Annotated in this window: 54 protein-coding genes, 2 tRNA genes and 1 pseudogene (1 of these 57 running past the window's edge); 39 read left to right on the top strand and 18 right to left on the bottom strand. The window is 68.5% G+C overall.

Going from position 1 to position 54,790, the window contains the following annotated elements; genetic code table 11:
* A protein-coding gene (gene recQ / locus SALMUC_RS10030; RefSeq protein WP_020041464.1) for a DNA helicase RecQ crosses the window boundary here: on the bottom strand, positions 1-1,311 show its 5' portion. It extends 747 nt beyond the left edge of the window; 1,311 of the gene's 2,058 nt are visible here — the first part of the coding sequence; it begins with the start codon at positions 1,309-1,311; the stop codon falls past the left edge of the window.
* 171 nt (positions 1,312-1,482) lie between these two features.
* Positions 1,483-1,776, bottom strand: coding sequence for a YggT family protein (locus SALMUC_RS10025; RefSeq protein ID WP_020041465.1), 294 nt, complete (start codon positions 1,774-1,776; stop codon positions 1,483-1,485).
* Between the two features lie 129 nt (positions 1,777-1,905).
* Between SALMUC_RS10025 and SALMUC_RS10020 the strand changes: the two genes are divergently transcribed.
* The 8 genes from SALMUC_RS10020 to leuD all read left to right on the top strand — a co-directional run bounded on the left by SALMUC_RS10020 (position 1,906) and on the right by leuD (position 9,348).
* Complete coding sequence (locus SALMUC_RS10020; protein ID WP_020041466.1) at positions 1,906-2,472, top strand: acyl-CoA thioesterase; 567 nt, start codon at positions 1,906-1,908, stop codon at positions 2,470-2,472.
* A 73-nt stretch (positions 2,473-2,545) separates the two neighbouring features.
* Positions 2,546-3,883, top strand: coding sequence for an MFS transporter (locus SALMUC_RS10015; protein ID WP_020041467.1), 1,338 nt, complete (start codon positions 2,546-2,548; stop codon positions 3,881-3,883).
* The gene (gene mepA / locus SALMUC_RS10010; protein ID WP_020041468.1) at positions 3,880-4,794 is read left to right on the top strand and encodes a penicillin-insensitive murein endopeptidase; all 915 of its coding nucleotides are present in this window, start codon (positions 3,880-3,882) and stop codon (positions 4,792-4,794) included. The genes SALMUC_RS10015 and mepA overlap by 4 nt, the downstream gene beginning before the upstream one ends.
* A complete protein-coding gene (locus SALMUC_RS10005) occupies positions 4,767-5,675 on the top strand; it encodes an esterase-like activity of phytase family protein (RefSeq protein ID WP_037371685.1) in 909 nt (302 codons plus the stop codon). Before mepA ends, SALMUC_RS10005 begins: the two co-directional genes overlap by 28 nt.
* A 68-nt stretch (positions 5,676-5,743) precedes the next feature.
* Positions 5,744-6,385 (top strand): queuosine precursor transporter, encoded by a 642-nt coding sequence (locus tag SALMUC_RS10000; RefSeq protein WP_021120173.1) that lies wholly within the window; start codon positions 5,744-5,746, stop codon positions 6,383-6,385.
* 270 nt (positions 6,386-6,655) lie between these two features.
* Complete coding sequence (gene arfB / locus SALMUC_RS09995; protein ID WP_020041471.1) at positions 6,656-7,078, top strand: alternative ribosome rescue aminoacyl-tRNA hydrolase ArfB; 423 nt, start codon at positions 6,656-6,658, stop codon at positions 7,076-7,078.
* Positions 7,079-7,305: 227 nt separating this feature from the next.
* A complete protein-coding gene (gene leuC / locus SALMUC_RS09990) occupies positions 7,306-8,730 on the top strand; it encodes a 3-isopropylmalate dehydratase large subunit (protein ID WP_020041472.1) in 1,425 nt (474 codons plus the stop codon).
* A gap of 12 nt (positions 8,731-8,742) precedes the next feature.
* Positions 8,743-9,348 carry a 3-isopropylmalate dehydratase small subunit gene (gene leuD, locus SALMUC_RS09985; RefSeq protein ID WP_020041473.1) on the top strand — a complete coding sequence of 202 codons (606 nt, stop codon included), beginning with the start codon at positions 8,743-8,745 and terminating at the stop codon, positions 9,346-9,348.
* 222 nt (positions 9,349-9,570) lie between these two features.
* Here the strand turns inward: leuD and SALMUC_RS09980 are convergent, their stop codons facing one another.
* On the bottom strand, positions 9,571-10,260 hold the full coding sequence (locus SALMUC_RS09980) for a 3-oxoacid CoA-transferase subunit B (protein WP_020041474.1): 690 nt from the start codon (positions 10,258-10,260) through the stop codon (positions 9,571-9,573).
* Complete coding sequence (locus SALMUC_RS09975) at positions 10,257-10,910, bottom strand: CoA transferase subunit A (protein WP_020041475.1); 654 nt, start codon at positions 10,908-10,910, stop codon at positions 10,257-10,259. Before SALMUC_RS09975 ends, SALMUC_RS09980 begins: the two co-directional genes overlap by 4 nt.
* Positions 10,911-11,277: 367 nt before the next feature.
* Here SALMUC_RS09975 and SALMUC_RS09970 point away from each other — a divergent pair, with 367 nt between their 5' ends.
* A complete protein-coding gene (locus SALMUC_RS09970; protein WP_020041476.1) occupies positions 11,278-12,108 on the top strand; it encodes a hypothetical protein in 831 nt (276 codons plus the stop codon).
* A 23-nt stretch (positions 12,109-12,131) separates the two neighbouring features.
* On the top strand, positions 12,132-13,073 hold the full coding sequence (locus tag SALMUC_RS09965; protein WP_020041477.1) for an endonuclease/exonuclease/phosphatase family protein: 942 nt from the start codon (positions 12,132-12,134) through the stop codon (positions 13,071-13,073).
* On the opposite strand, the gene SALMUC_RS09960 is transcribed toward SALMUC_RS09965, so the two are convergent.
* Positions 13,000-13,917, bottom strand: coding sequence for a Rossmann-fold NAD(P)-binding domain-containing protein (locus SALMUC_RS09960; protein ID WP_020041478.1), 918 nt, complete (start codon positions 13,915-13,917; stop codon positions 13,000-13,002). The two genes, SALMUC_RS09965 and SALMUC_RS09960, sit on opposite strands and share 74 nt — an antisense overlap.
* Positions 13,918-14,010: 93 nt before the next feature.
* Here SALMUC_RS09960 and SALMUC_RS09955 point away from each other — a divergent pair, with 93 nt between their 5' ends.
* The 5 genes from SALMUC_RS09955 (at position 14,011) to SALMUC_RS09935 (ending at position 19,041) form a co-directional block, all read left to right on the top strand.
* Positions 14,011-14,907, top strand: a complete 897-nt coding sequence (locus tag SALMUC_RS09955; protein ID WP_020041479.1) for a LysR family transcriptional regulator — start codon at positions 14,011-14,013, stop codon at positions 14,905-14,907.
* 57 nt (positions 14,908-14,964) lie between these two features.
* Positions 14,965-16,068 (top strand): 3-isopropylmalate dehydrogenase, encoded by a 1,104-nt coding sequence (gene leuB / locus SALMUC_RS09950; protein WP_020041480.1) that lies wholly within the window; start codon positions 14,965-14,967, stop codon positions 16,066-16,068.
* 154 nt (positions 16,069-16,222) lie between these two features.
* Positions 16,223-16,299, top strand: a tRNA-Pro gene (locus tag SALMUC_RS09945).
* Between the two features lie 116 nt (positions 16,300-16,415).
* Positions 16,416-18,140: a tetratricopeptide repeat protein gene (locus SALMUC_RS09940; RefSeq protein ID WP_021120172.1), complete on the top strand. Its 1,725-nt coding sequence runs from the start codon at positions 16,416-16,418 to the stop codon at positions 18,138-18,140.
* Positions 18,130-19,041 carry a 4-(cytidine 5'-diphospho)-2-C-methyl-D-erythritol kinase gene (locus tag SALMUC_RS09935; protein ID WP_020041482.1) on the top strand — a complete coding sequence of 304 codons (912 nt, stop codon included), beginning with the start codon at positions 18,130-18,132 and terminating at the stop codon, positions 19,039-19,041. The genes SALMUC_RS09940 and SALMUC_RS09935 overlap by 11 nt, the downstream gene beginning before the upstream one ends.
* On the opposite strand, the gene SALMUC_RS09930 is transcribed toward SALMUC_RS09935, so the two are convergent.
* A complete protein-coding gene (locus SALMUC_RS09930; RefSeq protein WP_020041483.1) occupies positions 19,038-20,039 on the bottom strand; it encodes a polyprenyl synthetase family protein in 1,002 nt (333 codons plus the stop codon). The genes SALMUC_RS09935 and SALMUC_RS09930 overlap by 4 nt on opposite strands.
* Positions 20,040-20,093: 54 nt before the next feature.
* On the opposite strand from SALMUC_RS09930, the gene SALMUC_RS09925 reads away from it, so the two are divergent.
* The 3 genes from SALMUC_RS09925 to SALMUC_RS28870 all read left to right on the top strand — a co-directional run bounded on the left by SALMUC_RS09925 (position 20,094) and on the right by SALMUC_RS28870 (position 21,358).
* Complete coding sequence (locus SALMUC_RS09925) at positions 20,094-20,309, top strand: putative signal transducing protein (protein WP_020041484.1); 216 nt, start codon at positions 20,094-20,096, stop codon at positions 20,307-20,309.
* Entirely contained in the window at positions 20,299-21,072 is a 774-nt protein-coding gene (locus tag SALMUC_RS09920; protein ID WP_020041485.1) for a tRNA1(Val) (adenine(37)-N6)-methyltransferase, read from the top strand. Before SALMUC_RS09925 ends, SALMUC_RS09920 begins: the two co-directional genes overlap by 11 nt.
* A 112-nt stretch (positions 21,073-21,184) precedes the next feature.
* Positions 21,185-21,358 carry a YdcH family protein gene (locus SALMUC_RS28870; protein ID WP_020041486.1) on the top strand — a complete coding sequence of 58 codons (174 nt, stop codon included), beginning with the start codon at positions 21,185-21,187 and terminating at the stop codon, positions 21,356-21,358.
* Positions 21,359-21,498: 140 nt separating this feature from the next.
* Here the strand turns inward: SALMUC_RS28870 and phbB are convergent, their stop codons facing one another.
* From phbB to SALMUC_RS09900, 4 genes are all read right to left on the bottom strand, one after another.
* Positions 21,499-22,221, bottom strand: coding sequence for an acetoacetyl-CoA reductase (phbB, locus tag SALMUC_RS09915; protein WP_021120171.1), 723 nt, complete (start codon positions 22,219-22,221; stop codon positions 21,499-21,501).
* Positions 22,222-22,305: 84 nt separating this feature from the next.
* Positions 22,306-23,145 carry a patatin-like phospholipase family protein gene (locus tag SALMUC_RS09910; RefSeq protein ID WP_020041488.1) on the bottom strand — a complete coding sequence of 280 codons (840 nt, stop codon included), beginning with the start codon at positions 23,143-23,145 and terminating at the stop codon, positions 22,306-22,308.
* A gap of 34 nt (positions 23,146-23,179) precedes the next feature.
* Positions 23,180-24,355, bottom strand: a complete 1,176-nt coding sequence (locus tag SALMUC_RS09905; RefSeq protein ID WP_020041489.1) for an acetyl-CoA C-acetyltransferase — start codon at positions 24,353-24,355, stop codon at positions 23,180-23,182.
* A 173-nt stretch (positions 24,356-24,528) separates the two neighbouring features.
* Positions 24,529-25,335 (bottom strand): EAL domain-containing protein, encoded by an 807-nt coding sequence (locus SALMUC_RS09900; protein ID WP_020041490.1) that lies wholly within the window; start codon positions 25,333-25,335, stop codon positions 24,529-24,531.
* A 269-nt stretch (positions 25,336-25,604) separates the two neighbouring features.
* On the opposite strand from SALMUC_RS09900, the gene rpsD reads away from it, so the two are divergent.
* The 3 genes from rpsD to preA all read left to right on the top strand — a co-directional run bounded on the left by rpsD (position 25,605) and on the right by preA (position 29,048).
* Positions 25,605-26,225: a 30S ribosomal protein S4 gene (gene rpsD / locus SALMUC_RS09895; protein ID WP_020041491.1), complete on the top strand. Its 621-nt coding sequence runs from the start codon at positions 25,605-25,607 to the stop codon at positions 26,223-26,225.
* A gap of 172 nt (positions 26,226-26,397) precedes the next feature.
* The gene (locus tag SALMUC_RS09890; RefSeq protein ID WP_020041492.1) at positions 26,398-27,720 is read left to right on the top strand and encodes an NAD(P)-dependent oxidoreductase; all 1,323 of its coding nucleotides are present in this window, start codon (positions 26,398-26,400) and stop codon (positions 27,718-27,720) included.
* A gap of 23 nt (positions 27,721-27,743) precedes the next feature.
* Positions 27,744-29,048 (top strand): NAD-dependent dihydropyrimidine dehydrogenase subunit PreA, encoded by a 1,305-nt coding sequence (gene preA / locus SALMUC_RS09885; protein WP_020041493.1) that lies wholly within the window; start codon positions 27,744-27,746, stop codon positions 29,046-29,048.
* 59 nt (positions 29,049-29,107) lie between these two features.
* On the opposite strand, the gene SALMUC_RS09880 is transcribed toward preA, so the two are convergent.
* A complete protein-coding gene (locus SALMUC_RS09880) occupies positions 29,108-29,728 on the bottom strand; it encodes a TetR family transcriptional regulator C-terminal domain-containing protein (RefSeq protein ID WP_020041494.1) in 621 nt (206 codons plus the stop codon).
* A 186-nt stretch (positions 29,729-29,914) separates the two neighbouring features.
* Here SALMUC_RS09880 and SALMUC_RS09875 point away from each other — a divergent pair, with 186 nt between their 5' ends.
* A complete protein-coding gene (locus SALMUC_RS09875; RefSeq protein ID WP_020041495.1) occupies positions 29,915-31,165 on the top strand; it encodes a Zn-dependent hydrolase in 1,251 nt (416 codons plus the stop codon).
* 100 nt (positions 31,166-31,265) lie between these two features.
* Positions 31,266-32,720 carry a dihydropyrimidinase gene (gene hydA, locus SALMUC_RS09870; RefSeq protein WP_020041496.1) on the top strand — a complete coding sequence of 485 codons (1,455 nt, stop codon included), beginning with the start codon at positions 31,266-31,268 and terminating at the stop codon, positions 32,718-32,720.
* A 6-nt stretch (positions 32,721-32,726) separates the two neighbouring features.
* Here hydA and SALMUC_RS09865 read toward each other — a convergent pair whose 3' ends face one another.
* Positions 32,727-33,140 (bottom strand): cupin domain-containing protein, encoded by a 414-nt coding sequence (locus tag SALMUC_RS09865; protein ID WP_020041497.1) that lies wholly within the window; start codon positions 33,138-33,140, stop codon positions 32,727-32,729.
* 26 nt (positions 33,141-33,166) lie between these two features.
* Here SALMUC_RS09865 and SALMUC_RS09860 point away from each other — a divergent pair, with 26 nt between their 5' ends.
* The 4 genes from SALMUC_RS09860 (at position 33,167) to SALMUC_RS09845 (ending at position 36,995) form a co-directional block, all read left to right on the top strand.
* Positions 33,167-33,973, top strand: coding sequence for an ABC transporter ATP-binding protein (locus SALMUC_RS09860; RefSeq protein WP_020041498.1), 807 nt, complete (start codon positions 33,167-33,169; stop codon positions 33,971-33,973).
* Positions 33,974-34,237: 264 nt separating this feature from the next.
* Complete coding sequence (locus tag SALMUC_RS09855; RefSeq protein WP_020041499.1) at positions 34,238-35,098, top strand: ABC transporter permease; 861 nt, start codon at positions 34,238-34,240, stop codon at positions 35,096-35,098.
* A complete protein-coding gene (locus SALMUC_RS09850) occupies positions 35,098-35,940 on the top strand; it encodes an ABC transporter permease (RefSeq protein ID WP_020041500.1) in 843 nt (280 codons plus the stop codon). The genes SALMUC_RS09855 and SALMUC_RS09850 overlap by 1 nt, the downstream gene beginning before the upstream one ends.
* A gap of 62 nt (positions 35,941-36,002) precedes the next feature.
* Entirely contained in the window at positions 36,003-36,995 is a 993-nt protein-coding gene (locus SALMUC_RS09845; protein WP_020041501.1) for an ABC transporter substrate-binding protein, read from the top strand.
* Between the two features lie 183 nt (positions 36,996-37,178).
* On the opposite strand, the gene SALMUC_RS09840 is transcribed toward SALMUC_RS09845, so the two are convergent.
* Positions 37,179-37,556, bottom strand: a complete 378-nt coding sequence (locus tag SALMUC_RS09840; protein WP_020041502.1) for a hypothetical protein — start codon at positions 37,554-37,556, stop codon at positions 37,179-37,181.
* A gap of 100 nt (positions 37,557-37,656) precedes the next feature.
* Between SALMUC_RS09840 and SALMUC_RS09835 the strand changes: the two genes are divergently transcribed.
* A complete protein-coding gene (locus tag SALMUC_RS09835; RefSeq protein ID WP_037371755.1) occupies positions 37,657-38,388 on the top strand; it encodes a Crp/Fnr family transcriptional regulator in 732 nt (243 codons plus the stop codon).
* A gap of 15 nt (positions 38,389-38,403) precedes the next feature.
* Here SALMUC_RS09835 and SALMUC_RS09830 read toward each other — a convergent pair whose 3' ends face one another.
* Positions 38,404-39,426, bottom strand: a complete 1,023-nt coding sequence (locus tag SALMUC_RS09830; RefSeq protein WP_021120168.1) for a LacI family DNA-binding transcriptional regulator — start codon at positions 39,424-39,426, stop codon at positions 38,404-38,406.
* Positions 39,427-39,604: 178 nt separating this feature from the next.
* On the opposite strand from SALMUC_RS09830, the gene SALMUC_RS09825 reads away from it, so the two are divergent.
* Positions 39,605-39,681: transfer RNA gene (locus SALMUC_RS09825), tRNA-Arg, on the top strand.
* Here the strand turns inward: SALMUC_RS09825 and SALMUC_RS09820 are convergent.
* A complete protein-coding gene (locus SALMUC_RS09820) occupies positions 39,682-40,926 on the bottom strand; it encodes a lytic murein transglycosylase (protein ID WP_020041505.1) in 1,245 nt (414 codons plus the stop codon).
* A gap of 160 nt (positions 40,927-41,086) precedes the next feature.
* Here SALMUC_RS09820 and SALMUC_RS09815 point away from each other — a divergent pair, with 160 nt between their 5' ends.
* The 3 genes from SALMUC_RS09815 to SALMUC_RS09805 are packed head-to-tail and all read left to right on the top strand — an operon-like array spanning position 41,087 to position 43,123.
* Positions 41,087-41,896: a potassium channel family protein gene (locus SALMUC_RS09815; RefSeq protein ID WP_020041506.1), complete on the top strand. Its 810-nt coding sequence runs from the start codon at positions 41,087-41,089 to the stop codon at positions 41,894-41,896.
* Positions 41,893-42,393 carry a GNAT family N-acetyltransferase gene (locus tag SALMUC_RS09810; RefSeq protein WP_020041507.1) on the top strand — a complete coding sequence of 167 codons (501 nt, stop codon included), beginning with the start codon at positions 41,893-41,895 and terminating at the stop codon, positions 42,391-42,393. The genes SALMUC_RS09815 and SALMUC_RS09810 overlap by 4 nt, the downstream gene beginning before the upstream one ends.
* Positions 42,394-42,415: 22 nt before the next feature.
* Positions 42,416-43,123, top strand: coding sequence for an NYN domain-containing protein (locus SALMUC_RS09805; protein WP_020041508.1), 708 nt, complete (start codon positions 42,416-42,418; stop codon positions 43,121-43,123).
* A 3-nt stretch (positions 43,124-43,126) separates the two neighbouring features.
* Here the strand turns inward: SALMUC_RS09805 and SALMUC_RS09800 are convergent, their stop codons facing one another.
* Positions 43,127-43,744: a TetR/AcrR family transcriptional regulator gene (locus SALMUC_RS09800; protein WP_020041509.1), complete on the bottom strand. Its 618-nt coding sequence runs from the start codon at positions 43,742-43,744 to the stop codon at positions 43,127-43,129.
* A 142-nt stretch (positions 43,745-43,886) separates the two neighbouring features.
* Here SALMUC_RS09800 and mbfA point away from each other — a divergent pair, with 142 nt between their 5' ends.
* The 6 genes from mbfA to SALMUC_RS09770 all read left to right on the top strand — a co-directional run bounded on the left by mbfA (position 43,887) and on the right by SALMUC_RS09770 (position 53,511).
* Positions 43,887-44,861: an iron exporter MbfA gene (mbfA, locus tag SALMUC_RS09795; protein ID WP_020041510.1), complete on the top strand. Its 975-nt coding sequence runs from the start codon at positions 43,887-43,889 to the stop codon at positions 44,859-44,861.
* Between the two features lie 76 nt (positions 44,862-44,937).
* A complete protein-coding gene (polA, locus tag SALMUC_RS09790; protein WP_020041511.1) occupies positions 44,938-47,745 on the top strand; it encodes a DNA polymerase I in 2,808 nt (935 codons plus the stop codon).
* A 169-nt stretch (positions 47,746-47,914) separates the two neighbouring features.
* Positions 47,915-50,740 (top strand): molybdopterin-dependent oxidoreductase, encoded by a 2,826-nt coding sequence (locus SALMUC_RS09785; RefSeq protein WP_020041512.1) that lies wholly within the window; start codon positions 47,915-47,917, stop codon positions 50,738-50,740.
* A gap of 199 nt (positions 50,741-50,939) precedes the next feature.
* Positions 50,940-51,689 carry a 4Fe-4S dicluster domain-containing protein gene (locus SALMUC_RS09780; RefSeq protein ID WP_020041513.1) on the top strand — a complete coding sequence of 250 codons (750 nt, stop codon included), beginning with the start codon at positions 50,940-50,942 and terminating at the stop codon, positions 51,687-51,689.
* A gap of 1 nt (position 51,690) precedes the next feature.
* On the top strand, positions 51,691-52,551 hold the full coding sequence (locus SALMUC_RS09775; RefSeq protein WP_020041514.1) for a dimethyl sulfoxide reductase anchor subunit family protein: 861 nt from the start codon (positions 51,691-51,693) through the stop codon (positions 52,549-52,551).
* Complete coding sequence (locus tag SALMUC_RS09770) at positions 52,552-53,511, top strand: ester cyclase (RefSeq protein ID WP_020041515.1); 960 nt, start codon at positions 52,552-52,554, stop codon at positions 53,509-53,511. It begins immediately after the preceding gene.
* Between the two features lie 33 nt (positions 53,512-53,544).
* On the opposite strand, the gene SALMUC_RS09765 is transcribed toward SALMUC_RS09770, so the two are convergent.
* Both SALMUC_RS09765 and SALMUC_RS09760 read right to left on the bottom strand, forming a co-directional pair.
* Positions 53,545-54,165 carry a DUF1523 family protein gene (locus SALMUC_RS09765; RefSeq protein WP_020041516.1) on the bottom strand — a complete coding sequence of 207 codons (621 nt, stop codon included), beginning with the start codon at positions 54,163-54,165 and terminating at the stop codon, positions 53,545-53,547.
* A gap of 12 nt (positions 54,166-54,177) precedes the next feature.
* Positions 54,178-54,444: a hypothetical protein gene (locus tag SALMUC_RS09760; RefSeq protein ID WP_020041517.1), complete on the bottom strand. Its 267-nt coding sequence runs from the start codon at positions 54,442-54,444 to the stop codon at positions 54,178-54,180.
* Between the two features lie 158 nt (positions 54,445-54,602).
* On the opposite strand from SALMUC_RS09760, the pseudogene SALMUC_RS30400 reads away from it, so the two are divergent.
* Positions 54,603-54,790: pseudogene (locus tag SALMUC_RS30400) on the top strand (cyclase family protein); the annotation flags it as partial.

The following is a 54,790-nucleotide window of genomic DNA, read 5'->3' as shown; positions in this document are numbered from 1 at the left end:
GCCCGTCAGGATGTCGATCAGGTGCCCGGCGCCGAAATTCTCGCCGGTGCGCAGCGCGGCCGAAAGCGCCTTGCGCACCGCCTCGGTGCCGTCGAAGACCTCGGGCGGCCGGTCGCAGAGATCGCAGTTGCCGCAGTCCTCGGCCATCTCTTCGCCGAAATAGCGCAGCAGCTGGCGGCGCCGGCAGCCCAGCGCCTCGGCCAGCCCCAGCAGCGCGTTGAGCCGCCCGTGGTCGGCGGCGCGGCGCTCGGGCGGGGCCATGCCCTCGTCGATCTGGGACCGGCGCAGGCGGATGTCCTCGGGCCCGAAGAGCGTCAGCGTCTCGGCCGCCGCGCCATCGCGCCCGGCGCGGCCGATCTCCTGGTAGTAGGATTCGATGCTCTTGGGCAGGTCGGCGTGGGCAACCCAGCGGATGTCGGGCTTGTCGACGCCCATGCCGAAGGCCACCGTGGCGACGACGATCAGCCCGTCCTCGTTGGCAAAGCGCGTCTCGACCGCGCGCCGCGCCTCGGGGTCCATGCCGCCGTGGTAGAAACAGGCGCTGTGCCCCTCCTCGGACAGGGCGCGCGACAGGCTCTCGGTCTTGGCCCGCGTGCCGCAGTAGACGATGCCCGAGCGGCCCTTGCGCGCCCCGGCGAAGGCCAGGATCTGGCGCCGCGGCTGGTCCTTGGCCTGGAAGGCGAGGTGGATGTTCGGCCGGTCGAAGCCGCGCAGGAAGCGCTGCGGCTCGGCCCCGTCGAAGAGCCGCGTGACGATCTCGGCCTGGGTCTCGGCGTCGGCGGTGGCGGTGAAGGCCGCCAGCGGCACGTCCAGAGCGCGCCGCAGCTCGCCGATGCGCAGGTAGTCGGGGCGGAAATCATGCCCCCACTGGCTGACGCAATGCGCCTCGTCCACGGCGATCAGCCCGACGCCCGCCCGCGCCAGCATCCGCTGCGCGCCCGCCGAGGCCAGCCGTTCCGGCGCGAGGTAGAGCAGGCGCAGCGCGCCCGTCTCCAGCATCTGCCAGACCTCCTCGGTCTCCTCCTCGGTGTTGCCCGAGGTCAGCGCGCCGGCGGCGACGCCCGCCTCGCGCAGGCCGCGCACCTGGTCGCGCATGAGCGCGATGAGCGGCGAGATCACCACCGTCACCCCCTCGCGCATCAGCGCGGGCAGCTGGTAGCACAGCGACTTGCCCCCGCCGGTCGGCATGATCGCCAGCACGTTGCGGCCGGCGGCCACCGCCTCGACGATCTCGCCCTGCCCGGGCCGGAAGGCGTCGAAGCCGAAGATCTCCTGCAACAGCGCCTCGGGCGCGACCGTATCGCGGGGCATGTCCCTGCCTCGATTGTCACTACATCTGCTCGAGTGGAACAATCGCACACCAAGATTCGGTGAACAAGAGCGCGCCCGGCGACGGGATGCCCCGGTGCTTCTTCTTGTTCCAAATACGCAAACCCCGCCCGCGTCGCCGCCCTCCGGCAGCGGCGGCGCGAGGGCCGGGCGTCAGTATCCGTAGAAGACGCCCGCGTTGTTCGCGAGGATGATGCGGATCGCGTAGACGCCGATCAGCGCCACCAGCGGCGCGAGGTCGAGCCCGCCCATCGGCGGCAGGATGCGGCGGATCGCGGAATAGGCCGGTTCCAGCAGGCGGCTCAACCCGTCCCAGATCTGGGCCACGAGCGGCTGGCGCAGGTTCAGCACCTGGAAGTTGATCAGCCAGCTCATGATCACATGCGCGATGATGATGAACCAGATCACGTCGAGGATCAGCATCAGGATCTGGAACAGGGACTGCATGGGCACGCTCTCCGCTTGTCTGGGCCGCGCACAGACGTAAGCGCCCCGGCCCCGGAGAACAAGAGTGCCGCGATGTTCCGGTTGACCTCGCGGCGCGCAGCCGAAAGGTGGCGCCAAAGGAGGCTCCGCATGTATCCGTTCATCCGCATGGCCCGGCAGATGGCCATCGCCCGCCGAATGCCCCCGCTCGGCCCCGGCGAGATCCACGTCTCGCACCACCGCTGCTGGCCCTGGGATCTCGATCTCTGGAACGAACTCAACAACGGCCGCACGCTGACGCTCTACGATCTCGGGCGGCTGCCGCTGGTGCATCGCTCGGGCCTTGCCGCGACGATGAAGCGCGAGGGCTGGGGGATCACCATGGCGGGCGCGGTGGTGCGCTATCGCCGGCGCATCCTGCTGATGGAGCGCGTGGAGATGCGCTCGCGGCTGATCGGCTGGGACCGGCGCTTCATGTACCTCGAGCAGAGCATGTGGAAGGCCGACGGCGAGTGCGCCAACCATGCCGTCTACCGCGGCGCGGCGGTGGGCCCCGAGGGCATCGTCGCTCCTGCCCGGGTGGCCGGGGCGATGGGGATCTCGCCGGTCTCGCCCGAGCTGCCCGGCTGGGTGCGCCAGTGGCTCGAGGCCGAGGACGCCCGTCCCTGGCCGCCGATGCAGGATGCGACCGCCTTCGAGGCGCCGCCCGCGCCCTGAGCTGCGCAAGACGCCTTTGCGCTTGCCTCCGCCCCCGCCCGCGGGTTCTATCGCCGCGCGGACAGGGGGTAGCATGGCACAGGCGGGACTGCGCAGACGGATCTGGGGGTGGTTCTTCTTCGACTGGGCGAGCCAGCCCTACAACACCCTGCTCATCACCTTCATCTTCGCGCCCTACGTCAAGGAACTGATGGGCGATGGCAGCCGCGCACAGGCGGCCTGGGGCTTCGGCATCGCCGCGGCGGGCGTGGTGATCGCCCTGCTGGCGCCCGTGCTGGGCGCGCTGGCCGACACCGGCGGGCACCGGATGCGCTGGATCTGGGGCTTCTCGGCGCTCTACGTCGTGGGCGCAGGCATGCTCTGGTTCGCCGCGCCGGGCGATTTCGACCTCCTGACCACGCTGGCCTTCTTCGCGCTGGGCCTGATCGGGATGGAGTTCGCCACGATCTTCACCAACGCCATGCTGCCCGACCTCGGCCCGCCCGAGCAGATCGGCCGCATCTCGGGCAACGGCTGGGCCTTCGGCTATCTCGGCGGGCTGGTGGCGCTGGTGCTGATGCTGGGCTTCTTCGCGGAAAGCGCCGAGACCGGGCGCACGTTCCTGGGCCTGAGGCCCGCGCTGGGGCTGGACCCGGAGGCGCGCGAGGGCACGCGTTTCGTCGGACCCCTGACGGCGCTGTGGTACGCGGTCTTCATGGTGCCCTTCTTCCTCTGGGTGCGCGATCCGCGCGGAAAGGGCGCGCCGCCGGGCGCCGTGCGCAAGGCGCTTTCCGGGCTCGGCCGGACGTTGCGGCACCTGCCGCGCAGCCCCTCGCTCTTTGCCTATCTCGCCTCGTCGATGTTCTACCGCGACGCGCTGAACGGCATGTATGCCTTCGGCGGGATCTACGCGGCGGGCGTGCTGGACTGGACGGTGGTCGATACCGGCGTCTTCGGCATCATCGCCATCGTGGCCGGCGCGCTCTTTGCCTGGCTGGGCGGCAAGGCCGACGCGCGTTTCGGGCCCAAGCCGGTCATCACCGGCTGCATTCTCGTGCTGACCTTCGTTGCCGTCTCGATCGTGCTGGTCGACCGAGACACGCTCTATGGCATCCCGCTGCCCGAGGGCTCGGCGGCGCCGGACTACGCCTTCTGGGTCTTCGGCGCGGTGATCGGCGCGGCGGGCGGTGTCCTGCAGGCCGCCTCGCGCACGATGATGTGCCGCCAGGCGGACCCCGCGCGGGTGACCGAGGCCTTCGGGCTCTACGCGCTGGCGGGCAAGGCGACCTCGTTCCTCGCGCCCGCGCTCATCGGGGTGGCGACGGCCGCGACCGGCTCGCAGCGCGTGGGCGTTTCCCCGATCATCGGGCTTTTCGTGATCGGGCTGGTTCTGCTACTCTGGGTGAACCCGGACGGAGATCGAGCAGAATGATCCGAACAATCCTGGGCCTCACGCTCGTGCTGAGCCTCGCCGCCTGCGGCGAGCGTCCCGCCCCCGAGACGACCGAGGCCGACCTTCCCCGCATCACCGGCGTGCTGTCGACCCGAAGCGCCAAGCAGCTCTTCGGGGCGCACGACAATGGCTCGCCGCAGAGTTCCGCACCCTACGGCAGCTATGCCAAGGGCTGCCTCGCCGGTGCCGAGCAGCTGCCCGAGACCGGGCCGACCTGGCAGGCGATGCGCCTGTCGCGGAACCGCAACTGGGCCCACCCCGAGCTGATCGATTTCGTGCAGGACCTGTCGCGCCAGGCCTCTCGGCAGCCCGGCTGGAACGGGCTCTACGTCGGCGACATGAGCCAGCCGCGCGGCGGGCCGATGCTCACGGGGCACCGCAGCCACCAGATCGGCCTCGACGCCGACATCTGGATGCGCCCGGCGGACAACCTGTCGCTCAGCCGCGGCCAGCGCGAGAACATCTCGTCGATTTCGCTGCGGCGCTCGAACGGGGCCTTCACCAACGACAACTGGACGCCCCAGCACCACGAGATCCTCAAGGCCGCCGCGAGCGACCCGCGCGTCGCGCGCATCTTCGTCTTCCCCGGCGCCAAGGTGCGCATGTGCAACGACGAGACCGGCGATCGCGCCTGGTTGCGCAAGATCAGGCCCTGGTGGGGGCATCACTACCATTTCCACGTCCGGCTCGCCTGTCCCGACGGCGCGCGCGGCTGCGTGAACCAGACGCCGCCGCCGCCGGGCGACGGCTGCGGGCAGGCGCAGGAATGGGTGAACAACATCCTCAACCCGCCGCCGCCGGACCCGAACGCGCCGCCGCCCGAGCCGCGCCGCGAGCTCACGATGGGAGACCTGCCAGCCCAATGCGCCACCGTCATCGCCGCGCAGTAGCGGCGGCCCTGGCAGTGCTCGCGTTCTCGGCCCCGCTCGGGGCCGAGACAGCGCGTTTTGCCGGTCGCCTGACATGGACTTCGGACGAACCCGGCTTCGGCGGGTTCTCGGGGCTCGAGGTCTCGGAGGACGGCAGCACCTTCACCGCCATCAGCGACCGCGCGATGATTGTCTCGGGGCGCTTCATCCGCGAGGGCGGGCGCCTGACCAGCATCGAGACCGGCCCACTGGAGATGCTGCCGGGTCCGGACGGTGGGCGCATGGCCCGCAAGGTCGGCGACGCCGAAGGGTTGGCGCAGCGCGCTGACGGGCGGCTCTTCGTCTCCTTCGAGGGGGTCGCGCGGGTCTGGGCCTATGTCACGCCCGACAAGGCGGCGCGCCTGCCGCGCCCCGACGCCTTCAAGACATTCGAGCGCAACGCCGGCCCCGAGGCGCTGGCCATCGACGGGCAGGGCCGGCTCTACACGCTGCCCGAACGCTCGGGCCAGATGGACCGGCCGTTCCCGGTCTGGCGGCTGGACGCGCGGCACTGGGATCAGCCCTTCGACATCCCGCGCCGCGGGCCCTTCCTGCCGGTGGGCGCCGATTTCGGACCTGACGGGCGGCTCTATCTGCTGGAGCGCAACTTCACCGGCTATTCCTTCCGCAGCCGGGTGCGGCGCTTCACGCTGGACGCGGACCGGATCGTCGCTGAGGAGCAGTTGCTCGAGACCGCGTCCTTCAGGCACGGCAACCTCGAGGGCCTGTCGGTCTGGCGCGACGAGAGCGGCGCGATCCGCCTGACGATGGTGGCCGACGACAACTTCAGCGCCCTGCAGCGCAGCGAGATCGTCGAGTACAGCCTGCCGGAATCGCTTGCGTCAGCGCCCCCGAGGCCTTAGAGGCCCCGGTTGTCCGCCGCGGTGGCGGACCAAGTCCCCGCAACCTTGTCAAAACGGGTCAGAGATTCATGACACGCGCACATCTTCCCGGCATCGCTGCCATGGCCGCCATCGTGCTGGCCTCGAACATCCTCGTCCAGTTCCTGTTCGGCCAGTGGCTGACATGGGGCGCCTTCACCTATCCGCTCGCCTTCCTCGTCACCGACCTGATGAACCGCCTCTACGGCGTGCAGGCCGCGCGCAAGGTCGTCTTCGCCGGCTTCATCGTGGGCGTCATCTGCTCGCTGATCGGCACGCAGATCATGCTGCAGGGCGACGGCTTCACCTACCCGGCGGTCACGCTGCGCATCGCCATCGGCTCGGGCGCCGCCTTCCTCGTGGCGCAGATGATGGACGTCGCGGTCTTCGACCGCCTGCGCGAGGGCCGCTGGTGGCGCGCGCCGCTGGCCTCGACGCTGATCGGCTCCTCGCTCGACACCGCGATCTTCTTCACCGTGGCCTTTTCCGCCGGCCTGAGCTTCATCGAGCCGGGCAACGACGTGTCCTGGGCCAACGAGCCGCTGCCGCTTCTGGGGGCCGGGCCGATGGTGCCGCTCTGGGTCTCGCTGGCCGTCGCGGACTGGATGGTGAAGCTCGCGCTGGCGCTGATCGCGCTCATTCCCTTCCGGATGATCGTTTCCAAGGCGACCGGTCGGCCCGCCACCGCCTGACCTGCAGAAAACGCTTTGCGAAAGCCGGCACCCGTGCAAGGCTGGACCTGCGTTTTTCAACAGCTGAAAGGAGGTGATCCAGTGTCTAGAGAAACATTGGAGAGAGGTGTCGGAACAGCTCGGAGGGACTGGCACTAGGGCAGCCCCTGGTGAACCGGAAACACGGGTTGGCCTCTGCCTAACCGGCACGCCTCCTTGATCTCGAATGGGTCGCCCGACAGGCCGGGCGGCCCATTTCATTTGTCCCGGCCTGTGCTGTATGACTGTTTCATGCTGAAGATCACCGACCGCATCCAGATCGAGGACTGGGAACTCACCGAGCAGTTCGTCCGCGCCTCCGGGCCCGGCGGGCAGAACGTGAACAAGGTCGCCTCGGCGGTCGAGTTGCGGTTCGAGGCGGCGCGGTCGCCGAACCTGCCGCAGCCGGTCAAGACGCGCCTGCGCAAGCTCGCCGGCCGGCGCTGGACGACCGAGGGCGCGCTGGTGCTGCAGGTCGACGAGACCCGCAGCCAGGCCCGCAACCGCGAGATCGCCCGCGACCGGCTGGCCGAGCTGATCCGCAAGGCGCTGGAAAAGCCCAAGCGGCGCATCCCGACACGCCCGACGCTGGGCTCCAAGCGCCGCCGGCTGGAGTCGAAGAAGGCCACCGGCCAGAAGAAGGCCCTGCGCGGCCGGGTCGATCCCGACGGCTGAGCGGCCCGCGTGGGCAGTCCGCCGGGCTTGATAGACTCGGGGCGAGGCTGTATATCCCGCGCGATGGATCGCTTTGTAGACATGGGCGACCGCGCGCGTCTGCGCGAACGGTTCCACGGCGCCACCCGGACGGTGCTGGCGCGCCTATAATCCTGCCCGAGCCCGCCATGCGGCGCGGGCGGATGACCCGCGCCCAGCCAAAGCCAGACGATATCCGGAGGACACCCATGTCCGGCAAGACACTCTACGACAAGATCTGGGATGCCCACGTCGTCCACGCGGACGATGACGGCACCAGCCTGCTCTACATCGACCGTCACCTCGTGCACGAGGTGACCTCGCCCCAGGCCTTCGAGGGGCTGCGCCTCGCGAACCGCCAGGTGCGCGCTCCGCAGCGCACCATCGCCGTGCCCGACCACAACGTGCCGACCACCCTGGGCCGCGAGAACCCCGACCAGATGCCCGAGGACAGCCGCATTCAGGTCGAGGCACTCGACAAGAACGCGCGCGACTTCGGCGTGAACTACTACCCGGTGTCGGACATCCGGCAGGGCATCGTGCACATCGTCGGTCCCGAGAACGGCTGGACGCTGCCCGGCATGACCGTGGTCTGCGGCGACAGCCACACCGCGACGCATGGCGCCTTCGGCGCGCTGGCGCATGGCATCGGCACCTCCGAGGTCGAGCACGTGCTGGCCACGCAGACGCTGATCCAGTCCAAGTCCAAGAACATGAAGGTCGAGATCACCGGCAGCCTCGCGCCGGGCGTCACCGCCAAGGATGTGGTGCTGACGATCATCGGCCACACCGGCACTGCCGGCGGCACCGGCTACGTCATCGAGTACTGCGGCGACGCGATCCGCGAGCTCTCGATGGAGGGCCGCATGACGATCTGCAACATGGCCATCGAGGGCGGCGCCCGCGCAGGCCTGATCGCGCCCGACGAGAAGACCTTCGACTACGTCAAGGGCCGCACTCACGCGCCGAAGGGCGCCCAGTGGGAGGCCGCGCTGGCCTGGTGGAAGACGCTGCACTCGGACGAGGACGCCTACTGGGACAAGGTCGTGACCATCCGCGGCGAGGACATCGCGCCGACCGTGACCTGGGGCACCTCGCCCGAGGACGCGCTGCCGATCACTGCCAAGGTTCCCGCCGCCGAGGATTTCTCGGGCGGCAAGGTCGAGGCGGCCAAGCGCGCGCTCACCTACATGGACCTGACGCCGGGCACACCGCTCGACGAGATCGAGATCGATACCGTCTTCATCGGTTCCTGCACCAACGGCCGGATCGAGGACCTGCGCGCCGCGGCCGAAGTTCTGAAGGGCCGCAAGGTCAAGGACGGCATTCGCGCCATGATCGTGCCGGGCTCCGGCCTCGTGCGCGCGCAGGCCGAGGAAGAGGGCCTTGCCGATATCTTCACCGAGGCGGGCTTCGAGTGGCGCCTCGCGGGCTGCTCCATGTGCCTCGCGATGAACCCCGACCAGCTGGCCCCGGGCGAGCGCTGCGCGGCCACTTCGAACCGCAACTTCGAGGGTCGCCAGGGCCGCGGCGGACGCACGCACCTGATGTCGCCGGCCATGGCGGCGGCGGCGGCGGTCACCGGACGGCTGACCGACGTGCGTGAACTGATGACCGAAAACGAGCCTGCCTGAGGAGTCCCGGCAATGGAAAAGTTCGAAAAGCTGACCGGGGTGGCGGCGCCGATGCCGCTGGTGAACATCGACACCGACATGATCATCCCCAAGCAGTTCCTGAAGACGATCAAGCGCACCGGCCTCGGCGTGCACGCCTTCGACGAGATGCGCTATGACGATGACGGCAACGAGGTGCCGGACTTCGTGCTGAACAAGCCGCAGTACCGCGATGCGCAGATCCTCGTGGCGGGCGCCAACTTCGGCTGCGGCTCCTCGCGCGAGCACGCGCCCTGGGCCCTGGCCGACTTCGGCATCCGGGCGATCATCTCGACCTCCTTCGCGGACATCTTCTACAACAACTGCTTCAAGAACGGCCTGCTGCCGATCGCGCTGCCGCAGGAGGCGGTGGACGTGCTGATGAAGGATGCCGAGAAGGGCTCGAACGCACGGATGACCGTGGATCTCGAGAACCAGGTGGTGACGACTTCCGACGGCGAGGCGTTCTCCTTCGAGATCGATGCCTTCAAGAAGCACTGCCTGATGGAGGGGCTCGACGACATCGGCCTCACCATGGAGAAGGTTACGGCCATCGACAGCTTCGAGGCGGACGCTGCCCAGGCCCGTCCCTGGGTCTGAGGACGCATCTGCGGGCGGTGCATCGGTGCCGCCCGCCTCCGGCGCCGGTCAGGCGGAACGCGATGGTTCGGGCTGCCTCCGGCGGGGATATTTGAAGCCAGAAGATGCTCGCGTGGCGGGTCCGGTGCGCAGGTGCCGGTACGGGCCGCGGGGTCGTCTCCCGCAGGGAGACGGGGGCGGAGCCCCCGCCCGTCCGGATCGCCGCGCGGCAATCCGAGCATTTCAGATCGTTCGCGACAGGTCCATCTCCGGCACCGTGCCGGTTACGATCAGTTCGGCGGTGGTCGCGGCCTGGACCTGCTCGACGGTCACGCCGGGGCCGGTCTCGAGCAGGTGGAGGCCGTCGTCGCGAGGCTGCATCACGCCAAGTTCCGTCACGATCAGGTCCACCCGCCGCTGCGAGGTCACCGGCAGGTCGCAGGCCGGCACGATCTTGGAGCGGCCCTTGGCGGTGTGCATCATGGCGACGATGACCTTCCTGGCGCCGGTCACGAGGTCCATGGCGCCGCCCATGCCCGGCACGAATTCGCCCGGGATCATCCAGTTCGCGAGGTGCCCCCGTGCGTCCACCTGCAGCCCGCCCAGCACGGTCAGGTCGAGGTGCCCGCCGCGGATGAGCCCGAAGGAAAAGGCCGAGTCGATGATCGAGGCCCCCGGCACCGCGGAGACCGTGGTGCCGCCCGCGTCGGTCAGGTGACGGTCGGTCATGCCCTCGGGCGGGCGGTGGCCCAGGCCGACCACGCCGTTCTCGGACTGGAAGAAGACGCCCATGCTCTCGTCGAGGTGGTCCGAGACCAGCGTGGGGATGCCGATGCCGAGGTTGACCAGCGACTTGGGCCGGATCTCGAGCGAGACGCGCCGCGCGATGATTTCCTTGGGGTCCATTTCGGTGAAATCCAGAATGTCCTTCATGACGCCCTCTTGATGACATGGTCCACGATGATGCCCGGTGTCTTGACCGCGTCGGGCGGGATGACACCGACCGGCACGATCTCCTCGGGTTCGGCGATCACCACGTCGCCGGCCAGCGCCATGATCGGATTGAAGTTCGTGGCCGAGAGCATGTAGCTCAGGTTGCCCACGTAATCGCAGGTCCGCGCCGCGATCAGCGCGAAGTCGGCGCGCAGCGGCGGCTCGAGCAGGTAGGTCCTGCCCTCGACCTCGACGGTCTGCTTGCCCTCGGCGATGCGCGTGCCGAGCCCGGTGGGCGTGAGCACGCCGCCCAGGCCGACCCCTGCCGCCCGTACGCGCTCGACGAAGGTGCCCTGCGGCACCAGCTCGACCTCGAGCGAGCCCTCGCGCATCTGGTCCTGCACGTCGGGGTTCAGGCCGATGTGGCTGCCGATGAACTTGCGCACGCAGCGCGCGCGAACCAGCGGGCCGACGCCGGTGTGCGGGCGCGCGGCGTCGTTGACGATCATCGTCAGGTCCTTCTTGCCCGAGGCCGCCAGCGCCCGCACGAGCGTATCCGGGGTTCCGACCCCCATGAAGCCCGACAGCATGACGCGCGCGCCGTCCGGAATCATCTCGACCGCTTCCTCGATCGAAATCGCCAATTGCATTTCTGTCTCCGTTTCCGTGCCTGTCCTCCCGCTGGCCCCGTTCAACGCCTGTTGCGCCGCGGCGACCATGCGGTAGGTCAAACCTGACCCGAAAAACCCGACCCGGAGCAAATTTTCGGGAGGCGGCAATATCTTGTGGGTGCCGCGTCTGTCACCCCAATTCTACAGGCCAATTGATGCAATTTCGCACCGTTCTCACCACGAAAGCGCCAGAATCGCCTGCTGTCGTTTCGTCTTCGCTTGCTGGGTGCGGGGGAAGGCGGCAAAAATTGGGCAATAATGAGGCATATCGCCAAGACGGCGAGGTCCGGCGCAGATCGAGACGCGGCGAAGAATCGTGTCCGGCCGGATCCAAAGGGCGGAATCTGTGATCGAGCGGGTGGCAAAGGCCGGCACGCGCGCTGTCCTCGTGGCGGTGCTGATGGGAATGCCGACGGTGCTTGTTCCGGGCTACGCCCCGGACGCCGTCCAGCTGATCCTGCTGCTGTCCCTGATCGCCGCCGTCCTGACCTTTGTCGAATACGTGGGCGACTATCCCTCGATCATCGAGTTCCGCGACGCGCCGCCCTTCAACCGGATGCGGTTTCTCGCGCTGTTTCTCACGCTCTTCGTGCTGTCGATGATCCTGCGCGGTGCGAGCAACCCCTCCGCGCTGAGTCAGGCGCTGACGCAGGCGGGCACCGTGCTGGGGCACGCGATGGATTTTCCCTACTCGCCGGTGCGGCTGATGGTGCTCCTGCGCACGGAGGCGATGAGCGCCGCCGACGTGGCGATGATCCGCACCAGCGCGGGCATCGCCTACCTGATCTCGCTGGCGACCATGATCGCCTTCTTCGTCACGGTGCGCCTGCTCAACTGGCCGATCCGGCGGGGCGCCTTCAACTTCTGGGTCAACCTGCCGCTTTTCGATCCGACCACCGGGGGCGACGTGCTTTACCGCCTCAAGCGGGACGGTCAGGTTAACACTGCATTAGGGTTTTTGCTGCCATTCCTGATCCCGGCGGTGATGAAGCTGGCGTCCGAGGTCATCGACCCGATCTCGCTGACCGAGCCGCACACACTGATCTGGACGGTGAGCGCATGGGCCTTCCTGCCGGCAAGCCTGATCATGCGGGGGGTGGCGCTCATGCGCATCGCTCAGCTGATCGAGGAAAAGCGGCGCCGCGCCTACGCGCAGGCGGACCTGCAGGCCATCTAGGCGCCCTTCTTGTCGCGCTGGTCATGGCGACGGCGGCGGCGGCGGAGAGCCTGACGCTCGCCACCTGGCATGTGGACCTGTCGCGGCGCGGGCCGGGGCTGCTGCTGCGCGACCTGCTGGAGCCGGCGGCGGAGATCGAGGCCGTCGTAGCGGAGATCGCCGCCGTGGACCCCGACGTGCTGGTGCTGACCGACATCGACTACGACCGCGAGCTTGTGGCGCTGACCCGGCTGGCCGCGTTGCTGGAGGCGGCGGGCGCGGCCTATCCCTACCGCTTCGCGCTGCGGCCGAACACGGGCCGGCCCACGGGCCTGGATCTCGATGGCGACGGCCTGCTGGGCGGGCCACGCGACGCGCAGGGCTACGGCGAGTTCTCGGGGCAGGGCGGCATGGCGGTGCTCTCGCGGCGTCCCTTCGGCGCGGTGCGGGATTTCTCGGCGCTGCTCTGGGCCGACCTGCCGGGCAACCTGCGGATCGAGAGCGATCCCGCGCCCGGGGTGCAGCGCCTGTCGTCGAGCGGGCATTGGGCGCTGCCGGTGAAGACGGCGGCGGGCCCGGTCGAGCTGCTGATCCACCACGCCACGCCGCCGGTCTTTGACGGGCCCGAGGACCGGAACGGGCGACGCAACGCGGACGAGCTGCGGCTCTGGCTGCGCTACCTCGACGGGGATCTGGGCGCGCCGCCGCCCGCACGCTTCGTGCTGATCGGGGACGCCAATCTCGATCCCGCGCGCGGCGACGGGCGCCATGCTGCGATGCGCGACGTGCTGGAGGACCCGCGGTTCCGCGATCCGCTGCCGGGGCAGGCCACCGTGAGTTGGGAGCAGACCGGCCCGATGCGGGTGAGCTATATCCTGCCCTCGGCCGGTCTGCGGGTGAGCGATGCGGCGGTCAGGCCGGTCGCCCCACCGCTCGCGCACCGGCTGGTCTGGGTGACCCTGTCCCTGCCCGCAGGTGCGCCGTAGCGACACGCAGGGCGTCCTCGGGCGGAGTCGAGGCGAAGCCCGGCAGCAAGGTCTCGAAGGGCGCGGGGTCGATGCGGTGGGGCATGTCCCAGAGATACCGCATCTCGAGAAGGTGCCGCGCCATCGGCCAGACCGGCGCGGCCAGGCGCAGCGGCCACCAATGCATGCGCCTGACCCGGACCTCGCGTCCCATGACGGACGTCAGCGTGGCCGCCATCTCGCGCCCCGTGAGCGTGATTCCGGGGAATGGAATCTCGGCAAAGGCGGGCAGTTCCACGCGCCGCTCGGCCAGCGCGACGGCGGCGCGGGCGAGGTCGGGCAGGAAGGCCCAGGCGTGGGGCACGTCGGGGTTGCCGGGGTAGGTGAGGGCGCCGCGCGGCAGCTTGGGCGCCATCATCCGGTCGAACCAGTTGCCCGAGGCACGGGTGTCGAGGAAATCGCCCGCCCGCAGCAGGATCACCCGGCAGCCCGAGGCGCGCCACGTCTCTTCCATCTCGCGGCGCAGGCGGCCCAGCGGGTTTTCTGCCCGGTGCGGTGTCGCGACACCCAGCACCTCGGGCGATCCCGCGCCGTAGACATAGAGGTTGCCGGGGATCAGCACCGTGGCGCCCGAGCGCCTTGCGACCTCGATCAGCCGGCGGGTCTGTCCGGGCAGATCGCGCGCCCAGTCGGGATAGGCCGGGTTCCAGCCGTTCACGATCACGTCCGCCCCCTCGGCCTCGGCGTCGAGGTCGCCACTCGCGCGGTCGAAGAGCCGCACCCGCCAGCCTGCGTTCCAGAAGGCCTCGGCCGCGTTGCTGCCGAACCGGCCGGAGCCGCCGAGGATCAGAACCGTTCCCGTCATGGCACCCTCCCTTTCCTGGTGTCGGGAGCATCATCACCTGTTCGCCTGAGTCGGGGAATTGTCTAAAATGTCAGGCCATGTATTCATGAATGAATGGATGGTGCGCTGAATGAACTCGATTGGTCGCTCGTGCAGGGCTTTCTGGCGGTGGCCGAGACGGGCTCGCTGTCGGGGGCGGCGCGGGCGCTGGGGCTCAGTCAGCCCACGGTGGGCCGGCAGGTGCGCCAGGTCGAGAACCGGCTCGACGTCACGCTGTTCCGCCGGCATCCGCGCGGGCTGGAGCTGACCGAGACCGGCGCGGCGCTGTTGCCACACGCCCGGGCGATGCAGGAGGCGATGAACGGTTTCAGCCTCGCGGCAGCGGGCCGGACCGAGGGGCTGCGCGGTACGGTGCGCATCACCTCGAGCGTGGTGACGGCGCTCTATCACCTACCGCCCATCGTTGCCCGGATCCGCGCGCTCGAGCCGGAGGTCGCCGTCGAGATCGTGCCCGACGACGCCTCGCGCAACCTGCTGTTCCGCGAGGCCGACATCGCGGTGCGGATGTATCGTCCCGAGCAGCTCGACATCGTGGCGCGGTACCTGGGCGAGCTCGAGCTGGGGTTCTATGCCGCGCGCGCCTACCTCGACCGGACCGGCCGGCCCGAGACGGTCGACGAGATGTGGCGCCGCGATCTTGTCGGCATGGATCGGGGCGACACGATGATCCGCGGCTTCCGCGACTTCGGGGTGCCCGCGACGCGCGACTGGTTCGCCACCCGCTGCGACGACTTCGCCGTGGCCGCCGAACTGGTGCGGGCGGGCTGCGGCATCGGCATCGTGCAATGCGTGCTGGCCGAGGGCGACCCGGGCCTCGAGCGGCTTTTCCCGGAGACGCCGGTGCCGAGGCTGCCGCTCTGGCTTGCCGCGCCCGAGGCGATGCGGGGCACGCCCCGCATCCGCCGCGTCTGGGACCTGCTGGGCGAGGGGCTCGCACCTCTGGTTTCTTGACCGCGCCCCTCCCAGCGGCTACGGCCAAGCGGTATTTTCGAGGAGAGGACCCACCCCATGAGCAACCCTTCGCTTCTGATCCTGCCGGGCGACGGCATCGGCCCCGAAGTCATGGCCGAGGTGCGGCGCATCATCGACTGGTACGGAACCGCGCGCGGGATGGTCTTCGACGTGTCCGAGGATCTCGTCGGCGGTTGCGCCTACGACAAGCACGGCACGCCGCTGCATGACGACACGATGGCCAAGGCGCAGGAGGTCGACGCCGTCCTGCTGGGCGCCGTGGGCGGGCCCAAGTACGACGCGCTCGACTTCAGCGTGAAGCCCGAACGCGGTCTGCTGCGCCTGCGCAAGGAGATGGACCTCTTCGCCAACCTGCGTCCGGCGCAGTGCTTCGACGCGCTGGCCGACTTCTCGTCGCTGAAGAAGGACGTGGTCGCCGGGCTCGACATCATGATCGTGCGCGAACTGACCTCGGGCATCTACTTCGGCGAGCCGCGCGGCATCATCGAAGAGGGCAACGAGCGCGTCGGCATCAACACCCAGCGCTACACCGAGTCCGAGATCGACCGTGTCGCGCGCTCGGCCTTCGAGCTGGCCATGAAGCGGAACAAGAAGCTCTGCTCGATGGAAAAGGCCAACGTGATGGAGTCCGGCATCCTCTGGCGCGAGGTCGTGACCGAGGTTGGCAAGGACTACCCCGAGGTCGAGCTGAGCCACATGTACGCCGATGCCGGCGCCATGCAGCTCACCCGCTGGCCCAAGCAGTTCGACGTGATCGTGACCGACAACCTCTTCGGCGACATGCTGTCGGATCTTGCGGCGATGCTGACCGGCTCGCTGGGGATGCTGCCCTCGGCCTCGCTCGGCGCGCCTATGGCGAACGGCCGGCCCAAGGCCCTCTACGAGCCGGTCCACGGCTCGGCCCCGGACATCGCCGGGCAGGGCAAGGCGAACCCGATTGCCTGCATCCTGAGCTTCGCAATGGCGCTGCGCTACAGCTTCGACCAGGGGGCCGAGGCCGACCGGCTGGAGAAGGCCGTCGAGGCCGTGCTCGCCGATGGCAAGCGCACCGCCGACCTGCTGGGCGAGGAGGGCGTGCAGCCCGTCACGACCTCGGAAATGGGCACGGCGATTCTCGAGAAACTCGACGCGAGCCTCTGAGCCGACGGCTCATTTCAGGGCGGTCCAGGCGGCCGCCACGACGCGCCCGGCCCCCGGGCGCGTTTTTCGTTCCCCAAGGGTGCAATCAGCGTCGAATTCCGGTCGATCTGATCTTGCCAAGGGCGCGGGCTTGGTCTATCCCGCGCGCCACGGTCGGAGTGTAGCTCAGCCTGGTAGAGCACTGTCTTCGGGAGGCAGGGGCCGTGAGTTCGAATCTCGCCACTCCGACCAATATCCCGCCACCTACGTTGAACCAGACCCGCTGACGCGGGCGTGAGCGCGCGGCGCGTTGCGCCGCCGTCGGCCGCGCGTTACGCTCGGCCAATTCTTCGACCGGAGGCAGTGACATGGCAGGTGGGATGATTTCGAGGATGCGCGCCTGTGGCGCCGGGCTGGTGCTGGCTGCGGGCCTCGCGTTCCCCGCCGGGGCAGAGACGCTGGCGGGCGACTACCTCGCCGCACGGCAGGCCAGTTTCCTCGGCGACTATTCGGCCGCGGCGGAGTACTACGGCCGGGCCATCGCCCATGACCCCGCGAACCCCGAACTGCTGGAGCGCGCCACCCTCGCGCACATGTCGCTTGGCGAGATGGAACGCGCCGCGGCGCTGGCGGAACGGCTGGCCGACGAGGGCTATGACAGCCAGGTCGGCCACATGGCCGAGGTCGCCACGCTGGCCAAGGCACAGGACTTTGCCGGGCTCATCGACCGGGTGTCGGAACAGCGGGCCATCGGGCCGCTGGTCGACGGGCTGGTCGCCGCCTGGTCCGAACTGGGCCGCGGCGACATGAGCGCCGCGCTCGTCGCCTTCGACGAACTGGCGAAGGAGAAGGGGCTTGCCGGGTTCGCGGCCTATCACAAGGCGCTGGCGCTGGCCTCGGTCGGCGATTTCGAGGGGGCCGATGCGGTCTTCGCCGGCCGCCAGGCAGGCAGCATGCAGACCACGCGCCGCGCCATCGAGGGCCGGGTGCAGATCCTCAGCCAGCTCGACCGCGAGGACGAGGCCATCGCGCTCATCGACGAGACCTTCGGCCCGACGCTCGACCCGCGCCTGACCCAGCTGCGCGCCGCGCTCGAGGCCGACGACACGCTGCCTTTCTCGCTGGTGCGCACCGCGCGCGATGGCGTGGCCGAGGTCTTCTACACGCTCGCCGGTGCGCTTTCGAGCGAGGCGAACGACGATTTCACGCTGCTCTATGCCCGCATCTCGCAGTTCCTGCGCCCGGAGCACTCCGGCGCAATCCTGATGACGGCGACCCTGCTCGAGAAGCTGGGCCAGCACGACCTCGCCGTCGCGGCCTACAAGACCGTGCCGCGCGACGACCCGGACTTCCATGCCGCCGAGATGGGCCGCGCCGACGCGCTGCGCGCCTCGGGCAAGCCGGATGCGGCGATCGAGGTGCTGGAACAGCTTGCCGCCAGCCACGGCGACATGCCCGCGGTACAATCGGCGCTGGGTGACGTGCTGCGCCAGCAGGAGCGCTACGAGGAGGCGATCGAGGCCTACGGCCGCGCGCTCGACACCTTCGAGGAACCCGACCCGGCGCAGTGGTTCCTGCACTACGCGCGCGGCATCAGCCACGAGCGGTTGAGCCACTGGGACGCGGCCGAGGAGGATTTCCGCGCGGCGCTGGAGCTGAACCCGGAACAGCCGCAGGTGCTGAACTACCTCGGCTATTCGCTGGTCGAGCGGCAGGAGAAGCTCGACGAGGCGCTGTCGATGATCGAGAGCGCCGTCTCGGCGCAGCCACAGAGCGGCTACATCGTCGACAGCCTCGGCTGGGCGCTCTACCGGCTGGGCAAGTACGAGGAGGCCGTCGTCCACATGGAGCGCGCGGCCGAGCTCATGCCGGTGGACCCGGTGGTGAACGACCACCTCGGCGACGTCTACTGGGCGGTCGGGCGCGAGGTCGAGGCCGAGTTCCAGTGGAAGCGGGCGCTGAGTTTCGCGACTTGGGACGACGCGTCGGACGAGGTCGACATGGAGCGTATCCGGCAGAAGCTCGAGGTCGGTCTCGACCAGGTGCTCGCCGAGGAAGGCGCGCCGCCGCTGCGGATGGCGAATGGCGACTAGGGTCTTCGCGCCGGCAAAGGTCAACCTGGCGCTGCACGTCACGGGCCGCCGCGACGACGGCTATCACATGCTGGATTCGCTGGTCAGCTTCGCGCCCGTGGGCGACTGGCTGATCGTCACAGAGGCCGAGGGGCTGTCGCTGACGGTCGAGGGGCCCGAGGCGGCGGGCGTGCCCACGGATGCCGGAAACCTCGCGGTTCGCGCCGCTGCCCTGCTGGCCGGGGCGCGTGGTGCCGCGCTGCGGCTCGACAAGCGCCTGCCCGCGGCCTCGGGCATCGGCGGCGGGTCTGCCGATGCGGCGGCGGCGCTGCGGGGCATGGCGGCGCATCTCGGTCCTTGCGCAGGACAGCCCGAGCGGCTGCTGGAAGAGCGCGGCGAGGCGATCCTCGCGCTCGGGGCGGACGTGCCGATGTGCCTGCTCTCAAAGCCCCTGCGCGTTGGCGGGATCGGCGAGGCGCTGAGCCCCGTCGCTCTGCCCGATGTGCCGGCCGTGCTGGTCAACCCGCGCCTGCCCGTCTCGACCCCGGCGGTCTTCAAGGCTCTGAGCGCGCGTGACAACCCGCCCATGCCCGACCCTCTGCCGCAGATGCAGGATGCCGCCGCCCTGATCGCGGCGCTGCGGGGCATGCGCAACGACCTGGAGGCGCCTGCGCGTGCGGTGCAGCCGGTGATCGGCGCGGTGCTGGACGCGCTGCAGGGGCAGCCGGGATGCGGGCTGGCGCGCATGTCGGGATCGGGAGCGACATGCTTCGGCCTCTTTACCGAGCCGACCGAAGCGCAGGCCGCCGCGCGCGCGCTTCAGGCGGCGCATCCGGACTGGTGGATCGCTTCGGGTCTGCTGGGCGACCAGTCGGAGCTGGCGATGCCGCGGGTGGACGAAGGCGCCGTGCCGGGCGCCTAGTAGAGCCGCGCTACCACGAAATCCGCGAGGTCGATCAGCACGTCGCGCAGCTCGGTGCGGGGCAGGGCCTCGAGCGAGGACTTTGCCTTGTCCGCCCAGCCCCGCGCATCCGCGCGCGTGGCATCGAGTGCACCGTGCCGGTCGAGCAGCGCGAGCGCGTGGTCGAGATCGCCGTCGCGCTGGTCGCCCTTCTCGATGGTGCGGGCCCAGAAGGCGCGCTCCTCGGCGTCGGCGGCCGCCACGGCCTTGATGACCGGCAGGGTCAGCTTGCGCTCGCGGAAATCGTCGCCGACGTTCTTGCCGGTGGCCGTGCTTTCGCCCTGGTAGTCGAGCAGATCGTCGGCAATCTGGAAGGCGATCCCCAGTGCGTCTCCATAGTCGAAGAGGGCGCGGATCTGCGCCTCCTCGACGCCGGCGATGACGCCGCCCACCTCGGTCGCGGCCGAGAACAGCGCCGCCGTCTTGCCGCGCACCACCTGGAGGTAGATCTCTTCGTTGGTGCGCAAATCCTGCGCCGCCGTGAGCTGCAGCACCTCGCCCTCGGCGATGGTGGCGGCGGCGTTCGACAGGATGTCGAGCACGCGCAGGTCGCCCGGCTCGACCATGAGCTGGAAGGCGCGCGCGAAGAGGTAGTCCCCGACCAGCACGCTCGACTTGTTGTCCCACAGCAGGTTCGCCGTCGGGCGCCCACGCCGCTTGCTGCTCTCGTCCACGACATCGTCGTGCAGCAGCGTCGCGGTATGGATGAACTCCACCGTCGCGGCCAGCTTGGTGTGATCCTCTCCAGCGTAGCCGCACATCCGCGCGGCAGCCAGCGTCAGCAGCGGGCGCAGCCGCTTGCCACCGGCCTCGACCAGGTGCGCCGTGACCTCGGGAATGCGCGGGGCGTGTTTCGACGCCATGCGCTCGCGGATCAGCGCGTTGACCTGACCCATGTCGTCGGTCAGCAGCGCGGCCAGCCGGTCGTGCGGCTTGTCCTTCGGTGTGTCCAGCCCCATCGCTCTCTCCGGCGAGGCTCGACAAAGCGCCGGCCCCGGTCTTACATCCCCGTCATGGAAGAACTTCTGCGAACCACCGACATCACGTTGATCCCGCTGGTGAAGACCCTTCTCGACGACGAGGGTATAGACAGCTTCGAGTTGGACGTAAACATGAGCGTGCTCGAGGGAAGCATCGGCATTTTGCCGCGGCGGCTGATGGTCCGCAGGGACCAGATCGACGACGCGCGGCGCATCCTGCGCATGAACGGCGTGTCCTTTGAGGGCTGAGCCCTTTGCCGAGCCCGAGCTGACGCGCAACGCCTTCCTGGGCGGGCGCATCGCCCTGTGGCAGCCGCGGGAGGGCTACCGCGCGGGAATCGATCCGGTGGTTCTGGCCGCATCCGTGCCGGCGAAGGCGGGGCAGAGCGTGCTGGAACTGGGCTGCGGTGCCGGACCCGCGCTTGCCTGTCTTGGTGCACGGGTGCCGGGCCTAGCGTTGGCAGGGCTGGAACTGCAGCCGGGCTATGCCGCGCTGGCGCGGCGCAACCTCGCGGACAACGGGCTGACCGGCGAGATCCTGGACGGCGACGTCGCCGATCCGCCCGCCGCACTGCGGCAGCGGAGCTTTCACCACGTCATGGCCAACCCGCCCTATTTCCGCGCTGGTGCCCGCTCGACCGCCGAGGATGACGGCCGCGAACTGGCCCTGGCCGGACCCGTGCCGCTCTCGGACTGGGTGGCGCTGGCGGCGCGGCGGCTGCGACCGGGCGGCACCATGACCGTGATCCAGCGCGCCGAGCGCCTGCCAGAGCTCCTCGCGGCCCTTTCCGGCCCCCTTGGCGCGCTGGAACTGCTGCCACTTGCCCCGCGCGAGGGCAGGGCGCCCCGGCTGGTTCTTGCCCGTGGACGCAAGGGCGGGCGGGCGGACTTCCGCTTTCATGCGCCGATGGTCATTCACCGTGGCGCGACTCACCTTGCGGATGGCGACGACCATACCGAGGTTTTCCGTACGGTCCTGTGGGAGGGGGGCGCGCTGAAATTCCCCGCGTGAGCCCGCGTCTCGGCGGATTGTAACAGTTGGTTGACCGTTTTCGCTGACGCAGCGTGACTCGCGGGTCAAGTTGTGCTGCAGTGAAGGTCCAACCCGGAAAAAGGAGGATCCCATGAGCTTGAGTTCGCACCTGCAGGAACTGAAGAAGAAGCACCAGTCCCTCTCCAGTGTGGTCGAAGAGATGCAGCGCAGTCCGGGGGTCGATGACCTGCGCGTTGCCGAACTGAAAAAGCAGAAACTCCGTATCAAGGAAGAGATCGCGCGCCTGACCGACCGTCCTCAGTGACCGCCTTTGCCCACCGGTCCCAGCAGCGCGCGATCCGGGCCGGTACACCACTCACGTTTCACCAGTGACCCAAACGGAAGCCCCGGGCACATGACCCGGGGCTTTTCGTGTCTTTCGGTCCGGCGTGATGCCGGGGCAGTTCAGACGAAGAACTGGCCGCCGTTGGCCGAGATCGTCGAGCCGTTGATGAAGCCCGCGTCGTCCGAGGCGAGGAAGGCCACGCAGCGCGCGATCTCCTCGGGCTCGCCAAGGCGTCCGGCGGGGATCTGCGCGATGATCTTCTCGCGCACCTTCTCGGGCACCGCCATGACCATCTCGGTCGCGATGTAGCCGGGGCAGACCGCGTTGGCGGTGATGCCCTTCGAGGCCCCCTCCTGCGCGAGGCTCTTGATGATGCCGAGATCGCCCGCCTTGGTGGCGGCATAGTTGACCTGGGCGAACTGGCCCTTCTGACCGTTGATCGACGAGATCACGACGATGCGGCCGAAGCCACGCTCGCGCATGCCGGGCCAGACCGGGTGGATGGTGTTGAAGACGCCGGTGAGGTTGGTGTCGATCACCTCGTTCCACTGCTCGGGCGTCATCTTGTGGAACGGCGCGTCGCGGGTGATGCCCGCGTTGGCGACAACGATGTCGATCGGGCCGAGATCGGCCTCGACCTGCTCGATGCCGGCCTTGCTTTCGGCATAGTCGCCCACGTTCCACTTGTAGGTCTTGATGCCCGTCGCCTCGGTAAAGGCCTTGGCCTTCTCGTCGTTCCCGGCGTAGGTCGCCGCAACCTCGTAGCCTTCCGCCTTGAGCGCCTTCGAGATCGCCTCGCCGATACCCCGGCTTCCTCCCGTGACCAATGCAACCCTTGCCATGCTTTCCTCCGATCTGGCCTGTGATATGTAACGGATTCCTAAAATTTTACACGATGATACGCAACTTTATTGCGCTCACGCAGATCACGTCGTTCCCCCGGCGTCAAGCCAACGCTGCGCATCACGTTCACCCTGTGCCCAGGTGTCGCGCAGCTTCTGCGGATCGGTGAAGTCGATCTTGTCGGCCACCGTCTCCTCCGAGGGATGAACGTAGCAGCGCCCGGAGACGTCCGGCACACGCTTGTAGTCGCGGGTCAGCAGCACGAGCGTGTCGCCCTCGTCCGGATCGGGCAGCGGCGCCTGATCGGCCATGCCGCCGTCCACCACGCGCCGATCCTCCCAGAGGGGCGGCTCGAAGACGGGCGGGATCACCGCTGCGGCCGAGATCAGCTCGACCAGCTGCCCCTCGCGGGCGGCGGCGTTGGCATCGACCAGCTTCGAGGTCAGGCCAATCTTCTCGGCCCAGTCGAAATGCGGCGAGTTCACGGTGTGAAGTTCGGCCTCGTAGGCCACCGTCATCGCTGTGCCGGTCAGCGTGGGGAGCCCGGTGTCGGGCGGATGCGCGATCAGGATCTGCAGCTGCGGCCCTTCGGCGATGATGCGGGCCGCCTCGTCGTCGATCACGCGGCTCACCACCTCGCAGTAGAGCTCCTGGTGGGGCGTGATGCCGTTCTTGTCCGCGGCGAAGAGGTCGAGGTTCGAATCCCGCTCTTCGAAGGCGGCGCACATCTCGTCCAGCAGGCGTTTCTCGCGCCCGGTGAGGAAGGCCGCCGCGGCGAGCGCGCCGCCGCTGACGCCGGTGACGCGCTTGGGTTTCAGGGGCCATTCCCTGCAGAGCGTCGTCATCACGCCGCCCTGCCAGAAGCAGCGCAGGCCGCCGCCGGAAAAGACGATCTGGTCGGGGTCTCTGGGGATCTCTCTCATGAGGGGGAGCGGGCCCCGAGGGGCCCGCCTGCGCTCAGTCGCGCTCGACGCAGAGCGCCACGCCCATGCCGCCGCCGATGCACAGCGTGGCAAGGCCCTTCTTGGCGTCGCGGCGCTTCATCTCGAAGAGCAGCGTGTTCAGGACCCGCGCGCCCGAGGCGCCGATCGGGTGGCCGATGGCGATGGCGCCGCCGTTCACGTTCACGATCGAGGGATCCCAGCCCATGTCCTTGTTCACGGCGCAGGCCTGTGCCGCGAAGGCCTCGTTCGCCTCGACGAGGTCGAGATCCTCGACCTTCCAGCCGGCCTTGTCCAGGGCCTTGCGCGAGGCGGGGATGGGGCCGGTGCCCATGATCGACGGATCGAGACCGGCGGTCGCGTAGGACGCGATGCGCGCCAGCGGCTCGATGCCGCGCTTCTCGGCGTTCTCGGCGGTCATCAGCAGCACGCCGGCGGCGCCGTCGTTGATCCCCGAGGCGTTGCCCGCGGTGACCGAGCCGTCCTTGGTGAAGGCCGGGCGCAGCTTCTGCATGTTCTCGATGGTGGCGCCGTGGCGGATGTACTCGTCCTTGTCGACGACGGTCTCGCCCTTGCGGGTCTTGACGGTGAAGGGGATCACCTCGTCATCGAACCGTCCGGCGTTCTGCGCCGCCTCGGCCTTGTTCTGCGAGGCCAGGGCGAACTCGTCCTGCTGCTCGCGGGTGATCTGCCACTGGTCGGCGACGTTCTCGGCGGTCTGACCCATGTGGTAGCCGTTGAAGGCGTCCCAGAGGCCGTCGCGGATCATCGTGTCGATGTATTTCACGTCGCCCATCTTGTGGCCCATGCGCAGGTTCTGCGCGTGGGGGCTCATCGACATGTTCTCCTGGCCGCCGGCGCAGATGATGTCGGCGTCTCCCAGCAGGATGTGCTGCGCGCCGAGTGCCACGGTCCGCAGGCCCGAGCCGCAGACCTGGTTGATGCCCCAGGCCGCGCTTTCCTTGGGCAGGCCGGCGTTGATATGCGCCTGGCGCGCCGGGTTCTGGCCCTGCGCGGCGGTCAGCACCTGGCCGAGGATGGTCTCGCTGACCTCGCCCTTCTCGATGCCGGCGCGCGCAACGAGCGCCTCGAGAACGGCGGCGCCCAGGTCGTGCGCGGGGGTTGAGGCGAAGGCGCCGCTGAAGCTGCCCACGGCGGTGCGCGCGGCGGATGCGATGACGACGTTGGTCATGAAAAATGTCCTCCAAGCAGAGCATACCGGCAGGTGCTCCGACCGTCGACTTGACCAGCCGAAGGCGCCCGCGTTGTGTCCGTGACTATTTGATAACTTGGCCCGGAGGCACTGGACAGGGTGTCGTCACCGATTTTTCGCGGTTTTTCGAATATGCCGCGGCTGGCCGCCGGTCAGGCGGTGGCGCGGGTCGTCCCCGTGTTGCGCCACGGCGGGCTGACGGTGGGGGCGCCGAAGTAGTAGCCCTGCATGCAGTCGACCCCCAGCGCGACGAGGCATTGCGCGTCCTCGGCCCGTTCGACCGATTCGGCCACGGTGAACATGTCGAACTCATCGGCGATGGCGACTAGGGCACGGGTCAGCACCTGGTTGTCCGGGTCGCGCGCGATGCCGCGGGCGAACTGGCCGTCGATCTTCATGATGTCGAAGCTGAAGCCGCGCATGTGGCGCAGCGCCGTCTGGCCGGCGCCGCAATCGTCCATGGCGAAGGTGATGCCGCGGCGTTGCAGGTCGGTCATGAAGCCGCTGACCAGCTCGGGCACCAGCATGGCCGAGGATTCGGTGATCTCGAGGATGAGGCGTTCGCCGATCGTCGGCGCGCTGTCCAGCCCGCGCAGAAGGACCTGCATCCAGCGGCCATAGCCGATGGAGCGGGCCGACATGTTGACGGCCAGCCGCAGGCCGGGCTGCCGCGCCAGTTCGGCAAGCCCCTGTTCCAGCGCGATGCAATCAAGCTCGCGCCCTGCCTCCGTCTCCTCCACAGCCATGATGAAGTCGCGCGCGGGGATGATGCGCCCGGTCTCGTCCAGCACGCGCACCATCGCCTCGTGAAAGGCCACCCGCGTGGTATCGGCGGCCTGCACGACGGGCTGGAAGGCGAGCATCACCTGCCGGTGCCGGATCGCCTGGCGCACCATGTCGAGCGTGCCGTCGTCGCGGGTTTCCAGCGCCGCCTCGAGCGCGTTGCGGGCAAGTGTCATCGAAGCCGATTCCCTGATCCGTGCCGTGGCCTGCAAAGTCGCCACGCCGGCACAGTGCCCCGCCCCGCTTAAGCCCGCGTAAAAGACGGCATTCGACGTAAATCCCCCGTATGGCACTGCGCGGTTGACTCCACGCGGCATGCGCATATAAGCGCGCCTTCACTGGTGTTGGTGGCCCCCGCAAGGGGATGCCTGTCAATCCGGGCAGCCGGGGGTCCGGTCCGGGGAGAGGACAACGCCCTTCGAAACCTGAACGAAGGAGATCAGCCGTGACCAAACGCACGTCTGCCAAGTACAAGATCGACCGCCGCATGGGCGAAAACATCTGGGGCCGTCCGAAGTCCCCGGTCAACCGCCGCGAGTACGCGCCCGGCCAGCACGGCCAGCGCCGCAAGGGCAAGATGTCCGACTTCGGCCTGCAGCTTCGCGCCAAGCAGAAGCTCAAGGGCCACTACGGCGACCTGACCGAAAAGCAGTTCCGCCGCATCTTTGCCGAAGCCGAGCGGATCAAGGGCGACACCGGTGAGCTGCTCATCGGCCTGCTCGAGCGCCGTCTCGACGCCGTCGTCTACCGTGCCAAGTTCGTGCCGACCGTCTTCGCGGCGCGTCAGTTCGTGAACCACGGCCACGTGCTGGTGAACGGCAAGAAGGTGAACATCCCCTCCTACCGCGTGAAGGAAGGCGACGTCATCGAGGTTCGCGAGAAGTCCAAGCAACTGGCGTCGGTCATCGAGGCCACCCAGCTGCCCGAGCGCGACGTGCCCGACTACCTCGAGGCCGACCACTCCAAGATGACCGCGACCTTCGTGCGCACGCCCAGCCTGGCCGACGTGCCCTTCGCGGTGCAGATGGAACCGAACCTCGTCATCGAATTCTACGCGCAGAACTGATCCGGTTCCGCGCCATCCGATGCGAAAGGCCACGCCCTCGGGCGTGGCCTTTTTCGTTGCATGCTTTTTCAGCACCGCCTCGCGCTGATCGCGCCTCCAGATATTTTACCAGTTGATAAAAAAATCGACCTGTGGAAGCCTTTTCGAAAGCGCAGGCAGCGGGAGGCGACCGATGGACGCAAAGGCTCTGGCCCCGGGCATCAAGCCGGGACGGCTCGACGGGGAACTGATCGCGGCGGGGTTCTCGGACCTTCATCCGCCGCTTGACGGGCACGAGGCCCATGTCGCGGCGGATCGCTGCTACTTCTGCCACGACGCGCCCTGCGTCACGGCCTGTCCGACGGACATCGACATCCCGCTCTTCATTCGCCAGATCTCGACCGGCATGCCGGAAGCGGCGGCACGCACCATCCTCGAGCAGAACATCCTCGGGGGTATGTGCGCCCGCGTCTGCCCGACCGAGACGCTCTGCGAGGAGGTCTGCGTGCGCGAGACGGCCGAGGGCAAGCCGGTCGAGATCGGGCGGCTGCAGCGCTACGCGACTGACACGGTGATGGCGAAGGGCGTGCATCCCTTCATGCGCGCGGCGCCCACGGGCAAGCGCATCGCGGTCGTGGGCGCGGGCCCGGCGGGGCTGGCCTGCGCGCACCGGTTGGCCATGAAGGGCCACGAGGTGACGATCTACGAGGCGCGCCCCAAGCCGGGCGGGCTCAACGAATACGGCATCGCCGCCTACAAGAGCACCGAGGATTTCGCCGCCCGCGAGGTCGACTGGCTCATGCAGATCGGCGGCATCACCCTGCGCGAGGGGCAGGTGCTGGGCCGCGACATCACGCTCGACGGCCTGCGCGAGGCGCATGACGCGGTCTTCCTCGGCATGGGTCTTGGCGGTGTGAACGCGCTGGGTGTCAGCGGCGACGACCGCGAGGGCGTGACCGACGCGGTCGACTTCATCGCGGACCTGCGGCAGGTTTCGGACCTCGCGGCGCTGCCGGTGGGGCGCGACGTGGTCGTGATCGGCGGCGGGATGACCGCCATCGACGCGGCGGTGCAGTCGCGCCTTCTTGGGGCGATGAACGTGACGCTGGTCTACCGCCGCTCGCGCGAGCGCATGGCGGCCAGCCGCTACGAGCAGGATCTCGCGGCCTCGAAGGGCGTGCATATCATCTGCGGTGCCTCGCCGGTGGCCGTGCACGGCAACGGCACGGTCCGCGAGGTCGAGTTCGAGTTTACCGACGACGACCTCGCCCCCACGGGCGAGCGGTTCCGGCTACCCGCCGACCAGGTCTTCCGCGCCATCGGCCAGACGCTGGTGGGCGAGGGGCTGCCCGAGCTCTCCGGCCGCAAGATCGCGGTCAGCGGCGCCGGGCGCACCACCGTCGATGGCGTCTGGGCCGGCGGCGACTGTGCCGCCGGGGGGGACGACCTGACGGTGACCGCCGTGGCCGAAGGGCGCGACGCGGCCGAAGACATTCACGCGCGGCTGATGGGCTGAGGCCCGGACGAGGAGGACACGACATGGCAGACCTGACCACCAACTTCGTGGGCATTACCTCGCCCAACCCGTTCTGGCTCGCCTCGGCGCCGCCGACGGACAAGGAATACAATGTCCGCCGCGCCTTCGAGGCCGGCTGGGGCGGCGTCGTCTGGAAGACCCTGGGCGAGGAAGGCCCGCCGGTCGTCAACGTCAACGGTCCGCGCTACGGCGCGGTCTGGGGCGCGGACCGGCAGCTCCTGGGGCTCAACAACATCGAGCTCATCACCGACCGGCCGCTCGAGGTGAACCTGCGCGAGATCGCGGCGGTCAAGCGCGACTACCCGGACCGCGCGGTGATCGTCTCGCTCATGGTGCCCTGCACCGAGGAGGCCTGGAAGACGATCCTGCCGCTGGTCGAGGAGACCGGCGCCGACGGGGTGGAGCTGAATTTCGGCTGTCCGCACGGCATGAGCGAGCGCGGCATGGGCTCGGCCGTGGGGCAGGTGCCCGAGTACATCACCATGGTCACGCGCTGGGTGAAGCAGTATTCCAACCTGCCCTGCATCGTGAAGCTGACGCCCAATATTACCGATATCCGCAAGCCGGCCATGGCGGCCTTCGAGGGCGGAGCCGACGCGGTGAGCCTCATCAACACGATCAACTCGATCACCTCGGTCGACCTCGATCTCTTCGCGCCCGAACCGACGATCGACGGAAAAGGCGCGCACGGCGGCTACTGCGGCCCGGCGGTCAAGCCCATCGCGCTGAACATGGTGGCCGAGATCGCCCGCGACCCGGAGATGCCGGGGCTGCCGATCTCGGGCATCGGCGGCGTCACCACCTGGAAGGACGCGGCGGAGTTCCTCGCGCTCGGGGCGGGCAACGTGCAGGTCTGCACGGCGGCCATGACCTACGGGTTCAAGGTGGTGCAGGAAATGATCTCGGGACTGTCGCAGTATCTCGACGACAAGGGCATGACGCTCGACGACCTCGTGGGCCGCGCGGTGCCCAACGTCAGCGACTGGCAGAACCTGAACCTCAACTACGTCACCAAGGCCCGGATCGACCAGGACGCCTGCATCAAGTGCGGTCGCTGCTATGCCGCCTGCGAGGATACCTCGCACCAGGCGATCGACATGTCCGAGGACCGGGTCTTCACCGTCAAGGACGACGAATGCGTGGCCTGCAACCTCTGCGTCAACGTCTGCCCGGTAGAGGACTGCATCACCATGGAGCGGGTCGAAGCCGGCGCGACGGACGAGCGGACCGGCACCGTGGTGCCGGCGGAATTCGGCGACTGGACGACGCATCCCAACAACCCGATGCGGCGCACCGCGGCGGAGTGAGGCCAAGGCACGCGAAGGCGCGGATGGTGTTGCATCCGCGCTGCCTTGGGCGATTCCGGTCAACGCTTCGTTGGTTCCGGCGTCAGAAGCCTGCGGAACATCGTCTCGACATGGGCGTCGGCGCCGTCGCCCTCGGGCAGTAGCACGCGAAGCTGGGCGTCGAAATCCGCGTAGTGCTGCGTCACGGCCCAGATCGTCAGGATGAGGTGTCTCGGGTCCATCCGCGCGATGCGCCCGGCCTTCATCCAGCTTTCGATCAGCGCGCATTTCTCGTCGAAGAGCGGCTTCAGCCGGCGTTCGAGGTGCGGCTTCATGCGCGGGGCGCCCTGTATGATCTCGCCCGCGAACAGCCGGCTCTCGCGCGGATACCGGTGGCTCATCTCCATCTTGCGGCGCACGTAGCCGAGGATTTCCGTCATCGGATCGCCCTCGGCCTTCATCTCGATCAGCGGGTCCAGCCATTCCTCCATGAGCGCGTTGAGCAGCGCGACGTGGATCGCCTCCTTGCCGTCGAAGTAGTAGATGAGGTTCGGCTTCGACATGCCCGCCGCCTCGGCGATCTGGTCCAGCGTCGCGCCGCGGTAGCCGTGCTGCGAAAAGACGTCGAGCGCGGCGTCCATGATCCGCTTGCGGTTCTTCAGCTGGATCCGACTCGGTTTCTTCTCCGTGTTGGCGCCCATGGTCCTCCACCCTCTGCCGATTTTCCGTGCAGCCTCGCCGGAATTGCGGGCATGTCTCCGGCCCGGTTGCGCGGTCAATTCTTGACAGCTTCCCGACCCGTTGCAATCGTGCCTTTACCAAATGGTAAAAAACCGGCGCAAGGCGCGATCGTCGCGCCGTACAAGCCGACAACAGGGGGCAAAGGGATGGCGGCACCGGGCGAGAATCTCCGGATCGACGGCGACCGGCTGTGGGACAGCCTGATGGAAATGGCAAAGATCGGTCCCGGCGTGGCCGGCGGCAACAACCGCCAGACGCTGACCGATGCCGATGCCGAGGGCCGCGCGCTCTTCCAGAGCTGGTGCGAGGCCGCGGGCTGCACCATGGGGCTCGACACCATGGGCAACATGTTCGCGCGGCGTGAGGGCACCGACCCGGACGCGCTGCCCGTCTACGTTGGCAGCCACCTCGACACCCAGCCCACCGGCGGCAAGTACGACGGCGTGCTCGGTGTGCTGGGCGCGCTGGAGGTCATCCGCTCGCTCAACGACATGGACATCCGCACCAAGCATCCCATCGTCGTCACCAACTGGACGAACGAGGAGGGCACCCGCTTTGCCCCGGCCATGCTGGCGTCGGGCGTCTTCGCGGGCGTCCATGCGCAGGACTGGGCCTACGACCGGGTCGATGCCGAGGGCAAGCGCTTCGAGGACGAGCTGAACCGCATCGGCTGGAAGGGCGAGGAAGAGGTCGGCGCGCGCAAGATGCACGCCTTCTTCGAGCTGCACATCGAGCAGGGCCCGATCCTCGAGGCCGAGGGCAAGGACATCGGCGTCGTCACCCATGGCCAGGGCCTGAGCTGGACGCAGGTCACGATCACGGGCAAGGAATCGCACACCGGCTCGACCCCGATGCCCATGCGTCGCAACGCCGGGCTCGGCATGGCGCGGGTGCTGGATCTCGTGGACGAGATCGCCGTCGCGCACGGACCCCACGCGGTTGGCGCCGCGGGCCATATCGAGGTCTTCCCCAATTCGCGCAACGTGATCCCCGGCAAGGCGGTCTTCACCGTCGATCTCCGCTCGCCCGACCTGGCGGTGATCGAGGAGATGGTGTCCCAGATGAAGGCCGGCGCGCAGAAGATCTGCGACGAGATGCAGCTGAGCGTCGAGTTCGAGAACGTCGGGGGCTTCGACCCGGTCGAGTTCGACGCAGGTTGCGTGACCGCGATCCGGAACGCGGCCGACCGGCTGGGCTACAGCCACACCAACATCATCTCGGGCGCGGGACACGACGCCTGCTGGATCAACCAGGTGGCGCCGACCGCGATGGTCATGTGCCCCTGCGTCGACGGCCTCTCGCACAACGAGGCCGAGGAGATTTCCAAGGACTGGGCCACGGCAGGCGCCGAGGTCCTGTTCCACGCGGTGCTCGAGACGGCGGAGATCGTCGAGTGAGTCCGGGGCTCCGCCCCGTCCGCGGCCTGCGCCGCGGACTCCCCGGGATATTTGCAGCCAGAAGATGCCGCCGCGCCGGGATCTGACAAGGGAGCGAGACATGACCAAAGTCATCAAGAACGGCACGATCGTCACGGCCGACCTGACCTACGAGGCGGACGTGCTGGTCGACGGCGGCAAGATCGTCGAGATCGGCAAGGACCTGACCGGCGACGAGGTGCTGGACGCCACGGGGTGCTACGTGATGCCGGGCGGGATCGACCCGCACGTGCACCTCGAGATGCCCTTCATGGGAACCTATTCCACCGACGATTTCGACACCGGCACCCGCGCGGCGCTGGCCGGCGGCACCACGATGGTGGTGGACTTCTGCCTGCCGCAGCCGGGGCAGGGCCTGCTGGACGCGATCCAGATGTGGGACAACAAGTCCACGCGCGCGCACTGCGATTTCTCCTTCCACATGGCGATCACCTGGTGGTCCGAGCAGGTCTTCAAGGAGATGGAGACCGTGGTGAAGGACCGCGGCATCAACACCTTCAAGCACTTCATGGCCTACAAGGGTGCGCTGATGGTGAACGACGACGAGCTCTACGCCAGCTTCCAGCGCTGCGCCGAGCTGGGCGCGATCCCGATGGTGCATGCCGAGAACGGCGACGTCGTGGCCGAGCTGCAGCAGAAGTTCATGGCCGAGGGCAACGACGGCCCCGAGGCGCATGCCTATTCCCGCCCCCCCGAGGTCGAGGGCGAGGCCACCAACCGCGCCATCATGATCGCCGACATGGCGGGCGTGCCGCTTTACGTCGTGCACACCTCCTGCGAGGAGAGCCACGAGGCGATCCGCCGCGCGCGGATGAACGGCAAGCGCGTCTGGGGCGAGCCGCTGGTGCAGCACCTGACGCTGGACGAGAGCGAATACGCCAATCCCGACTGGGACCACGCCGCGCGCCGCGTGATGTCGCCGCCCTTCCGCAACAAGAAGCACCAGGACAGCCTCTGGAACGGGCTTCAGGGCGGCTCGCTCTCGGTCGTGGCGACGGACCACTGCGCCTTCACCACCGAGCAGAAGCGCTACGGCGTCGGCGACTTCACCAAGATCCCGAACGGCACCGGCGGGGTCGAGGACCGTCTGCCGATGCTCTGGACCTACGGCGTGGGCACCGGCCGGCTGACGCCGCAGGAGTTCGTGGCTGTGACCTCGACCAACATCGCCAAGATCCTGAACGTCTACCCGAAGAAGGGCGCGATCCTCGTGGGTGCGGATGCCGACATCGTCGTGCTGGACCCGGAGAAGGAAAAGACCATCTCGGCCGAGACCCAAGCCTCGGCGATCGACTACAACGTCTTCGAGGGCAAGCATGTCAAGGGCCTGCCCCGCTACGTGCTGACCCGCGGCATGGTGGCCGTCACCGATGGCGAGATCACCTCGGAGCCCGGTCACGGCGAGTTCGTCAAGCGCGACCCGGCAGGCCCGGTGAACAAGGCGCTCTCCTCGTGGAAGGAGCTGACCGCGCCGCGCAAGGTCGAGCGCACCGGCATCCCGGCGAGCGGTGTGTGAATGCGCCTAGGACGGAACGCAGGCCTCGAGCTCGGGCAGGAGCACGACGCTCTCCTGCTCGTGCGGATCGGTGCGCGCGATGACGGCGACCGCTTCGGTGTCGCCGTCGTTGATCGGCAGGTGCGGCACGTCGGCGGGGATGTAGACCATGTCGCCGGCGACGGCCTCCATGAGGTTCTCGAGACGCGGCCCCCAGTGCATGATGGTGCGCCCCTCAATCACGTAGATCGCGGTTTCGTGGTTTTCGTGCATGTGGGCCTTCGCGCGGCCGCCGGGCGGAATGCGCAGGAGATGCATGCAGATCGCCTGCGCGCCGGTGCTCTCTCGCGCGATCCCCTCGAAATAGGTGAAGCCCTGCTTTCCGTCGTAGGTGCTTTCGGCCCGGATACGGCGGCATTGCCCGGTCGTTGCGGTGGTCATGGCTCGTCCCTCGCTGAGGTTGCGGCATGACCCAGCAGGCGGCCGCGGACAGTTCCCTGTCAAGCGTCATCTCGGCGCGGGACCTCGACCTCACCTTCCAGACGAACGACGGGCCGGTCCAGGCGCTCAGCTCCGTCAACCTCGAGGTCGGCAAGGGCGACTTCGTCTCCTTCATCGGCCCCTCCGGCTGCGGCAAGACCACCTTCCTGCGGGTCATGGCCGACCTCGAGCACCCCACGGGCGGCAGCGTCACGATCAACGGTGTCTCGCCCGAGAACGCGCGCAAGGCCCGCGCCTACGGCTATGTCTTCCAGGCGGCGGGGCTTTATCCCTGGCGCACCATCGGCGGCAACATCCGCCTGCCGCTCGAGATCATGGGCTATTCGAAGACCGAACAGTCCGAGCGCGTGGCGCGGGTGCTCGAGCTGGTCGAGCTGGCGGGGTTCGAGAAGAAATACCCTTGGCAGCTGTCGGGCGGCATGCAGCAGCGCGCCTCGATCGCACGGGCCCTGGCCTTCGATGCCGACATCCTGCTGATGGACGAGCCCTTCGGCGCGCTGGACGAGATCGTGCGCGACCACCTCAACGAGCAGCTCCTTGCGCTCTGGGCCCGAACACAGAAGACGATCTGTTTCGTCACGCACTCGATTCCCGAGGCGGTCTACCTCTCCACGCGGATCGTGGTGATGTCGCCGCGTCCCGGCCGGATCGCCGACGTGATCGAAAGTCCCTTGCCCCGCGAGCGTCCGCTCGACATCCGCGATACGCCCGAGTTCCTCGAGGTCGCGCACCGCGTCCGCGAGGGCCTGCGCGCGGGGCATGCCTATGATTGAGACAAGTCATGCCGCGATTTCCTGCGATACGGTGCGGAGGACCACGGGACCGCATTTCGCGCGCCCGCATCCCCCGCAGCCATCCCGCGCTTTGGGTAAGGACGCGGGCCCCTTCACCTTTCGCGGTCATCGGCTCGCCAGCCTGTACCGCACGACCATCGAAACCGAAGATCCTTTCATCTTTCTAAAAATACGCAAATCGACTCCTCGGCCGCGACCGGGGTTTGCGTATTTGGGGAAAGATGAAGGCATGGGGCGCGCGGCATGAGGTCTGTGCTTCCCGTCCTGACCGTCGTGGCGGTGATCCTGGGGCTCTGGTACGCGGCCTCGGTCTGGCTGAACGCGCAGTGGGCGCTGGACATGGCGGCGCGGCAGGATCGCGAGCTGGGCGGCATCGCGCTGGTGCTCGACACCTGGAGCCAGGACAAGCCCAAGCTGCCGGCGCCGCACCAGGTCGCGGCAGAACTCTGGAAGACCACCATCGGCCAGAACATCACCTCGAAGCGCAGCCTGGTCTATCACGGCTGGGTCACGCTGAGCGCCACGCTGGCGGGGTTCGGGCTGGGCACGGTGCTGGGGATCTCGCTCGCGGTGGGAATCGTCTACAACCGGGTGATGGACATGAGCGTCATGCCCTGGGTGATCGCCTCGCAGACCATTCCCATCCTCGCCATCGCGCCGATGATCATCGTGGTGCTCAACGCCATGGGCATCTCGGGGCTGCTGCCCAAGGCGATGATCTCGATGTACCTGTCGTTCTTCCCGGTGGTCGTGGGCATGGTCAAAGGGTTGCGCTCGCCCTCGCGCATGCAACTCGACCAGATGCGGACCTGGAGCGCGACGCGGCCGCAGGAGTTCCTGCGGCTGCGGCTGCCGGCCTCGATGCCCTACCTCTTCGCCTCGATGAAGATCGCCATGGCCGCGAGCCTTGTCGGGGCCATCGTGGGCGAGCTGCCCACCGGCGCCGTGGCGGGCCTCGGGGCGCGTCTGCTTGCAGGCAGCTACTACGGCCAGACCATCCAGATCTGGTCGGCGCTCTTCATGGCGGCGATCGTCGCGGCCGGCATGGTGGGGCTCATCGGGCTCATCCAGCGCGTGACGCTCAAGCGCATGGGGATGACGTGATGTGGATCGCACTCGGCATCCTCGCCTGGGTCGCCGGCTGGGCGCTGAACGTCTGGCTCGCGGGCCGCGCGCGCAGCCGCGCGACGGCGCTGGCCGTGCCGGTGGTTTTCGGCCTGACCATCGTGATCGTCTGGGAGGCCGTGGTGCGCGGCTTCGGCATCTCGCCGGTGCTGCTGCCCGCGCCCACGGCCATCGCCGCCGAGTTCGGGCAGAGCGCGGGGGTCCTCTGGGAGGACTTCGTGCAGACGGTGCTGAAGGGCGCGCTCTCGGGCTACGTCATCGGCTGTGGGGCCGCGCTGCTGACGGCGGTGGTCGTCGACCGGTTCGATTTCCTCCGCCGCGGCCTGCTGCCGGTGGGCAACTTCGTGGCCGCGCTGCCCATCGTCGGCACCGCGCCGATCCTCGTCATGTGGTTCGGCTTCGACTGGCAATCCAAGGCGGCGGTCGTGGTCGTCATGGTCTTCTTCCCGGTGCTGGTGAACGCGGTGGAGGGGCTGCGCGACACCAGTGTCATGCAGCGCGACCTGATGCGGACCTATGCCGCGGGCTACTGGACGACGCTGCTCAAGCTGCGGCTGCCGGCGGCCATGCCCTTCATCTTCAACGGGCTCAAGATCGCCAGCACCCTGGCGCTGATCGGGGCCATCGTCGCGGAATTTTTCGGCTCGCCGATCCGCGGAATGGGCTTTCGCATCTCGACCAGCGTGGGGCTTCTTGCGCTGGACCTGGTCTGGGCTGAAATCGTCGTCGCGGCGTTGGCGGGTTCGGCCTTCTACGGCGGGCTCGCGCTAATCGAGAAGGCGGTGACCTTCTGGCATCCCTCGCAGCGCGGGCAGGGATGACGGCACCGCAGAAAACAAGAACGACAACAAAGACAACCAACCGACGACAACATGGAGGTAACATGAAACAGACGATCAAGCTGGCCGCGGCGGCGGTGATGGGACTTGCCGCCGGTGCGGCGCAGGCCCAGGACGAGCTGACGCTGCAGCTCAAGTGGGTCACGCAGGCGCAGTTCGCCGGCTATTACGTGGCGCAGGACCAGGGCTTCTACGAGGAGGCCGGTCTCGACGTCACCATCAAGCCGGGCGGACCGGACATCGCGCCGGTGCAGGTGCTGCTGGGCGGCGGCGCCGACGTGATGGTCGACTGGATGCCCTCGGCGCTGGCCGCGCGCGAGAACGGTGCGCCTATCGTCAACATCGCCCAGCCCTTCAAGAGCTCGGGCCTGATGCTGACCTGCCTCAAGGAACACGGCATCGAGAGCCCCGAGGACTTCCCCGGCCACACCCTCGGCACCTGGTTCTTCGGCAACGAGCTGCCGCTCTACTCCTGGATGTCCAAGCTCGGCTACCCGACCGATGGCTCGGAAGGCGGCGTGACGATCCAGAAGATCAACTTCAACGTCGATCCGCTGCTGCAGAAGCAGGTCGAGTGTGCCACCACCATGACCTATAACGAGTACTGGCAGGTCATCGACGCGGGCCTCACGCCGGAGGACCTCGTGGTCTTCAAGTACGAGGACGAGGGCATCTCGACACTCGAGGACGGGCTCTACACCACCGAGGAGAACCTCGAGGATCCCGAGATGGTCGAGAAGCTGGTCCGGTTCGTCAGTGCCTCGATGCAGGGCTGGAAGTGGGCCGAGGAGAACCCCGACGAGGCGGCCATGATCGTGCTCGAGAACGACGCCACCGGCGCGCAGACCGAGACGCACCAGAAGCGGATGATGGGCGAGATCGCCAAGCTCACCGCCGGCTCGAACGGCGCGCTGGATCCGGCGGACTTCGAGCGTACGGTCGAAGTGCTGCTGGGCGCGGGCGCCGACCCGGTCATCACCGAAAGCCCGGGCGATGCCGCTTGGACGCACGAGATCACCGACGAAGCGCTCGACTGATCGCAAACGCGAAAAGGGGTGGCGCAAGCGCCACCCCGGGTCGTGCTGAAATCGATCTCGAAATGCTTCGGGGGGGACAGGCCGGAACTGACCGGCACCTTTGCACTCGTTACGGACTAGCCGATGCCTAGGCCTTTCCCGTGACAGCGATATGACATCGCCGATGGCCCGCGCACCCTGTGCTCAGCGGGCCATGGTGCGTTTCAGATGCGCCTCGAGATCCTGCGTCCGGAACGGGCGCACGAGCACGTCGAAACCGGCGGCGGCGTGCGATTCCTCGGCCGCGTCGCCGACCAGAAGCAGCCGGGCTCCGCGTTCGCGCAGCACCGCACCGACCTGAGACTGGTGGACTTCGTCCGGCGAGAGGTGCACGACTGCCATGTCGAGGTGGGGCAGGCCTTCGAGCTTGCCGGGCACGTCCTCGGGCTTGGATGTTGAAGTTATGATCGCGTCCGGGAAAAGTTCCGTCACCGTGCGTGTGACGTCCTCCACGACGAAGGCGTCCTTCACGAAAACGAAAACAACCGGTCGGCGCGCGACGGCGTCGTCATAGGGACACATGGATGTATTCTTGCCTTTCTTCCGATGTTGCGCGCACCATGGACCTCGGCGCCCCGATCTGCATTAAACTGTGACATATGGCATCAACACGGGGCGCAACATGAGCTCGATTTCCTGTCGTGACTGTCCGATCCGCAGTCTGGACGTCTTTCGCCGCTTCACCGGCGAAGAGCTCGACTTCATGCAGGACTTCAAGTCCGGCGAGCTGTCGGTCGAAGCGGGCACGCAGCTCCTCATCGAGGGATCGAAGTCGCCGCAGCTTTACACCGTGCTCAGCGGCATGGCGCTGCGCTACAAGCTGCTCGAGAACGGCCGGCGGCAGGTGATCAATTTCGTCTTTCCGGGCGATTTCGTGGGCCTGCAGTCCGGCCTGCTGGGCGAGATGCAGCACTCGGTGGAGGCGGCGACCGACATGGAGCTCTGCGTCTTCCGGCGCGAGGACCTGTGGTCGCTGTTCCGGGGCCAGCCGTCGCTGGCCTTCGACGTGACCTGGATGTCCGCGGCCGAAGAGCACTTCCTTGGCGAATCGCTCGTCACGCTCGGGCAGCGCGACGCGACGCAGCGCATCGCCTGGGCGGTGGTGAAGCTCTACCAGCGCATGCAGTCGGTCGGCCTCGAGGGCACGGGCGGCGTGCCCTTCCCCTTCCGCCAGCAGGATCTCGCGGACGCGCTGGGCCTGTCGCTGGTGCACACCAACAAGGTTCTGCAAAGCCTGCGGCGGCGCCAACTCGTGACCTGGACCAACGGGACGCTGCGGGTCAACGACCTGACCGAGTTGGCCAATATCGCGATGATCACGCCGGAGGCGCCGGTCGAGCGCCCGCTGATCTGACAGGGGCGCCCGCGGTCAGTGCCGCAAGGTGTCGCCGTAGGCGATCTTGGGCGTCAGCTCGATTACTGAATCGAAGCTGGCGTCCGGATCGTTGACGCGCGATGCGATGATCTCGGCCGCCTTGCGGCCGATCTCGGCGCGGCAGGCGTCCATCGTGGCCAGCCGGCGCGGCAGCCCCTCGAGCAGCTCGACTCCGTTGAACCCGGCGAGACCGATGTCGCCTGGGATGTCGCGGCCCTGTTCGAGCAGGTAGAGCAACCCGCCGGCCCCGATCATGTCGTTCGAGTAGTAGAGGAAATCCAGCTCGGGCTCGCGCTCGAGGATGGCCTGCGTCATCTCGCGGCCCTTCTTCAGCGCCGAGCCGCCCGAGTAGAATTCCTGTTCCATGACCTCGACGCCGCCCTTGGCCAGCGCCTCGGTGAAGCCCTCGAAGCGTTTCCGGGCGCGGTAGTCGAGCGGCATCTTGGTTCCGAGGAAGCCGATCTTCTGGTAGCCGGCGCGCAGGATGGCGCGCGCCATCTCGCGGCCCGCGCGGCGGTGCGAGATGCCGACCGCGCAGTCGATGGGCTTGCCGTCGGTGTCCATGATCTCGACCACGGGGATGCCGCTGGCGCGGAGCATGGCTTTGGAGGCCTCGGAATGCTCGATCCCGGCGATGATGACGCCCGAGGGCCGCCAGGAGAGCATCTCGTAGAGGACGCGCTCTTCCTTTTCGGGGGTGTAATCGGTCACGCCGACCACGGGCTGCAGCTCAGTATCCTCGAGCACGGCCGAAATGCCGGCCATGACCTCGGGAAAGACCATGTTCCGCATCGAGGGGATGATGACCGCGACGAGGTTCACCCGCTGGCTGGCAAGGGCGCCCGCGATCTTGTTGGGCACGTAACCCAGCGTCTTGGCCGCCTCGAGCACCCGGGCGCGCGTCGTTTCGGACACGTCGCCACGATTGCGCAGCACGCGGCTCACGGTCATTTCGGATACGCCGGAGGCTTCTGACACGTCACGAAGGGTCAGCGGGCGGGGATCGTCGTCAGCCACTTGCGGCCTCCTCCATGCTGCTCATGGGCCGATGTTAGCGGATTTGCCCACGGGCACAAGATGTTGGCGCAACCGCTTCGACATTCCCTTTGCGGGATGACAATTCCGGCGGCAATCGGTAATCAGGGCAGGCCGACGGCCGGGCCCGCCCCCGGACGGACCCGCCGCACCGGCCAGCGGCCCCGTGGCTCAACTGGATAGAGCAGCCCCCTCCTAAGGGGCAGGTTGCAGGTTCGAATCCTGCCGGGGTCGCCATCACCCGCGCAGCCGCGTCAGCAAACCGCGAGAGGGCTCGCCCGTGATCGGAAGGCCTGCGCGCGCCTGGTAGGCCTCGATCGCCGCCTCGGTGCGCGAGCCCAGCACGCCGTCGGGAGTGCCCGCGTCGAAGCCGGCAGAGGTGAGGCGCCGCTGCAACTCCTTGCGGTCCTCGATGGTCAGGCCGAAGCGGTCGGGCGGGAATGTCCCCCGCAGCGGGCCGCCGCCGAGCAGGCGGTCCGAGAGGTGGCCGACCCCGATGCCGTAGTTCTCGGAGTTGTTATAGCGCAGGATCACGCCGAAGTTGCGGAACACCAGGAAGGCCGGGCCGCCGCGCCCGGAGGGCATCAGCACCGACCCGGGCCCCGCGTCGGGCAGGGCGCCGCCACCCACCGGCGTCACGCCGAGCGCAGCCCACTGGCCGCTGCTGCGGGTCGTGCCGCGACCGGCCAGCCCGGCGGGGAAGTCGTCCGGCAGGCCCACCTCCAACCCCCAGGGCTGACCACGGCGCCAGCCGCTGCGCGAGAGGTAGTTCGCGGTCGAGGCCAGCCCGTCGGTCGGGTCCTCGGACCAGATGTCGCGCCTTCCGTCGCCGCGGAAGTCGACGGCGTATTCCTGGTAGGTCGTGGGAATGAACTGGGTGTGGCCCATGGCGCCGGCCCAGCTGCCGACAAGACGCGAGGGCGTGGTGTCGCCGCGTTCCAGCAGCCGCAGGGCCGACATGAGCTGCGCCTCGAAGAACGCGCCGCGCCGGCCGTCGAAAGCAAGGGTCGAGGTGGAGGAAATCACCGGGATGTTGCCGCGCCGGGCGCCGTAGTTGCTCTCCATGCCCCAGACGGCCGCGACGACCTCGGGCGGCACGCCGTAGCGGTCGACGATCTCGCGCAGCAGGCCCATCCGCGCGCGCAGCCGGTCGCGGCCGGTGGCGACCTTGGTCTCGGAGGCGGTGATGGCGAGGTAGTCCTCGAGCGTGCGGGTGAACTCGGTCTGGTTGCGGTCGCGTTCCACCACGCCGGGCAGGAAGCCCGCGCCGCGAAAGGCTCCGTCCAGCGTCGCGCCCGAGATCCCGCGCGCGCCCGCGCGCTCGCGGAAGCGCGCGACCCAGGCATCCCAGCCGGGGTTGGGCTGCGGCTGCAGTTCGGGGTCTGCGGCGGGCGCGCTCACGCCGGCCATGCGCGCGGTGCCGCCGCACCCTGCCACCAATGCCGTGGCGGCGGTCATCATCCATCTGCGTGTCACGGCCATTGTTCTGCCTTTCTGCTCGCTTTTGCGGCCAGTCTGTCCGCTTCGGGGCGCCACCTCAAGCGCCCTGTCAGCGTCGCGCGCCCCGGTCCGGCGTCGCGGCGGTCTTTCGCCCAATCGGCCCGGGGCGCCGCGGGACTTGCCGTCTTCGTCCCGAGAGTCCATGACCAAGGGACGGCGCCGGCGCGGGCGCGAGACGGGAAAGGACGCGGCGCTGGAACGGCTTCGGAATCTCTACGAGGGCAGCGACGAGCGGGCACACCGCTTCCGCACCGCGTTGCTGTTCTTCGACATCGCCACGGTGCTTTTCGTGATCGCCACCTCCTTCACCGACCACGGCCCCGTGGTCGAGACGATCGACGCGGTGGTCGGTGTCGTGCTCCTGGCGGACTTCGCGGCGCGGTTCGCCTGCGAGCGTCGGCGGCTGCGGTTCCTGGTCCGGCCGGTGACCATCGCCGACATGATCTCGATTGTCTCCTTCCTCGCGCCGCTGGCAGGCGAGGGGCTGGGCTTTCTGCGCGTGGTGCGCACGCTGCGGTTGCTGCACACCTACCAGCTGTTGCTGCGGCTGCGGCGCGACTACCGGTTCTTTCGCGAGAACGAGGAGGTCATCGTCGCGGCGCTGAACCTGATCGTCTTCATCTTCGTGATGACGGGGCTGGTCTATGCCACGCAGTATCGCACGAACCCGCAGATCGGAAACTACGCCGATGCGCTCTACTTCACCGTCACGGCGCTGACGACCACCGGTTTCGGGGACATCACCCTGACTGGCACGCTCGGCCGCACCATCGCGGTCGTGGTGATGATTTGCGGTGTCACGCTGTTCCTGCGGCTGGCACAGGTGCTGTTCCGCCCCACGAAGGTGCGCCAGCCCTGCGAGACCTGCGGCCTGCTTCTGCACGACGCCGACGCGGTGCACTGCAAGCACTGCGGTGCCGTCATACGAATCGAAACGGAGGGGCTCGAATGAGCACCGAAATCACCCTGCGCCCGGTCGCGGAAAGCGACCGGGACGCGCTTTGGCACATGCTCGAGCCGGTGTTCCGGGCGGGCGACACCTATGCCATCGACCCGGACATCCCGCGCGAGGCGGCGCTCGACTACTGGTGCGGGCCGGGCCGGGCCGTCTTCGTGGCCGAGGACGCGGAGCGGATCCTCGGCTCCTACTACATCGTGCGGAACCAGGGTGGGGGCGGCGGCCATGTCTGCAACTGCGGTTTCGTCACCGACCCGGCGGCGCGCGGCCGGGGTGTGGCGCGGCAGATGCTGGCCCACGCGCTGGAAGAGGCGCCGGCGCGCGGCTTCCGTGCCATGCAGTTCAACTTCGTCGTCTCGACCAACACGCGGGCCGTCGCGATCTGGGAGGGCGCCGGGTTCGAGACTGTCGGCCGCCTTCCGGGGGCTTTTCGTCACCCGCAAAAGGGTTACGTCGATGCTCTCGTGATGTACAAGCGCCTCGACACCTGACCCGAACCAGCGGAGCCCCCACGTGCCCGAAGAAACCCGCCTTCTCGCCGTCCTGATCGACGGCGACAACACCTCGCCCAAGTACGCGAAGGCCATCTTCGACGAGATCGCCAGCATCGGCGAGGCCAGCGTGCGGCGCGTCTACGGCGACTTTTCCAGCCAGCAGATGGCCGGCTGGGCCAAGGTCTTTGCCGAGTTCGGCATCGTGCCGCATCACCAGCCGGCCAACACCGTGGGCAAGAACGCCAGCGACATCGCGTTGGTGATCGACGCCATGGACCTGATGCACTCGGGTCGATTCGACGGCTTCATGCTGGTCAGCTCGGACAGCGACTTCACCCGTCTCGCGCAGCGCCTGCGCGAGCAGGGGCTCGATGTCTACGGGATGGGGATGCAGAAGACGCCGGACGCCTTCCGCAAGGCCTGCAAGCGGTTCATCTTCCTCGAGAACCTCGACGGTGCGCCCGGCAAGGCGCAGGGCGAGAAACCGGCCGAGCGGGGCCGCCTGGACGAGGCGCGTAACCTCATCTTCACGGCGATGGACGCGATCGAGCAGGAAGACGACTGGTACACGCTGGGCCAGCTCGGCCAGTTCATCACCGCGGCCAACCCCGATTTCGACACGCGCACCTACGGCAAGCGCAAGCTGTCGGACCTCGTTTCGGACCTCAAGGTCTTCGAGACCAAGCGCGGCCCGGGCAACCAGCTGCTGGTGCGCCGCCTCGACTGAGGGTCAGGCGCTGTAGCGGGCCAGAAAGGTCTCGACGGCGCCATCGACCACCCGCGCGATCTCGGCCTCTTCAAAGCTGTCGCGGATGCCGAAGACCGTACGGATCCAGAGATCGGCCTTGCAGAGCTCGGTGAACTGGTCGGCCGCGAGATCGAGGTCGTCGATGCACAGCTCGCCCCGGGCCATCGAGGCCTGCATGTAGCGGGTCACGGCGTCGCGCATCAGCATCGGCCCGCTCTGGTAGAAGCGGCGGCCGAGGTCGGGAAAGCGGTCGGCCTCGGCCACGCAGATGCGGAAGATGCGCTGGCCCGTCTCGCTCAGGATGAAGCTCAGGAAGGTCTGCGCGACCTGCGGCAGCACCACGCGCGGCGGCTGCGACTGGTCGATGGTGGTCAGCGCCTCGTCGGCCTGCCGCGCGCACTCCAGCGTGGCCATCTCCATGAACAGCAGGCGCTTGTCCGGGAAGTAGCTGTAGAGCGTGGCCTTGGAGACCCCGGCGGCACGGGCGATCTCGTCGACGCTTGCGCCTTCGAAGCCGTCGCGCATGAAGACCTCGCGCGCGCCTGCCACAACCTGATCGTACTTGCGCCCGCGGCGCACTTCGGCTGGCTCGGCCGTCATTCCGGATCTCCTTGATGTGGTAATTTAAACAGAACGGTTCAGTATCGACAAGGCGGGCCGCGCCATTTGCCGCAGCGCTTGCGAGGGGCTTGCGGATCCGGCGGGGACTTGTAGATTAGAATGGTTCTAAAGAGGGCCGGCCATGCAATTCTTCACCCAGCGACGCCATTTCCGCGATCTGAGCGAGCAGGAAGTGCTCGCGCTGGCGATCTCCTCGGAAGAGGACGACGCCCGCATCTACCGCAGCTACGCCGAGATGCTGCGTGCGGACTATCCCGACTCGGCCAGGGTCTTCGACGCCATGGCCGAGGAGGAGGACGGTCACCGGCAGGCGCTGATCGAGCTGCACCGCGCGCGGTTCGGCGAGGTGATCCCGCTGGTCCGGCGCGAGCATGTTGCCGGCTTCTACGCCCGCCGGCCGGTCTGGCTGGTCAAGAACCTGCCGCTGGAACGCATCCGCGAGCAGGCCGAGGGAATGGAAGCCGACGCCGAACGCTTCTACCTCGAGGCCGCGAAGCGCAGCACAGACGCGGCCACGCGCAAGCTGCTGGGCGACCTCGCCGCCGCCGAGGCCGGCCACCAGGACACCGCCGAGCATCTCGAGCGCGCGCATCTCGGCGAAGAAGCCCGCGCCGACGAGGACCGCCTCGCGCACCGAAAGTTCGTTCTGACCTGGGTGCAGCCCGGGCTGGCGGGGCTGATGGACGGCTCGGTCTCGACCCTGGCGCCGATCTTCGCCACCGCATTCGCCACGCAGGACACCTGGACGACCTTCCTCGTGGGCCTCGCGGCCTCGGTCGGCGCCGGGATCTCGATGGGCTTCACCGAGGCCGCCTCGGACGACGGCGAGCTTTCGGGCCGCGGCTCGCCGATGAAGCGCGGGATCGCCTCGGGCGTGATGACCACCGTGGGCGGGCTGGGCCACGCGCTGCCTTACCTGATCCCGCACTTCTGGACGGCCACGATCCTCGCCTGGATCATCGTCTTCATCGAGCTCTGGGCCATCGCCTGGATCCAGAACCGTTACATGGAGACGCCCTTCTTCCGCGCGACCCTGCAGGTCGTGCTGGGCGGGGCGCTCGTGCTGGCCGCCGGTGTGCTGATCGGCAGCGGCTGACGCCGCATCGCCTCTGGAAGCCCCGGCGCCGTCGTGGCATTGCTGGTCGCGCACGACGGCCAAGGGAGACGGCGCGATGACCCAGTTCGGCAAGGGATGCCACCTGCACCTGATCGACGGATCGGCCTTCATCTTCCGGGCCTTCCACGCGCTGCCGCCGCTCACGCGGAAGTCCGACGGCATGCCCGTGGGCGCTGTGCAGGGCTTCTGCGACATGCTGCGCCGCTACCTCGACCACGATCACGGCAACGACGCGCCCACGCATATCGCGGTGATCTTCGACAAGGGGTCGCACACCTTCCGCAACGACCTCTACGACCAGTACAAGGCCAACCGCGAGGAGATGCCCGAGGATCTGCGTCCGCAGATTCCCCTGACGCGCCGCGCGACCGAGGCCTTCAACATCGCCTGCAAGGAGATCGAGGGCTTCGAGGCCGATGACATCATCGCCACGCTCTCGTGCCAGGCGCGCGAGGCCGGCGGCCGCGTGACCATCGTGAGCTCGGACAAGGACCTGATGCAGCTCGTGGGCGACGGAGTCGAGATGTTCGACGCCATGAAGAACCGCCGCATCGACCGCGAGGGCGTCGAGGAGAAGTTCGGCGTGAGCCCCGACAAGGTGGTCGACGTGCAGGCGCTGGCCGGCGACTCGGTCGACAACGTGCCGGGCGCGCCGGGCATCGGCATCAAGACGGCGGCGCTGCTGATCAACGAGTGGGGCTCGCTCGAGGAACTCCTCGAGAACGCCGAGCAGATCAAGCAGCCCAAGCGCCGTCAGACCCTGATCGAGAAGCGCGAGCAGATCGAGCTGTCCAAGAGGCTGGTGCAGCTCGACTGCGAGACGCCGCTGGAGTTCACGCTCGACGATCTCGAGGTGCGCGACCCCGACCCCGAGACGCTGCTGGGCTTCCTGTCGGAGATGGAGTTCCGCTCGCTGTCCAAGCGCGTGGCCGAGACGTTGGGCCGCGAGGCGCCGGTCATTCCCGACACCACCCCCGAGGGCGCCAACCCGCCGGAGGACGACGCCCCCGATGCGCCGCCCATCGACCCCGAGGCCTATGAGCAGGTCTCGGACATGGCCGCGCTGGAGCGCTGGATCGAGAAGGCCCGCGACCGTGGGTGGGTCGCCGTCGACACCGAGACGACGGGGCTCAACGAAATGGCCTGCGGTCTCGTGGGCATCTCGCTTTGCATCGAGGCGGGCGAGGCCTGCTACATCCCGCTCGCCCACCGGGCGGCGGCGACCGACGATCTTTTCGGCTCCGACGACCTGGCCGAGGGGCAGATCGACATGGACAAGGCGCTGGAGGCGCTGAAGCCGCTCTTCGAGGACCCGGCCGTCATGAAGATCGGCCAGAACATGAAATACGACGCCAAGATCTTTGCCCGCTACGGCATCGAGATCGCGCCGATCGACGACACCATGCTGATGTCCTACGCCATGAACGCCGGCCTGCACGGGCACGGCATGGACACGCTGTCGGAACGCTACCTGTCGCACACGCCGATCCCGATCAAGTCGCTGCTGGGCTCGGGCAAGAGCCAGATCACCTTTGACCGCGTCCCGGTGGCCGATGCCGTGAAATACGCGGCCGAGGATGCCGACATCACCCTGCGGCTCTGGCAGCTCTTCAAGCCTCAGCTCCACCGCGCCCATGTCACCCGCGTCTACGAGGGGCTGGAACGGCCGCTGGTGCCGGTGCTGGCACAGATGGAGATGGCCGGCATCAAGGTCGACCGCGACGTGCTCTCGCGCATGTCGGGCGCCTTCAACCAGAAGATGGCCCAGCTCGAGGAGGAGATCCACGAACTCGCGGGCGAAAGCTTCAACGTCGGCAGCCCCAAGCAGCTGGGCGAGATCCTCTTCGACAAGATGGGGCTTGAGGGCGGCAAGAAGGGCAAGACCGGCGCCTATGCCACCGGCGCCGACGTGCTCGAGGATCTCGCGACCGAGCACGACCTGCCCGCCCGCGTGCTGGACTGGCGGCAGATCAGCAAGCTGAAGTCGACCTACACCGACGCCCTGCAGGAGCACATCAACAAGGAGACGGGCCGCGTCCACACCTCCTACCTGATCGCCGGGGCCAACACCGGGCGGCTCGCCTCGACCGATCCGAACCTGCAGAACATCCCGGTGCGCAGCGAGGAGGGCCGCCGCATCCGCGAGGCCTTTGTCGCGCCCGAGGGCAAGACTCTGGTCTCGCTCGACTACTCCCAGATCGAGCTGCGCATCCTTGCGCACATGGCCGAGATCGACGCGCTGAAGCAGGCCTTCCGCGACGGGCAGGACATCCACGCGATGACCGCGTCCGAGATGTTCAACGTGCCCATGGACGAGATGACGCCCGAGGTGCGGCGACAGGCCAAGGCCATCAACTTCGGCGTGATCTACGGCATCTCGGGCTTCGGCCTTGCCCGAAACCTGCGCATCCCGCGCAGCGAGGCGCAGGGCTTCATCGACCGCTACTTCGAGCGTTTCCCCGGCATCAAGGCCTACATGGACGAAACCACGGCCTTCGCGAAGGAGCACAAGCGGGTCGAAACGCTCTTCGGCCGGGTGATCCACACGCCCGAGATCGCCGCCAAGGGCCCGCGCGCGGGCTTTGCCAAGCGCGCGGCGATCAACGCGCCGATCCAGGGCACCGCCGCCGACATCATCCGCCGCGCCATGATCCGCATGCCGGAGGCGATCGAGAGCCTGCCCGCGACCATGCTGCTGCAGGTCCACGACGAACTGCTTTTCGAGGTCGAGGCCGGTGCCGAGGACTCGCTGATCGATGCCGCGCGCAAGGTCATGGAGGCCGCGGCCGAGCCGGTGGTCAAGCTCGACGTGCCGCTGGTGGTCGACGCGGGGCAGGGCGCGAACTGGGCTGCGGCGCACTAGGGCCTCTCGTGCCATTGCCGGCGCCCGGATCGATCCCGCCCACATGGCCCGGAAAACCACCTGACGTGTCGAGGGATTTCCGCTCATCCCCCGGATCGCGCAGGGGAATTTGCTGGCCTCGCCGTCCGCGCTGCCCTAGCGTTCGGGACGAAGGAGGGATCGTTCCCGCATGACGGACCAGCCCCGGATCGACACCGCGCCCAGGGTCTCGGACGAGATCCGCAAGACCACCTGCTACATGTGTGCCTGCCGCTGCGGCGTCGACGTGCACCTGAAGGGCGGCAAGGTCTCCTACATCGAGGGCAATCGCGATCACCCGGTGAACCGGGGCGTGCTCTGCGCCAAGGGCTCGGCCGGGATCATGCAGCACAATTCGCCCGCGCGTCTGCGCAAGCCGCTGCGCCGCACGGGGCCGCGCGGTTCGGGCGAGTTCGAGGAGATCAGCTGGGACGAGGCACTGAAGACCGCGGCCGACTGGCTCTCGCCGCTGCGGCACGAGGCGCCCGAGAAACTGGCCTTCTTCACCGGCCGCGACCAGTCGCAGAGCTTCACCGGCTGGTGGGCGCAGATGTTCGGCACGCCCAACTATGCCGCGCACGGCGGCTTCTGTTCGGTCAACATGGCGACCGCGGGGATCTACACGCTGGGCGGCTCGTTCTGGGAGTTCGGATCGCCGGACTGGGAGAACGCGCGGCTCATGCTGCTCTTCGGCGTGGCCGAGGACCACGACTCCAACCCGATGAAGATGGGCCTTGCCCGGCTCAAGGAGCGCGGCGCCAAGGTCATCGGCGTGAACCCGGTGCGCTCGGGCTACAACGCCATCGCGGACGAATGGGTGGGCATCACGCCGGGCACCGACGGGCTGTTCATCCTGTCGCTGGTGCACGAGCTGCTGCGCGCCGGGCGAATCGACCTCGACTACCTCGCGCGTTACACCAATGCCCCGGTGCTGCTGGACTGCGATCCGAAGTCCGACACCCACGGCCTTTTCCTGCGCGACGAGGACGGCAAGCCGCTCGTGGTCGATCGCGCGACCGGACGGACCGCGCCCTGGGACGGGCAGGGCGTGCAGCCCAAGCTCACCGGCCACATCCGGCGCGCGGGCGTGACCCACCATTCGGTCATGCACGAGATCGCCGAGCGCTACCTCGACCCGAAATACGCCCCCGAAAAGGTGGCCGGCCGCTGCGGCGTGGCGCCAGACCGCATCCGCCGCATCGCCGCCGAGCTGGCCCGCGCGGCCTTTGACGAGGCGGTGGACCTGCCCCGCCCCTGGACCGACTTCCGGGGCGAGCGTCACGAGAGCATGCCCGGCCGTCCCGTCGCCATGCACGCCATGCGCGGCATCTCGGCCCATGCCAACGGCTTCCAGACCTGCCGCGCGCTGCATGTGCTGCAGGTGCTTCTGGGCGCGGTCGAGACCCCGGGCAGCTTCCGCTTCAAGCCGCCCTATCCCAAGCCCGCAGACGCGCACCCGCGCCCCCATGCCGTGGCATGCCCCGACGCGCCGCTGCCGGGGCCGCACCTGGGCTTTCCGCAGGGCCCCGAGGATCTCGCGCTGGACGCGGACGGCACCCCGCAGCGCATCGACAAGGCCTTCACCTGGGAGAACCCGCTCTCGGCGCACGGGCTGATGCACATGGTGATCTCGAACGCCGCCGCGGGCGATCCCTACCGGATCGACACGTTGTTCCTCTACATGGCGAACATGGCGTGGAACTCCTCGATGAACACGCGCGGCACCATCGAGATGCTGACCCGCCAGGACGAGGACGGCGACTATGTCATCCCTCGCATCATCTGCTCGGACGCCTACTCGTCCGAGACGGTGGCCTATGCCGATCTCGTGCTGCCCGACACGACCTACCTCGAGCGGCACGATTGCATCTCTCTGCTGGACCGGCCGATCAGCGAACCCGATGCCGCCGCCGACGCGATCCGCTGGCCGGTGGTGGAGCCCGACCGCGACGTGCGGCCCTTCCAGTCGGTGCTGCTGGACCTCGGCGCCCGGCTGGGCCTGCCCGGCATGGTCGAGGAGGACGGCTCGCCCACATATGCCGACTACGCCGACTACATCGTCAACCACGAGCGCAAGCCGGGCGTCGGCCCGCTGGCGGGCTGGCGCATGGGCGAGGCCGGGCTGACCCACGGCCGGGGCGAGCCCAACGCGGCGCAGCTCGACAGCTACATCGCGCAGGGCGGCTATTTCACCGCGCATGTCCCCGAGGAGGCGGCCTACTACAAGCCCTGGAACATGGCCTACCAGGACTGGGCGGTCGAGATGGGCCTTGCCGAAGCGCCGCAGCCCTACCTGATCCAGCTCTGGTCCGAGCCGCTGCGCCGCTTCCAGCTCGCCGCCGAGGGCAAGGGCGAACGGCAACCGCCCGAGCATCTGCGCGGCCGGATCGCCGCCACCTTCGATGCGCTTCCAGACTGGTACGCGCCGCTGTCGGACGCCCACGAGGACCCGGCCGAGTTCCCGATCCATGCCATCACCCAGCGGCCCATGGCGATGTATCACTCCTGGGGCTCGCAGAACGCCTGGCTGCGGCAGATCCACGGGGTGAACCCGCTCTATCTGCCGACCTGGTGGTGGGAGAAGCTGGACCTTTCCGAGGGCGACTGGGTGCGGGTGATCTCGTCGCACGGCGAGATCACGGTGCCGGTCGCGCACATGGCGGCGCTGAACGCCGACACGGTCTGGACCTGGAATGCCATCGGCAAGCGCAAGGGCGCCTGGGCGCTGGACGAGAAGGCGCCCGAGGCGACCAAGGGCTTCCTGCTCAACCACCTGATCCACGAGTTGCTGCCCGAGCGCGGCGACGGCCACCGCTGGTCCAATTCCGACCCGATCACCGGGCAGGCGGCCTGGTTCGACCTGCGCGTGCGGCTCGAGAAATCCGCCGTCCCCGACGAGGCGCAGCCCGTCTTCGGCGCGCTGAAATCGCCCGTGGGCAAGGGGCCCGGAGCGCTGCGCTGGAGGGTGGGCGAATGAGCCGGTATTCGCAGCCAATTCGGGACGTTGGCGGCACGGCGCGGCACGTCTTCATGCGCGGCCCGGCGGCGCTGCCGCGCCCTGCTTCCGGGTCGGCAAGACGACTGCTGCAATCTCAGGCTTGGCGGCATCCGACCTTGCTTCCGAGCGAGGAACCGCGACAGCAGGCCAAGGCTCATGAAGAGCCACGGTGTTTTCCATGACCGCGCTACCCGATCATACCGACCGCAAGCTCGGCCTGGTCATCGACCTCGACACCTGCGTCGGCTGTCACGCCTGCGTCGTTTCCTGCAAGGGCTGGAACACGCAGAGCCAGGACAGCCCGCTCTCCGACCAGGACCCCTACGGCGCCGACCCGACCGGCACCTTCCTCAACCGCGTGCACAGCTTCGAGGTCACGCCCGAGCAGGGCCCGCCGCAGCTTGTGCACTTCCCGCGCTCCTGCCTGCACTGCGAGGACGCGCCCTGCGTCGCCGTCTGCCCCACCGGCGCCAGCTACAAGCGGACCGAGGACGGCATCGTGCTCGTCAACGAGTCCGATTGCATCGGCTGCGGCCTCTGTGCCTGGGCCTGCCCCTACGGCGCGCGCGAGATGGACGCGGCCGAGGGCGTGATGAAGAAATGCACGCTCTGCGTCGACCGCATCTACAACGACAACCTCCCCGAGGAGGATCGCACTCCCGCCTGCGTGCGCACCTGTCCCTCGAACGCGCGCCACTTCGGCGACCTCGGCGATCCCGAAAGCGAAGTTTCGCAGCTCGTGGCCGAACGCGGCGGCATGGACCTGATGCCCGAGCAGGGGACGAAGCCGGTCAACAAATATCTCCCCCCACGCCCACGCGACGCCTGGGAAGGAGAGACCGACGTGCTCGCGCCCTACCTCGAGCCCGTGGCCGAGGAGCCGCGCGGCCTGCTGGGCTGGATCGACCGCACGCTGGGGAAGCTCTGAGATGCACGCGGCCCCTTCGCTCGTCTTCTTCACGACCCTGTCGGGGTTGGGGCTGGGGCTGCTGACGTGGCTGGGCATCGACCCGACGCCGCCCACCGGCTGGGTGGCGCTGGTCTTCTTCGCGCTGGGCCACGGGCTGACGCTGGCGGGGCTGGGCGCCTCGGCCCTGCACCTGCGGCGGCCCGAGCGGGCGCTCAAGGCCTTCACCCAGTGGCGCACGAGCTGGCTCTCGCGCGAGGCCTGGGCCTCGGCCGCCGCGCTGGGCGTCATGGGGCTGCATGGCCTGCTGCTGATGCTGGGCGTTGTCGTGCTGCCGCTGGGCTGGCTGGGCGCCGCGCTGGCGCTGGTGACGGTCGGCACGACCTCGATGATCTACGCGCAGCTGCGCACCGTGCCGCGCTGGCACCACTGGACCACGCCCGCGCTCTTCCTGTGGCTTTCGCTCACCGGCGGTGCGCTGCTGGCAGGCCGCGCGGGTGTCGCGCTGGGCATGCTGCCCCTGGCCGGCGCGCTGCAGCTCTACACCTGGTGGGATGGCGATGGCCGCTTCGCCCGCGCGGGCACGAGCCTCGAAACCGCCACGGGGCTCGAGAACGCCTCTCGCCCGCTCTTTCCGCCGCACACGGGCAGCAACTACGTCATGCGGGAGATGGCCGGGACCGTGGCCCGCCGCCATGTCACCAAGCTTCGGGCCATCGCGTTGTTTCTCATGGCGATCCTGCCGGTCGCGCTGCCATTGCCCCTGCCGCATGTCCTGGGCGTGCTGGCCCTTGTCTCGCATGTCGCGGGCGTGCTTGTCTCGCGCTGGTTGTTCTTTGCCGAGGCCGAGCATGTCGTGAGCCTCTACTACGGGAGACGCTGAGTGTCCTTTCTCGCCGGGTTTGCCCCCGACTGGCACGATGCCGCGGCCTATCTCGACGCGCTTCGCCGCGATCTGGGCGAGGCACGGCGGCTGGACCGGGTGCCCGAGTATCTGGCCGGCGACGTGGTCTCGCACGGCGGCGGCGGACTGGCGATGTCGGGCCCCGCCGAGGTGGCCGCCGATCTCGCGGCGCGGCGGGCGGCCTTTCCCGATCTCTCGATGCTGCCCGAGGAAACGCTCTGGACCGCCACCGCGCAGAACGCGCTCGTTGCGGCGCAGCGCTTCCAGATGGCGGGCCGGCACGACGGGCCGGGCCTCTACGGGGCGCCCACGGGCCGCGCGGTGGGCTGCATCGTCATGACCGAGCGCTGGTGCGTCGCCGGAAAGCTGCGCGAGGAATGGATCCTGCGCGACGAGGCGGCGCTGTTGCGCCAGATCGGCATGGACGAGGAAGAGGGCGCCCGTTGGCGTCTCGCCACGGCGCCTGCGCCGGGGGGCGACCTGCCCGCGCCGGGCTACGCCGGGACGGGCAACGACGATGCCTGGGGCCACACGCTGGGCGACCTGCTGCACCGCGTCATGTGCGGCGAGACCGACGTGATCGAGCGCCACTACGACCCGGCGGCCGAGCTTTTCCTGCCCGGCGGCGACACCGGCTGCGGACCGGGCGAGGCGCAGGCCTTCTGGATCGGATTGCGCGCGGCCTTCCCCTCGGCCGAGTTCCGGGTCGAGCACCTGCTGGGGGCCGAGGAAGCGCTCGGCCCGCCGCGCGCCACCATGCGCTGGCGCCTGACGGGCCGTCACGACGGTCACGGCGCGCTGGGGCGCCCGACCGGGGCCATGGTGGACATCCTCGGGATGACGCAGGCGGAGTTCGGCCCCGACGGGCTGCGCCGCGAGTGGACGCTCTACGACCGCCCCGGCGTGCTGGCGCAGATCCTGGGCCAGACCGGCGCCTGAGCGGGCCTCAGGCACGGCCGACCAGAAGGGCGCTCAGACCTTCTTGCGCCCGAAGAGCCCGCGCACCCGGTCGCCGGCGTCGGCCAGCCCGTCGTTCATGTCTTCCATCACAGGGTCGATGCGGCGCTGTCGGAACCGGCGCCAGCGGACCCAGATCGCCCAGACCACGGCGGCCAGCGCCACGAGGATCACGATGTTGAGCCAGGGCACGATGGTCACGTCCGGTCCCGCCACAGGGCGGATGCTGACGGCGTTGGGATAGATCGACAGGAACTCGTTCCGCCAGCCGTAGTGACGGATCACCACCCACTGCGGATCGGCCGCGGTCGAGCGCATGTCGGCGGCCTCGGCCTGCAGGTTCGCGGTGTCGAACTTGAAGTAGGGCGGCCAGCCCCAGCCGGTGTCCTCGTTGCGGTAGACCATCACCCCGTCCGAGGCGAGCCGCGTCTGGATGAAGAACACGTCGCGGTTGGTCGCCAGCGTGCTGTCGCCCGAGGCGGCCTGCGACCAGAACCAGCTGTTTTCGCCCGGGTCGATGCGCTTCTCGTAGGTGTCCGTGATCCGCGCCACGTCGTGCTGCGGCAGCGTGTAGTGCAGGAACCCCGCCACAAGCAGCCAGAACAGCGCGATGACGGCCCATTTGAAGTATCTCATCTCGGCGGACTCCTAGTGGAAATTCGTCAGATAGACGATCAATGCCACAACGCAAGCAGGAACGATATAGACACCCAGAATCAGTTTGCGCCGGAGCGAGCGATCGTAGGCCCGCAGGCCCCGCGCGACGTAGTCCGCGCGCGTGCCGGGGCCACCGCGGGCATCCCACCGCGCCTGCAGCTTGCGCCGCCGCACCGACCGCGACCAGGCCGAGAGCGCCAGGTAGATCACCGTCAGAACGGCGAATCCGATCAGCAGGAAACGCGCCAGGGCATACATCGTGATATCCGTCCGGGTCGGGCGGGCGCGCCGCCCCTTTGCTTGGCAGCTGACCGCCTGACGGCGGCGAAATCAAGCGCCCGTCACGGAAATTCCGTCGCGTGGTGGCCGGGACGCGCTAGGCTGGCGGCGTCATACGACCAACAGGGAGACCGAAGATGTGTGATGTCTGCGTGATGAACAAGGTTAAGGACAGAATGCTGTCGCGGCGCGGGTTCTTCCGCGCCTCGGCCGGGGCGGGCGCCGCGGCGGCGCTGGGGGCCGCGGCCGGGCCCGCGATGGCGGCCTCGCACGGCGGGGGCGGCACCGGCGGCGTGGCCGACCTGACCCACACCCTGCACCCCGG

Source organism: Salipiger mucosus DSM 16094 (assembly GCF_000442255.1).
Taxonomy (GTDB): Bacteria; Pseudomonadota; Alphaproteobacteria; order Rhodobacterales; family Rhodobacteraceae; genus Salipiger; species Salipiger mucosus.
Note: the sequence above shows the minus strand (reverse complement) of the source record. Positions and strands in the feature narration are given on the sequence as shown.

Bases quoted from the DNA above. Each gene is read 5' to 3' on its own strand.
- SALMUC_RS10025 (WP_020041465.1), bottom strand. From the start codon at position 1,776: ATGCAGTCCCTGTTCCAGATCCTGATGCTGATCCTCGACGTGATCTGG.
- SALMUC_RS09800 (WP_020041509.1), bottom strand. From the start codon at position 43,744: ATGACGGCCGAGCCAGCCGAAGTGCGCCGCGGGCGCAAGTACGATCAG.
- SALMUC_RS09865 (WP_020041497.1), bottom strand. From the start codon at position 33,140: ATGACCACCGCAACGACCGGGCAATGCCGCCGTATCCGGGCCGAAAGC.
- SALMUC_RS09875 (WP_020041495.1), top strand. From the start codon at position 29,915: ATGGCGGCACCGGGCGAGAATCTCCGGATCGACGGCGACCGGCTGTGG.
- SALMUC_RS09810 (WP_020041507.1), top strand. From the start codon at position 41,893: ATGAGCACCGAAATCACCCTGCGCCCGGTCGCGGAAAGCGACCGGGAC.
- SALMUC_RS09910 (WP_020041488.1), bottom strand. From the start codon at position 23,145: ATGAGAGAGATCCCCAGAGACCCCGACCAGATCGTCTTTTCCGGCGGC.
- SALMUC_RS09930 (WP_020041483.1), bottom strand. From the start codon at position 20,039: ATGGGGCTGGACACACCGAAGGACAAGCCGCACGACCGGCTGGCCGCG.
- leuB (WP_020041480.1), top strand. From the start codon at position 14,965: ATGAGCAACCCTTCGCTTCTGATCCTGCCGGGCGACGGCATCGGCCCC.
- SALMUC_RS09955 (WP_020041479.1), top strand. From the start codon at position 14,011: ATGGATGGTGCGCTGAATGAACTCGATTGGTCGCTCGTGCAGGGCTTT.
- SALMUC_RS09965 (WP_020041477.1), top strand. From the start codon at position 12,132: ATGGCGACGGCGGCGGCGGCGGAGAGCCTGACGCTCGCCACCTGGCAT.
- SALMUC_RS09900 (WP_020041490.1), bottom strand. From the start codon at position 25,335: ATGACACTTGCCCGCAACGCGCTCGAGGCGGCGCTGGAAACCCGCGAC.
- SALMUC_RS09835 (WP_037371755.1), top strand. From the start codon at position 37,657: ATGAGCTCGATTTCCTGTCGTGACTGTCCGATCCGCAGTCTGGACGTC.
- SALMUC_RS10015 (WP_020041467.1), top strand. From the start codon at position 2,546: ATGGCACAGGCGGGACTGCGCAGACGGATCTGGGGGTGGTTCTTCTTC.
- SALMUC_RS09840 (WP_020041502.1), bottom strand. From the start codon at position 37,556: ATGTGTCCCTATGACGACGCCGTCGCGCGCCGACCGGTTGTTTTCGTT.
- SALMUC_RS09935 (WP_020041482.1), top strand. From the start codon at position 18,130: ATGGCGACTAGGGTCTTCGCGCCGGCAAAGGTCAACCTGGCGCTGCAC.
- SALMUC_RS09980 (WP_020041474.1), bottom strand. From the start codon at position 10,260: ATGAAGGACATTCTGGATTTCACCGAAATGGACCCCAAGGAAATCATC.
- SALMUC_RS09960 (WP_020041478.1), bottom strand. From the start codon at position 13,917: ATGACGGGAACGGTTCTGATCCTCGGCGGCTCCGGCCGGTTCGGCAGC.
- SALMUC_RS10005 (WP_037371685.1), top strand. From the start codon at position 4,767: ATGCGCCACCGTCATCGCCGCGCAGTAGCGGCGGCCCTGGCAGTGCTC.
- SALMUC_RS09775 (WP_020041514.1), top strand. From the start codon at position 51,691: ATGCACGCGGCCCCTTCGCTCGTCTTCTTCACGACCCTGTCGGGGTTG.
- SALMUC_RS10020 (WP_020041466.1), top strand. From the start codon at position 1,906: ATGTATCCGTTCATCCGCATGGCCCGGCAGATGGCCATCGCCCGCCGA.
- preA (WP_020041493.1), top strand. From the start codon at position 27,744: ATGGCAGACCTGACCACCAACTTCGTGGGCATTACCTCGCCCAACCCG.
- SALMUC_RS10000 (WP_021120173.1), top strand. From the start codon at position 5,744: ATGACACGCGCACATCTTCCCGGCATCGCTGCCATGGCCGCCATCGTG.
- SALMUC_RS09925 (WP_020041484.1), top strand. From the start codon at position 20,094: ATGGAAGAACTTCTGCGAACCACCGACATCACGTTGATCCCGCTGGTG.
- SALMUC_RS09845 (WP_020041501.1), top strand. From the start codon at position 36,003: ATGAAACAGACGATCAAGCTGGCCGCGGCGGCGGTGATGGGACTTGCC.
- SALMUC_RS09880 (WP_020041494.1), bottom strand. From the start codon at position 29,728: ATGGGCGCCAACACGGAGAAGAAACCGAGTCGGATCCAGCTGAAGAAC.
- SALMUC_RS09940 (WP_021120172.1), top strand. From the start codon at position 16,416: ATGGCAGGTGGGATGATTTCGAGGATGCGCGCCTGTGGCGCCGGGCTG.
- polA (WP_020041511.1), top strand. From the start codon at position 44,938: ATGACCCAGTTCGGCAAGGGATGCCACCTGCACCTGATCGACGGATCG.
- SALMUC_RS09860 (WP_020041498.1), top strand. From the start codon at position 33,167: ATGACCCAGCAGGCGGCCGCGGACAGTTCCCTGTCAAGCGTCATCTCG.
- SALMUC_RS09760 (WP_020041517.1), bottom strand. From the start codon at position 54,444: ATGTATGCCCTGGCGCGTTTCCTGCTGATCGGATTCGCCGTTCTGACG.
- SALMUC_RS09820 (WP_020041505.1), bottom strand. From the start codon at position 40,926: ATGGCCGTGACACGCAGATGGATGATGACCGCCGCCACGGCATTGGTG.
- mbfA (WP_020041510.1), top strand. From the start codon at position 43,887: ATGCAATTCTTCACCCAGCGACGCCATTTCCGCGATCTGAGCGAGCAG.
- SALMUC_RS09815 (WP_020041506.1), top strand. From the start codon at position 41,087: ATGACCAAGGGACGGCGCCGGCGCGGGCGCGAGACGGGAAAGGACGCG.
- SALMUC_RS09780 (WP_020041513.1), top strand. From the start codon at position 50,940: ATGACCGCGCTACCCGATCATACCGACCGCAAGCTCGGCCTGGTCATC.
- SALMUC_RS09850 (WP_020041500.1), top strand. From the start codon at position 35,098: ATGTGGATCGCACTCGGCATCCTCGCCTGGGTCGCCGGCTGGGCGCTG.
- SALMUC_RS09855 (WP_020041499.1), top strand. From the start codon at position 34,238: ATGAGGTCTGTGCTTCCCGTCCTGACCGTCGTGGCGGTGATCCTGGGG.
- SALMUC_RS09785 (WP_020041512.1), top strand. From the start codon at position 47,915: ATGACGGACCAGCCCCGGATCGACACCGCGCCCAGGGTCTCGGACGAG.
- arfB (WP_020041471.1), top strand. From the start codon at position 6,656: ATGCTGAAGATCACCGACCGCATCCAGATCGAGGACTGGGAACTCACC.
- SALMUC_RS09765 (WP_020041516.1), bottom strand. From the start codon at position 54,165: ATGAGATACTTCAAATGGGCCGTCATCGCGCTGTTCTGGCTGCTTGTG.
- hydA (WP_020041496.1), top strand. From the start codon at position 31,266: ATGACCAAAGTCATCAAGAACGGCACGATCGTCACGGCCGACCTGACC.
- SALMUC_RS09975 (WP_020041475.1), bottom strand. From the start codon at position 10,910: ATGCAATTGGCGATTTCGATCGAGGAAGCGGTCGAGATGATTCCGGAC.
- mepA (WP_020041468.1), top strand. From the start codon at position 3,880: ATGATCCGAACAATCCTGGGCCTCACGCTCGTGCTGAGCCTCGCCGCC.
- leuD (WP_020041473.1), top strand. From the start codon at position 8,743: ATGGAAAAGTTCGAAAAGCTGACCGGGGTGGCGGCGCCGATGCCGCTG.
- leuC (WP_020041472.1), top strand. From the start codon at position 7,306: ATGTCCGGCAAGACACTCTACGACAAGATCTGGGATGCCCACGTCGTC.
- SALMUC_RS09890 (WP_020041492.1), top strand. From the start codon at position 26,398: ATGGACGCAAAGGCTCTGGCCCCGGGCATCAAGCCGGGACGGCTCGAC.
- SALMUC_RS28870 (WP_020041486.1), top strand. From the start codon at position 21,185: ATGAGCTTGAGTTCGCACCTGCAGGAACTGAAGAAGAAGCACCAGTCC.
- SALMUC_RS09905 (WP_020041489.1), bottom strand. From the start codon at position 24,355: ATGACCAACGTCGTCATCGCATCCGCCGCGCGCACCGCCGTGGGCAGC.
- phbB (WP_021120171.1), bottom strand. From the start codon at position 22,221: ATGGCAAGGGTTGCATTGGTCACGGGAGGAAGCCGGGGTATCGGCGAG.